The 55,410-nt window shown below is 67.5% G+C and carries 53 protein-coding genes and 9 pseudogenes (2 of these 62 only partly in view); 44 read left to right on the forward strand and 18 right to left on the reverse strand.

The features are described 5' to 3' along the window. The 4 genes from BN3385_RS16350 to BN3385_RS16365 form a co-directional block, all read left to right on the forward strand. Nucleotides 1-984: the 3' portion of a circularly permuted type 2 ATP-grasp protein gene (locus BN3385_RS16350; protein ID WP_231748861.1), read on the forward strand. The gene continues 582 nt to the left of window position 1, outside the view; 984 of the gene's 1,566 nt are visible here — the last part of the coding sequence; its start codon lies off the left edge, out of view; it ends in the stop codon at nt 982-984. After that, a complete protein-coding gene (locus tag BN3385_RS16355; RefSeq protein WP_059018135.1) occupies nt 984-1,961 on the forward strand; it encodes an alpha-E domain-containing protein in 978 nt (325 codons plus the stop codon). Before BN3385_RS16350 ends, BN3385_RS16355 begins: the two co-directional genes overlap by 1 nt. Further along, a complete protein-coding gene (locus tag BN3385_RS16360) occupies nt 1,962-2,801 on the forward strand; it encodes a transglutaminase family protein (protein ID WP_059018137.1) in 840 nt (279 codons plus the stop codon). A gap of 66 nt (nt 2,802-2,867) precedes the next feature. After that, on the forward strand, nt 2,868-4,388 hold the full coding sequence (locus tag BN3385_RS16365) for a PepSY-associated TM helix domain-containing protein (protein WP_082690507.1): 1,521 nt from the start codon (nt 2,868-2,870) through the stop codon (nt 4,386-4,388). Here BN3385_RS16365 and BN3385_RS16370 read toward each other — a convergent pair. Further along, nucleotides 4,381-5,208 carry a ribonuclease Z gene (locus BN3385_RS16370; protein WP_059018139.1) on the reverse strand — a complete coding sequence of 276 codons (828 nt, stop codon included), beginning with the start codon at nt 5,206-5,208 and terminating at the stop codon, nt 4,381-4,383. The two genes, BN3385_RS16365 and BN3385_RS16370, sit on opposite strands and share 8 nt — an antisense overlap. 238 nt (nt 5,209-5,446) lie before the next feature. Here BN3385_RS16370 and glnT point away from each other — a divergent pair, with 238 nt between their 5' ends. From glnT to BN3385_RS16385, 3 genes are read left to right on the forward strand one after another with little or no spacing between them, the layout of a single operon-like run. After that, a complete protein-coding gene (glnT, locus tag BN3385_RS16375) occupies nt 5,447-6,817 on the forward strand; it encodes a type III glutamate--ammonia ligase (protein ID WP_059018141.1) in 1,371 nt (456 codons plus the stop codon). Further along, a complete protein-coding gene (locus BN3385_RS16380) occupies nt 6,817-7,572 on the forward strand; it encodes a creatininase family protein (protein WP_059018143.1) in 756 nt (251 codons plus the stop codon). The genes glnT and BN3385_RS16380 overlap by 1 nt, the downstream gene beginning before the upstream one ends. A gap of 23 nt (nt 7,573-7,595) precedes the next feature. Continuing rightward, nucleotides 7,596-8,339 carry a TetR/AcrR family transcriptional regulator gene (locus BN3385_RS16385; protein ID WP_231748748.1) on the forward strand — a complete coding sequence of 248 codons (744 nt, stop codon included), beginning with the start codon at nt 7,596-7,598 and terminating at the stop codon, nt 8,337-8,339. Here BN3385_RS16385 and BN3385_RS16390 read toward each other — a convergent pair. Beyond that, nucleotides 8,302-9,306: an aldo/keto reductase gene (locus tag BN3385_RS16390; RefSeq protein ID WP_059018144.1), complete on the reverse strand. Its 1,005-nt coding sequence runs from the start codon at nt 9,304-9,306 to the stop codon at nt 8,302-8,304. The genes BN3385_RS16385 and BN3385_RS16390 overlap by 38 nt on opposite strands. Before the next feature lie 107 nt (nt 9,307-9,413). Here BN3385_RS16390 and BN3385_RS16395 point away from each other — a divergent pair, with 107 nt between their 5' ends. Then, complete coding sequence (locus BN3385_RS16395) at nt 9,414-9,848, forward strand: CBS domain-containing protein (RefSeq protein ID WP_059022037.1); 435 nt, start codon at nt 9,414-9,416, stop codon at nt 9,846-9,848. 7 nt (nt 9,849-9,855) lie between these two features. On the opposite strand, the gene BN3385_RS16400 is transcribed toward BN3385_RS16395, so the two are convergent. Beyond that, a complete protein-coding gene (locus BN3385_RS16400) occupies nt 9,856-10,461 on the reverse strand; it encodes a type II toxin-antitoxin system PemK/MazF family toxin (protein ID WP_156432778.1) in 606 nt (201 codons plus the stop codon). Here BN3385_RS16400 and lepA point away from each other — a divergent pair. From lepA to BN3385_RS16415, 3 genes and pseudogenes are all read left to right on the forward strand, one after another. Then, nucleotides 10,411-12,427 (forward strand): annotated as a pseudogene (lepA, locus tag BN3385_RS16405) (translation elongation factor 4). The gene BN3385_RS16400 and the pseudogene lepA sit on opposite strands and share 51 nt — an antisense overlap. A gap of 54 nt (nt 12,428-12,481) precedes the next feature. Then, complete coding sequence (locus BN3385_RS16410; RefSeq protein ID WP_059018150.1) at nt 12,482-13,189, forward strand: sensor domain-containing protein; 708 nt, start codon at nt 12,482-12,484, stop codon at nt 13,187-13,189. A 55-nt stretch (nt 13,190-13,244) separates the two neighbouring features. Further along, entirely contained in the window at nt 13,245-13,952 is a 708-nt protein-coding gene (locus BN3385_RS16415; RefSeq protein WP_231748749.1) for a sensor domain-containing protein, read from the forward strand. On the opposite strand, the gene BN3385_RS16420 is transcribed toward BN3385_RS16415, so the two are convergent. Continuing rightward, a complete protein-coding gene (locus BN3385_RS16420) occupies nt 13,942-15,156 on the reverse strand; it encodes a multidrug effflux MFS transporter (protein ID WP_059022039.1) in 1,215 nt (404 codons plus the stop codon). The genes BN3385_RS16415 and BN3385_RS16420 overlap by 11 nt on opposite strands. Before the next feature lie 69 nt (nt 15,157-15,225). On the opposite strand from BN3385_RS16420, the gene BN3385_RS16425 reads away from it, so the two are divergent. Beyond that, a complete protein-coding gene (locus BN3385_RS16425) occupies nt 15,226-15,654 on the forward strand; it encodes a MarR family winged helix-turn-helix transcriptional regulator (RefSeq protein ID WP_059018153.1) in 429 nt (142 codons plus the stop codon). Between the two features lie 98 nt (nt 15,655-15,752). Here the strand turns inward: BN3385_RS16425 and BN3385_RS16430 are convergent, their stop codons facing one another. After that, complete coding sequence (locus tag BN3385_RS16430) at nt 15,753-17,765, reverse strand: glycoside hydrolase family 15 protein (RefSeq protein WP_059018155.1); 2,013 nt, start codon at nt 17,763-17,765, stop codon at nt 15,753-15,755. Between the two features lie 111 nt (nt 17,766-17,876). Between BN3385_RS16430 and BN3385_RS16435 the strand changes: the two genes are divergently transcribed. The 6 genes from BN3385_RS16435 to BN3385_RS16455 all read left to right on the forward strand — a co-directional run bounded on the left by BN3385_RS16435 (nt 17,877) and on the right by BN3385_RS16455 (nt 22,176). Continuing rightward, nucleotides 17,877-18,071 (forward strand): hypothetical protein, encoded by a 195-nt coding sequence (locus BN3385_RS16435; RefSeq protein ID WP_059018156.1) that lies wholly within the window; start codon nt 17,877-17,879, stop codon nt 18,069-18,071. A gap of 127 nt (nt 18,072-18,198) precedes the next feature. Further along, a complete protein-coding gene (locus BN3385_RS29345) occupies nt 18,199-18,291 on the forward strand; it encodes an Ms4533A family Cys-rich leader peptide (protein ID WP_353612230.1) in 93 nt (30 codons plus the stop codon). A 118-nt stretch (nt 18,292-18,409) separates the two neighbouring features. Continuing rightward, nucleotides 18,410-19,444, forward strand: a complete 1,035-nt coding sequence (locus tag BN3385_RS16440; protein WP_059018158.1) for a sulfate ABC transporter substrate-binding protein — start codon at nt 18,410-18,412, stop codon at nt 19,442-19,444. After that, a complete protein-coding gene (cysT, locus tag BN3385_RS16445; RefSeq protein WP_059018160.1) occupies nt 19,441-20,322 on the forward strand; it encodes a sulfate ABC transporter permease subunit CysT in 882 nt (293 codons plus the stop codon). Before BN3385_RS16440 ends, cysT begins: the two co-directional genes overlap by 4 nt. Next, nucleotides 20,319-21,131 (forward strand): sulfate ABC transporter permease subunit CysW, encoded by an 813-nt coding sequence (gene cysW, locus BN3385_RS16450; RefSeq protein ID WP_059018162.1) that lies wholly within the window; start codon nt 20,319-20,321, stop codon nt 21,129-21,131. Before cysT ends, cysW begins: the two co-directional genes overlap by 4 nt. Nucleotides 21,132-21,153: 22 nt before the next feature. Further along, on the forward strand, nt 21,154-22,176 hold the full coding sequence (locus BN3385_RS16455; RefSeq protein ID WP_059018164.1) for a sulfate/molybdate ABC transporter ATP-binding protein: 1,023 nt from the start codon (nt 21,154-21,156) through the stop codon (nt 22,174-22,176). Here the strand turns inward: BN3385_RS16455 and BN3385_RS16460 are convergent. Genes BN3385_RS16460 through BN3385_RS16470 form a run of 3 tightly spaced genes read right to left on the reverse strand, consistent with a single transcriptional unit; the run spans nt 22,173 to nt 25,292 of the window. After that, nucleotides 22,173-22,895, reverse strand: coding sequence for a sirohydrochlorin chelatase (locus BN3385_RS16460; protein ID WP_059018166.1), 723 nt, complete (start codon nt 22,893-22,895; stop codon nt 22,173-22,175). The two genes, BN3385_RS16455 and BN3385_RS16460, sit on opposite strands and share 4 nt — an antisense overlap. Further along, nucleotides 22,874-23,587: a phosphoadenylyl-sulfate reductase gene (locus tag BN3385_RS16465; RefSeq protein ID WP_197415225.1), complete on the reverse strand. Its 714-nt coding sequence runs from the start codon at nt 23,585-23,587 to the stop codon at nt 22,874-22,876. Before BN3385_RS16465 ends, BN3385_RS16460 begins: the two co-directional genes overlap by 22 nt. A gap of 28 nt (nt 23,588-23,615) precedes the next feature. Continuing rightward, on the reverse strand, nt 23,616-25,292 hold the full coding sequence (locus BN3385_RS16470) for a nitrite/sulfite reductase (protein WP_059018170.1): 1,677 nt from the start codon (nt 25,290-25,292) through the stop codon (nt 23,616-23,618). A gap of 308 nt (nt 25,293-25,600) precedes the next feature. Here BN3385_RS16470 and hemW point away from each other — a divergent pair, with 308 nt between their 5' ends. Then, on the forward strand, nt 25,601-26,776 hold the full coding sequence (gene hemW / locus BN3385_RS16475; protein WP_059018172.1) for a radical SAM family heme chaperone HemW: 1,176 nt from the start codon (nt 25,601-25,603) through the stop codon (nt 26,774-26,776). On the opposite strand, the gene BN3385_RS16480 is transcribed toward hemW, so the two are convergent. From BN3385_RS16480 to BN3385_RS16490, 3 genes are all read right to left on the reverse strand, one after another. Then, a complete protein-coding gene (locus BN3385_RS16480; protein ID WP_059018174.1) occupies nt 26,773-27,012 on the reverse strand; it encodes a hypothetical protein in 240 nt (79 codons plus the stop codon). The two genes, hemW and BN3385_RS16480, sit on opposite strands and share 4 nt — an antisense overlap. 164 nt (nt 27,013-27,176) lie before the next feature. Further along, nucleotides 27,177-27,425 (reverse strand): hypothetical protein, encoded by a 249-nt coding sequence (locus BN3385_RS16485; protein ID WP_059018176.1) that lies wholly within the window; start codon nt 27,423-27,425, stop codon nt 27,177-27,179. 234 nt (nt 27,426-27,659) lie between these two features. Beyond that, entirely contained in the window at nt 27,660-29,906 is a 2,247-nt protein-coding gene (locus tag BN3385_RS16490; protein ID WP_059018178.1) for a bifunctional SulP family inorganic anion transporter/carbonic anhydrase, read from the reverse strand. A gap of 306 nt (nt 29,907-30,212) precedes the next feature. Between BN3385_RS16490 and BN3385_RS16495 the strand changes: the two genes are divergently transcribed. The 5 genes from BN3385_RS16495 (at nt 30,213) to BN3385_RS16515 (ending at nt 33,866) form a co-directional block, all read left to right on the forward strand. Continuing rightward, the gene (locus tag BN3385_RS16495) at nt 30,213-30,986 is read left to right on the forward strand and encodes a response regulator transcription factor (protein WP_059018180.1); all 774 of its coding nucleotides are present in this window, start codon (nt 30,213-30,215) and stop codon (nt 30,984-30,986) included. Beyond that, nucleotides 30,983-32,467 carry a sensor histidine kinase gene (locus BN3385_RS16500; RefSeq protein ID WP_059018182.1) on the forward strand — a complete coding sequence of 495 codons (1,485 nt, stop codon included), beginning with the start codon at nt 30,983-30,985 and terminating at the stop codon, nt 32,465-32,467. Before BN3385_RS16495 ends, BN3385_RS16500 begins: the two co-directional genes overlap by 4 nt. Nucleotides 32,468-32,633: 166 nt before the next feature. Continuing rightward, entirely contained in the window at nt 32,634-32,879 is a 246-nt protein-coding gene (locus BN3385_RS16505; RefSeq protein ID WP_059018184.1) for a hypothetical protein, read from the forward strand. Between the two features lie 242 nt (nt 32,880-33,121). Continuing rightward, nucleotides 33,122-33,367 (forward strand): hypothetical protein, encoded by a 246-nt coding sequence (locus BN3385_RS16510; protein ID WP_059018186.1) that lies wholly within the window; start codon nt 33,122-33,124, stop codon nt 33,365-33,367. A gap of 253 nt (nt 33,368-33,620) precedes the next feature. Continuing rightward, nucleotides 33,621-33,866 carry a hypothetical protein gene (locus BN3385_RS16515; RefSeq protein ID WP_059018188.1) on the forward strand — a complete coding sequence of 82 codons (246 nt, stop codon included), beginning with the start codon at nt 33,621-33,623 and terminating at the stop codon, nt 33,864-33,866. A 77-nt stretch (nt 33,867-33,943) separates the two neighbouring features. On the opposite strand, the gene BN3385_RS16520 is transcribed toward BN3385_RS16515, so the two are convergent. After that, a complete protein-coding gene (locus BN3385_RS16520; protein ID WP_059018190.1) occupies nt 33,944-34,258 on the reverse strand; it encodes a type II toxin-antitoxin system VapB family antitoxin in 315 nt (104 codons plus the stop codon). Between the two features lie 210 nt (nt 34,259-34,468). Here BN3385_RS16520 and hrcA point away from each other — a divergent pair, with 210 nt between their 5' ends. The 3 genes from hrcA to BN3385_RS16535 are packed head-to-tail and all read left to right on the forward strand — an operon-like array spanning nt 34,469 to nt 37,437. Then, entirely contained in the window at nt 34,469-35,506 is a 1,038-nt protein-coding gene (gene hrcA, locus BN3385_RS16525) for a heat-inducible transcriptional repressor HrcA (RefSeq protein ID WP_059022040.1), read from the forward strand. A gap of 27 nt (nt 35,507-35,533) precedes the next feature. Continuing rightward, nucleotides 35,534-36,676: a molecular chaperone DnaJ gene (gene dnaJ / locus BN3385_RS16530; protein ID WP_059018192.1), complete on the forward strand. Its 1,143-nt coding sequence runs from the start codon at nt 35,534-35,536 to the stop codon at nt 36,674-36,676. 5 nt (nt 36,677-36,681) lie between these two features. Then, nucleotides 36,682-37,437 (forward strand): 16S rRNA (uracil(1498)-N(3))-methyltransferase, encoded by a 756-nt coding sequence (locus tag BN3385_RS16535; protein ID WP_059018194.1) that lies wholly within the window; start codon nt 36,682-36,684, stop codon nt 37,435-37,437. 10 nt (nt 37,438-37,447) lie between these two features. Here BN3385_RS16535 and BN3385_RS16540 read toward each other — a convergent pair whose 3' ends face one another. Continuing rightward, the gene (locus BN3385_RS16540) at nt 37,448-38,626 is read right to left on the reverse strand and encodes a LuxR C-terminal-related transcriptional regulator (RefSeq protein WP_059018196.1); all 1,179 of its coding nucleotides are present in this window, start codon (nt 38,624-38,626) and stop codon (nt 37,448-37,450) included. A gap of 118 nt (nt 38,627-38,744) precedes the next feature. On the opposite strand from BN3385_RS16540, the gene BN3385_RS16545 reads away from it, so the two are divergent. The 9 genes and pseudogenes from BN3385_RS16545 (at nt 38,745) to era (ending at nt 45,612) form a co-directional block, all read left to right on the forward strand. Then, a complete protein-coding gene (locus tag BN3385_RS16545; protein ID WP_059018199.1) occupies nt 38,745-39,983 on the forward strand; it encodes a cytochrome P450 in 1,239 nt (412 codons plus the stop codon). Continuing rightward, nucleotides 39,980-40,387: a nuclear transport factor 2 family protein gene (locus BN3385_RS16550; protein WP_059018201.1), complete on the forward strand. Its 408-nt coding sequence runs from the start codon at nt 39,980-39,982 to the stop codon at nt 40,385-40,387. Before BN3385_RS16545 ends, BN3385_RS16550 begins: the two co-directional genes overlap by 4 nt. Before the next feature lie 65 nt (nt 40,388-40,452). Then, nucleotides 40,453-41,157 (forward strand): annotated as a pseudogene (locus BN3385_RS29010) (PhoH family protein); the annotation flags it as partial. A 567-nt stretch (nt 41,158-41,724) separates the two neighbouring features. Further along, a pseudogene (locus BN3385_RS29015) lies at nt 41,725-41,973 on the forward strand (LAGLIDADG family homing endonuclease); the annotation flags it as partial. Nucleotides 41,974-42,234: 261 nt separating this feature from the next. After that, nucleotides 42,235-42,558: pseudogene (locus tag BN3385_RS29020) on the forward strand (PhoH family protein); the annotation flags it as partial. Between the two features lie 16 nt (nt 42,559-42,574). Then, a complete protein-coding gene (gene ybeY / locus BN3385_RS16560) occupies nt 42,575-43,111 on the forward strand; it encodes an rRNA maturation RNase YbeY (RefSeq protein ID WP_059018204.1) in 537 nt (178 codons plus the stop codon). After that, nucleotides 43,108-44,400, forward strand: coding sequence for a hemolysin family protein (locus tag BN3385_RS16565; RefSeq protein ID WP_059018206.1), 1,293 nt, complete (start codon nt 43,108-43,110; stop codon nt 44,398-44,400). The genes ybeY and BN3385_RS16565 overlap by 4 nt, the downstream gene beginning before the upstream one ends. Then, entirely contained in the window at nt 44,393-44,710 is a 318-nt protein-coding gene (locus BN3385_RS16570) for a cytidine deaminase-like protein (protein WP_059018208.1), read from the forward strand. Before BN3385_RS16565 ends, BN3385_RS16570 begins: the two co-directional genes overlap by 8 nt. Further along, nucleotides 44,707-45,612 (forward strand): GTPase Era, encoded by a 906-nt coding sequence (gene era, locus BN3385_RS16575; protein WP_059018210.1) that lies wholly within the window; start codon nt 44,707-44,709, stop codon nt 45,610-45,612. Before BN3385_RS16570 ends, era begins: the two co-directional genes overlap by 4 nt. Here era and BN3385_RS16580 read toward each other — a convergent pair. Beyond that, nucleotides 45,601-46,179, reverse strand: a pseudogene (locus tag BN3385_RS16580) (amidase family protein); the annotation flags it as partial. The gene era and the pseudogene BN3385_RS16580 overlap by 12 nt on opposite strands. On the opposite strand from BN3385_RS16580, the pseudogene BN3385_RS16585 reads away from it, so the two are divergent. Together BN3385_RS16585 and BN3385_RS16590 are read left to right on the forward strand one after the other, a co-directional pair. Continuing rightward, nucleotides 46,177-46,929 (forward strand): annotated as a pseudogene (locus tag BN3385_RS16585) (isoprenyl transferase); the annotation flags it as partial. The pseudogenes BN3385_RS16580 and BN3385_RS16585 overlap by 3 nt on opposite strands. After that, nucleotides 46,926-47,312, forward strand: coding sequence for a hypothetical protein (locus tag BN3385_RS16590; protein WP_059018212.1), 387 nt, complete (start codon nt 46,926-46,928; stop codon nt 47,310-47,312). The pseudogene BN3385_RS16585 and the gene BN3385_RS16590, both read left to right, overlap by 4 nt. A gap of 2 nt (nt 47,313-47,314) precedes the next feature. Here the strand turns inward: BN3385_RS16590 and BN3385_RS16595 are convergent, their stop codons facing one another. Together BN3385_RS16595 and BN3385_RS16600 are read right to left on the reverse strand one after the other, a co-directional pair. Continuing rightward, on the reverse strand, nt 47,315-48,061 hold the full coding sequence (locus BN3385_RS16595; RefSeq protein WP_059018214.1) for a FadR/GntR family transcriptional regulator: 747 nt from the start codon (nt 48,059-48,061) through the stop codon (nt 47,315-47,317). Nucleotides 48,062-48,151: 90 nt separating this feature from the next. Next, nucleotides 48,152-49,210, reverse strand: a pseudogene (locus tag BN3385_RS16600) (amidase); the annotation flags it as partial. 64 nt (nt 49,211-49,274) lie between these two features. On the opposite strand from BN3385_RS16600, the gene recO reads away from it, so the two are divergent. The 6 genes and pseudogenes from recO to BN3385_RS16625 all read left to right on the forward strand — a co-directional run bounded on the left by recO (nt 49,275) and on the right by BN3385_RS16625 (nt 54,865). Then, nucleotides 49,275-50,096, forward strand: a complete 822-nt coding sequence (gene recO, locus BN3385_RS16605) for a DNA repair protein RecO (protein WP_059018216.1) — start codon at nt 49,275-49,277, stop codon at nt 50,094-50,096. Further along, nucleotides 50,056-50,175, forward strand: a pseudogene (locus BN3385_RS29445) (isoprenyl transferase); the annotation flags it as partial. The gene recO and the pseudogene BN3385_RS29445, both read left to right, overlap by 41 nt. Before the next feature lie 134 nt (nt 50,176-50,309). After that, nucleotides 50,310-51,991 (forward strand): annotated as a pseudogene (locus BN3385_RS16610) (L-lactate permease). Then, nucleotides 51,991-52,731: a (Fe-S)-binding protein gene (locus tag BN3385_RS16615; RefSeq protein WP_059018218.1), complete on the forward strand. Its 741-nt coding sequence runs from the start codon at nt 51,991-51,993 to the stop codon at nt 52,729-52,731. The pseudogene BN3385_RS16610 and the gene BN3385_RS16615 overlap by 1 nt, the downstream one beginning before the upstream one ends. Nucleotides 52,732-52,772: 41 nt before the next feature. Further along, complete coding sequence (locus tag BN3385_RS16620; protein ID WP_197415310.1) at nt 52,773-54,239, forward strand: LutB/LldF family L-lactate oxidation iron-sulfur protein; 1,467 nt, start codon at nt 52,773-52,775, stop codon at nt 54,237-54,239. Beyond that, complete coding sequence (locus tag BN3385_RS16625) at nt 54,236-54,865, forward strand: LutC/YkgG family protein (protein WP_059018223.1); 630 nt, start codon at nt 54,236-54,238, stop codon at nt 54,863-54,865. Before BN3385_RS16620 ends, BN3385_RS16625 begins: the two co-directional genes overlap by 4 nt. On the opposite strand, the gene BN3385_RS16630 is transcribed toward BN3385_RS16625, so the two are convergent. Continuing rightward, nucleotides 54,862-55,281 (reverse strand): Fur family transcriptional regulator, encoded by a 420-nt coding sequence (locus BN3385_RS16630; protein ID WP_059018225.1) that lies wholly within the window; start codon nt 55,279-55,281, stop codon nt 54,862-54,864. The two genes, BN3385_RS16625 and BN3385_RS16630, sit on opposite strands and share 4 nt — an antisense overlap. Next, nucleotides 55,278-55,410, reverse strand: partial view of an ArsR/SmtB family transcription factor gene (locus tag BN3385_RS16635; protein ID WP_059018228.1) — the end only. It continues 203 nt past the right edge of the window; only the last 133 of its 336 coding nucleotides appear in the window; its start codon lies off the right edge, out of view — the gene reads right to left on this strand; the stop codon is at nt 55,278-55,280. Before BN3385_RS16635 ends, BN3385_RS16630 begins: the two co-directional genes overlap by 4 nt.

Here is a 55,410-nt window from a genome sequence, read left to right on the forward strand (position 1 = left end):
TCCTCACACCTGCTGCGCGCGCTGCGCAACGCCGCGGCCACCAACGAGGCCGACCCGACGGTCGTCGTCCTGACGCCGGGGCCGTTCAACTCGGCCTACTTCGAGCACTCGCTGCTGGCCCGCCAGATGGGCGTCGAACTCGTCGAGGGCCGCGACTTGTTCTGCCGCGACAACACCGTCTACATGCGCACCACTGAGGGCGAGCGCCAGGTCGACGTCATCTACCGCCGCATCGACGACGACTTCCTGGACCCGATGCAGTTCCGGCCCGACTCGGTGCTCGGGGTGGCCGGGCTGCTCAATGCCGCCCGGGCCGGCAACGTCGTCATCTCCAGTGCGGTGGGCAACGGGGTCGGCGATGACAAGCTGGTCTACACCTACGTGCCGACGATCATCGAGTACTACCTCGGCGAGAAGCCGCTGCTGGCCAACGTCGACACCTACCGCTGCTGGCTGGACTCCGAGCGCGAGGAGGTCCTGGACCGCATCGACGAACTGGTCATCAAACCGGTCGAGGGCTCCGGCGGGTACGGCATCGTGTTCGGGCCGGACGCCTCGGAGAAGGAACTGGCGGCCGTGCGCAAGAAGATCATCGCCGACCCGCGCGGCTGGATCGCCCAGCCGGTGGTGCAGCTCTCGACGGTGCCGACGAAGGTCGGCGACAGCCTGGCTCCCCGCCACGTCGACCTGCGGCCGTTCGCCGTCAACGACGGCGAGGACGTCTGGGTGCTGCCCGGCGGCCTGACCCGCGTGGCGCTCACCGAAGGCTCGCTGGTGGTGAACTCCAGCCAGGGCGGCGGATCCAAGGACACCTGGGTGCTGGCGTCGCGGTCCTCGGTGGCGGCCCGGGAACTGGTCGGCGCGGAGATCGTGCGCAAGGTGCCCAAGACCGCCAAGGCGCCCGCCACCGAGAAAGCCCCCGAACAGTCCGGCCAGCAACAGCAGAGCCAACAGCAGCAACAGCAGCAGGGAGTGATGCACTGATGCTCGCCCGTAACGCCGAGGCGCTGTACTGGATCGGGCGCTATGTCGAGCGCGCCGACGACACCGCCCGGATTCTGGACATCACCGTCCACACCCTGCTCGAGGACTCCAGCGTCGACCCCGACCACACCTCCCGGGTGCTGCTGCAGGTGCTCGGCATCGAGCCCCCCAAACATCAGCTCGATCTGTGGTCGCTGACCGATCTGGTCGCCTTCAGCCGGGGCTTGCCCGGCGGCTGCTCGATCGTCGACGCGATCTCGGCGGCACGCGAAAACGCCCGCTCGGCACGGGAAGTCACCTCCAGCGACATGTGGGAGTGCCTGAACACCACCTACAACGCGCTGGCCGAGCGGGAGCGTGCGGCCCGCCGGCTGGGCCCGCACGAGTTCTTCTCCTTCATCGAGGGCCGCGCGGCGATGTTCGCCGGGCTGGCCGACTCGACGCTGTCCCGCGACGACGGCTACCGCTTCCTGGTGCTCGGCCGGGCCATCGAACGGGTGGACATGACGGTGCGGCTGCTGCTGTCCCGGGTCGGTGACAGCGCCTCCTCGCCGGCCTGGGTGACAGTGCTGCGATCGGCCGGCGCCCACGACACCTATCTGCGGACCTACCGCGGCGTGCTCGACGCCAACCGGGTGGTCGAATTCATGTTGCTGGACCGGCTTTTCCCGCGGTCGATCTTCTACTCGCTCAAGCTCGCCGAGCACAGCCTCGACGAGCTGATGCACCGCGCCCACAATCGCACCGGTGCCACCGCGGAGGCCCAGCGGCTGCTCGGCCGCGCCCGCAGCGAGTTGGAGTTCATCCGTCCCGGTGTGCTGCTGGAGTCACTCGAGCAGCGGTTGGCGGCGCTGCAGACCACCTGCGCCGAGGTCGGAGAAGCCGTGGCGCTGCAGTACTTTCACTCCGCACCCTGGGTGGCGTGGTCGGATGCCGGTCGTAACGGTGCGTTGGTGGTCGAGGAAGGGGAGATCTAAATGTGGCGGATGCGCGTGGTGCACGCGACGGGCTATGCCTACAAGTCCCCGGTGACCGCCTCCTACAACGAGGCTCGGCTCACCCCGCGGTCGGATTCCCGGCAGAACGTGATCCTCAACCGGGTCGAGACCGTGCCGGCCACCCGCAACTACCGTTATGTCGACTATTGGGGCACGGCCGTCACGGCTTTCGACCTGCACGCCCCGCACACCGAACTCGAGGTGACCTCGTCCTCGGTGGTCGAGACCGACAAGGCCGAGGCGCCGGAGAAGTCCGTCACGTGGGAGGAACTGGCCTCCGAGGCGGTCCGTGACCGGTTCGACGAGGTCCTCACCCCGACGCACTACACCCCGACCAGCCGGCGCCTGGAACGGGTCGGCAGACGCATCATCAAGGAGAACGATCCCAACGACGCCGTGGTCGCCGCCGCCAAGTGGGCGCACAGCGAGCTCAGGTACGTCCCCGGCACCACCGGCGTGCACTCCTCGGGCCTGGACGCCCTGCGTGAGGGCAAGGGCGTCTGCCAGGATTTCGCGCACCTGACGCTGATCCTGTTGCGCGGGATGGGAATTCCGTCGCGGTACGTATCGGGCTATCTGCATCCCAACCGTAAAGCCGTCATCGGCGACACCGTCGACGGGCAGAGCCACGCCTGGATCCAGGCGTGGACGGGCAGCTGGTGGAACTACGACCCCACCAACGACACCGAGATCAACGAGCAGTACATCAGCGTCGGCGTCGGCCGGGACTACGCCGATGTCTCACCGCTGAAGGGCATCTACTCCGGTGAGGGCTCCACCGATCTGGACGTCGTGGTAGAGATCACCCGACTGGCCTGATCCCCGGGAACCGAACCGGCCTGCCGCACGACTAACTCCTCCAGGGCGAACCGATGGAGGAGTGGCGTGGCAACAATCGAGCGCGAACAACGCCGTGGCGATGCAGCGGTGCTGCGCAGGATCTGGCGGCTGCATTTCTGGGTCGGCCTGTTCGCGGCCCCGGCCCTGATCACCCTGGCCTGTACCGGGCTGATCATCCTTTACACCCAGCCGTTGGATCACTGGCTCAACGGCGATCTCACGACGGTGTCCCAGGGGTCGGCACAGGTCTCGCTCGACGATCAGATCGCCACCGCCCGCCAGCACGTCGGCGCCGACATGCAGTTCGACGCGGTCACCCCACCCAGCGCCCCGGACCGCTCGACCCAGGTGGACTTCGTCCCCACAGCGGGTCCGGAGGTGGGGGAGCGCAACGTCACCCAGGTGTTCGTCGACCCCTATACCGGGCGCTATCTGGGCCAGCGCCACGAACTCGACGGGCTGATCGGCTGGGCCAACCAACTGCACCGGCTGTTCGGCAACGACGGTCCGACCCTGGCCCTGCCGTCGCTGGGTCACCTGATCGCGCCGTCGGACTATCCGGACGCGACCATCACCGTGGGCGTGGGCAACCTGATCATGGAGATCACCGCGGTGTGGATCCTCGTGCTGCTGGCCAGCGGCATCTACCTGTGGTGGCCGCGCACCATCGAGAACGGCAAGCCGCGACTGCGCATCCGCTGGGCCAAGGGCGGCCGCATCCGGTGGCGAGATCTGCACGCCGCCACCGGGATTCTGCTGTCGGTCGTCCTGATCTGCTACATCGTGTCCGGGCTGACATGGTCCCGCTACTGGGGCGAGAACTGGCGGGCGGTGGCCACCACGGTGACCCCCTCGACCGAGATCGACGCGCCGTCGACGCCGGCCAAGCTGGGTGACTATGACCGTCTCGGACGCCGGATCGCGTGGGCGGCCAAGGACGATCCGATCTATGCCTCCCAGCCGGGCACCTCGGTCGCGGCGCCGCTCGGATTCGCCGAGATCGACCAGATTGCCAAGTCGGAGAACATGGTTCCCGGCTACTCGATCGTCCCGCCCGCCGACTCGACCGTCGACGGCAAGACCGTGTACGGCAGCTACACCGTCGTCAACCACTGGCCGCAGAAGCTGTCCGAGCAACGCACGCTGTACCTCAACCAGTTCACCGGCGCGACCATCGCCAATGCCACCGCCGCCCAGGACGGGGCGCTGACCCGGCTGACCAGCTGGGGGGTAGACGCCCACATGGGCACCCAGTACGGGCTGTTGACCCGGATCACCGCGACCCTGGCCTGCCTGGGTGTGCTGACCAGCATCATCACCGGAGCGATCATGTGGTGGAAGCGCAGGCCCACCGGTTCGGCGGGGCTGCCCGGCCGCACCAGCGACAGCATGCGGGCCAACACGCCACGGGGTGCGGTGATCGCGATCGCCGTGATCGCCACCGCGCTGTCGGTGCTCTACCCCGCGTTCGGCGCCAGCCTGGTCCTGGTGCTGGTCATCGAGGGCATCCTGTCGGCCGTGCGCGGCCGCCAGGACACCGATGAAGAGACGGTGCTGCCTAGCTGACGCTGACCCGGTGTAGGTCGTTGCCGAGTTCGATGGTTCCGCCGAACTCGGCGGCGGCCAGCGCTCGCCATTGATCTTCCTGGCCGGGGGCCAGTGGCGGTACGTAATGGGTGAGCACCAGGGTGCCCACGCCGGCCCGCGCCGCGGTGGCGGCGGCCTGCTGCACCGAGGAGTGGTAGTCGAGGATGTCGCGGATGCGCTGGACCGGCATCTGCTCGACCAGATCGGCCCGGATCACGGTGTGCACCAGAGCGTCAGCACCGGTGGCCAATTCATCGAGGGTGGCGCACGGGACGGTGTCGCCGGCCAGCACCACCGACGTGCCGTCGTGCTCGACGCGGAAGGCGATGGTCGGTTCCACCGGGCGATGATCGGTGGGCGCCACGGTGATTCGCACGCCATCGGCGTCCCACACCTGGCCTTCGGTGTACTCGTGCACCTGGATCGACGGCGGCTCGGTGATATCGGGATGGTGGCCGATGCGGTAGGAGATGTCGGGCGCCAGCGCGGCCAGTGTCGCCTCGACGACGGCCTTGGTGCCGGGCGGGCCGATGATGGGCAGCGGCGTCGGCACGAACGTCGTCACCCATCGGGTGGTGATGACATCGGACAGGTCGGTGATGTGGTCACTGTGCAGATGCGTCAGCAGCAGCGCGGTGATGTTGGCGGCGCCGACACCGACGGCCGCGGCCCGCATCAGTACACCGCGTCCGCAGTCCACCAGGAACACCGCATCGCCGGCCTTGACCAGGGTGGACGGCCCTGCCCGGTTCGGGTCGACCATGGGGCTACCGGTGCCGAGCAGCGTGATGTCAATCATGAGTCATTCCTACCGTGCCGGGGCGGTGGCGGCGGGTAACCGGTACCGATGGCGGCCACCGGTGTCGGCGCGCATGATCGTTTCAATACTCTATTGATCAGTGATAGAGCTGGCGGTGGAGAAATACACAGTTCACGGTCAGCACTGGCCCGCACTTTCAATAGGTCATTCACGGCTTGGAAACACCCCGGCAATAGAGCGCACCTACGGTCGGAGTTCTACCGCTGAAAGGACCCCGATGACCACCACGCTCGACGGCCATACGCAGCACGCTGAGGTTGATCAGATCGCCGAGACCTTGGCTGCCGCAGGCGTTCGGTATGCCGCGATCAGTTTCGTCGACATGCACGGCAAGCCGAAGTCGAAGATGGTGCCGCTGGCACACCTCGGGCAGGCCGCCTTCGGGTCGGAGATGTTCACCGGGGCCGCACTCGACGGCGTGCCCCAGGATGTCAACGACGACGAGGTGGCACCCCACCCGGATCTCGGCAGAGCGATCATCATGCCCTTCAACCGCGAGATCGCCTGGTTCCCAGGAGATCTGTGGATCGGAGACACCCCGTTCGAGGCGTGCAGCAGGCAGATCCTCAAGCGGGTGAGCGCCGACGCCGCCTCCCTCGGGTACACCTTCAACCTGGGGATCGAGACCGAATTCTTCCTGCTGTCCGACAGTTCGGGCGTGCCGGCCCCGGCCAGTCCGGACGACACCCTCGACAAGCCCTGCTACGACCTACGCACGATGCTGCACAACTTCGGCGTGGTGGACGAGATCGTCACCTCGATGAACGAATTGGGCTGGGATGTCTACTCGTTCGACCATGAGGACGGCAACGGTCAGTTCGAGACCGACTTCACCTACACCGATGTGGTGACAATGGCGGACCGCTTCGTGTTCTTCCGGATGATGGTCGGTGAGATCGCCCGCAAGCACGGCCTGTTCGCGTCGTGGATGCCCAAGCCCTTCGCCGATCGGACCGGCAGCGGTGCGCACTTCAACATGTCGCTGGCCGACTCCGCGGGCACCAACCTGTTCGCCGCAGCCGATGACCCCCGCGGGTGTGGTCTCTCGGAACTGGGATACCAGTTCATTGCCGGTGTGCTGGCGCATGCGCCGGCGATCTGCGCGGTGATCGCACCCACCGTCAACAGCTACAAGCGGCTGGTGAAACAGGGCAGCATGTCGGGGCTCACCTGGGCCCCGATCTTCGCCTGCTACGGGGACAACAACCGCACCAACATGCTGCGAATCCCCAAGGGCGGGGGCCGGGTCGAGTGCCGGGCCGCCGACAGTGCCAATAATCCTTATCTCGGTTCCGCGCTGATGCTGGCCGCCGGATTGGAGGGCGTCCGCGCCGGGCTGGATCCGGGAGAACCCAACCGGGACAATCTCTATCGGCTCTCCGATGTCGAGTTGCAGGACCGCGGGATCACCTGGTTACCGCGCTCGCTCGGTGAAGCGATCGAGGCGCTCGAATCGGACCCGTTGGTGCGCAGCGTCTTCGGTGAGGCGATGTTCGCCTCGTTCGTCGACGAGAAGCGCGCCGAATGGGATTCCTACAACGCCCACGTGTCGTCATGGGAGTCCGAGCGCTACCTGAGGTTCTTCTGATGGCTGATGGTGGCAGTCATCGCTGGGAGGAACTCAACTCGGTCCAGATCGCCGCACGCCTGGCTGCCGACCCTGACACGGTGGCGTTGATCCCGGTAGGGGCCACCGAGCAACACGGACCGCACCTGCCGGTCGGCACCGACACCATCATGGCGACCGCGGTGGCCGAGGCCGCCGCAGGCGACCTCGCCCTGATTCTGCCCGCATTGTCGTTCGGCGCGAGCATGTTTCACGGCACCGAGCTGGCCGGGACGGTCGCCTTCAGCGGCGAGGACACCGCCGACGCGGCGGTGCGGGTCGCGCAAGCCTGTGTCGATTCCGGGGTGCGGCGCATCCTGTTCGTCAACGGGCACGTCGGCAACGCCGCACCACTGTGGCTCTCCTGCGACCGTTTTCGCCGGCTGTATCCCGACCGGCGGATCGGTGTCATGCAGTGGTGGGACCTGACCCCCGACATCGCCCGGCGGGCCACCGAGGATGCCGCGGACTGGCATGCCAATGCCGCTGAAACCTCACTCATGCTGGCGATTCGCCCGGAGCTGGTGGACACCGAGGCGATGGCCGGCGCCGACGATCCCGACCGCACCGCAGGCACGGTGTTTCGCTATCCCGTCGGGCAGGTGTCCACCAACGGAGTGACCGGGTACCCGTCGCGGGCGTCGAAGGCCTACGGTCTGCAGCTGTGGCGGGATGTGGTGGCCGCGGCGCGCGATGTCGTCGAACGCGCGCACACCGAGGTCCCCCCACTGGGGTGATCGGCGACCGTAGAATTTCCGCTGTGCCGACACCGGAGAGCCGGTCGCCGCTGCGTTCCATCGGGCGACCCCGCAATGACACCGAGTCGGTGAGCGCGGCGTCCCCGCGGGACGGCATCATCAACGCCGCGACCCGGCTGTTCTCCGAAAAGGGTTACGCGCAAACCACGATGAGCGATATCGCCAGGGCCGCGGGTTTACAGCAGTCCTCGCTGTACTACTGGTTTCGCAACAAGGAACAGCTGCTGGGCGAGACGCTACTGGTGAACCGGGCGCCGCTGACGTTCATCTCCGAAGTGGGTGCCGGTTCGGGCTCGCCGGCGGTGAAGCTCTACCGGTTGCTGCGATTCGACACCCTGCAACTGGCGTTGTCGCCGATCGACTTCAACGAGATCCAGCGCATCGCCCACAACCAGCGCGCCGAATTCCACCAGTTCTGGACGGATTACGAGCGGCTGAGGAACTGGGTGGCCGATCTGATCGCCGCCGGTATTGCCGAGGGCAAGTTCATCGAGTGCGATCAGCAAGAGACCGCAGGCCTGCTGCTGAACTTCGACGAGGGAGCCCAGAAGCGCACCCGGCTGCACACCGACGAAGGCGACCGGGTGGCCGAGGCGATCAGAGTCGCCGAACAGGTTGCGGTCATCGCCGTGCGCGGTCTGCTCAAGCGCCCGAGCGAGATCGCGCGGATCAGCGGTCAGGCCGCACAGTTCGACGATGCCGCGATGATCATTCCCGGCCGGCCGACACCCAGGACAGGTCGGTGAACCGGTCGCCCGTCACGGCCGCGGCGGCCGCGTCGAGTGCGGCCACCTGCTCGGCGGTGAGCTGAATCGACAGCGATGCGGCGTTCTCGTCGACCCGTGTCGCGCGGCGGGTACCCGGGATCGGGACCGAGACGATGCCCAGTCCCTGGGCGCGCTGGCGCAGCCAGGCCAGCGCCACCTGGGCCGGGGTGGCGCCGATCTCGGCACCGACAGCGCTCACCGCGTGGACGACAGCCTGATTGGCGTCCAACGCCGCATCGGCGAAGCGCGGCATGGTGCGGCGGAAGTCCCACTCCGAGGAGAAGTCACCCGCCGAGCGCAGCGCTCCGGCCAAAAAGCCGCGACCCAAGGGGGAGTAGGGCACGAAACCGACGCCGAGTTCTACTGCCGTGGGCACGACCTGGCGTTCCACATCGCGGCTCCACAGCGACCATTCGCTCTGCACCGCGGCGATCGGATGAACGGCCACCGCGGCGCGCAGCTCGTCGGCGGTGACCTCCGAGAGCCCGAGGTGGCGCACCTTGCCCGCGGCGACCAGGTCCGCCATCGCGCCGACGGTCTCCTCGATCGGGACCGACAGGTCCCGGCGGTGCAGGTAGTACAGGTCCACCACATCGGTGCCCAGCCGCTGCAGGCTCTCCTCGAGGCACTGCCGTACGTACTCGGCGTCGCCACGGGCGCGCAACGCTCCGGTGGTCGGATCACCGGTGATGCCGAACTTCGTCGCCACCGTCACCTCGTCGCGGCGATCGGCGATTAGCCGGCTGATGAGCTGTTCGTTGGCGCCCAGACCGTAGACGTTCGCGGTGTCGAGGAAGCTGACCCCGATATCGACGCAGTGCTGCAGCGTCGCCAGTGACTCGGCGTCGTCGACCGCCCCGTATACCGGGGTCAGCGCCATCCCGCCGAATCCGATCGCACTGACCTGCAAGCCATCACCCAACACCACCGTGGGAACCACACTCATCTGGACTCTCCTCCTGTTACCTGCCCCAACACCAACACAGCCCGTTTGCATCCGCGCCGCACCGGAACGTCTTAGCCTGGTGTGAGGTCGATCACAAAGGAGTGACGATGCGCATCGCGGACATTTTGCGGAGCAAGGGCGCGGCGGTGGCGACTGTCACCGAGACGACCACGGTCAAAGGCCTGCTGACCGAGCTGGCCACCCACAACATCGGCGCCATGGTGGTCGTCGGCGCCGACGGCGTACTGGGCATCGTCTCCGAACGTGACGTGGTGCGCCAGCTCCACGAGCACGGGCCTGACCTGCTCCATCGTCAGGTCGGCGACATCATGAGCAGCACGGTGGTGACCTGCACACCCGATGACCACATCGATGACCTGTCGGCGCTGATGACCAACAACCGGGTCCGGCACGTACCGGTGCTGCACAACGGCCGGCTGGTCGGCATCGTCAGCATCGGCGACGTGGTGAAGAACCGCATGGAGGAATTGCAGGCCGAGCAGGAGCAGCTGCACGCCTACATCACCCAGGGCGCCAGCTAGTCGCCGCTCAGCTCCAGGAGTACTCGGCGCGCAGCCGGGCTGCGACGAGTTCGAAGGTCGCGGCGTCGAGGATCGCGCCCTCCCGGCGGATGCCCTCTTCGGGAACGTCGAGCACCCGGTCCAGTCGCACCCAGCTGGCCCGGCCGTCGTAGTCCCAGGTGCCCGCGCCGATCCCGATCCAGTTCGGGTCCTCGGCGTGCTGGGACTGACTCGACAGCATCAGACCCAGCAGGATCTGCCGGTCCCGGCCGACGACCAGGACGGGACGGTCCTTGCCCTGCGTGGGGTCGTCCTCGTAGACCACCCAGGTCCAGACGATCTCGCCGGGATCGGCCCGGCCGTCCAGGTCAGGGGAGTAGACCACCCTGCGAGCGCGGTGCGCGGTGGGGACGCCGGTCTTGGTCACGGGGCGACCGGCCGTGATCGCGGCGGGCGATTCAGGGGCGAGAGCCGTGGCGAGTAGTACATCAAGACCAATCTTGAGGCCCTGCTGGATGGTCCGCTGCACCCCCTGCGGACCCTGCAGCTGGCGGATGAGCTTCGGGGCCTCGTTGAACACGAGATGCTCAGTGCCTATCAGAATCCGCTGCAACGTCTTCCACTGCGACGCCATTCTCGACAGCATAGGCGAGGAGCGCAGGGCGCGATTGTGCTCGACGGCGCCGGTGTCGATACTCTTGAGCTGCCCAATGGCCCCACGAACACCGCCCGACCAGGAGATTCCCATCAGCAGTTTCGCCGACAAGACGTTCACCGCGCCGGCACAGATTCGGAACTTCTGCATCATCGCCCACATCGATCACGGCAAGTCGACGCTGGCCGACCGGATGCTGCAGCTCACCGGTGTCGTCGACGAGCGCTCGATGCGCGCCCAGTACCTGGACCGGATGGACATCGAGCGGGAACGCGGCATCACCATCAAGGCCCAGAACGTGCGGCTGCCCTGGAAAGTCGGGGATACCGATTACGTCCTGCACCTCATCGACACCCCCGGTCACGTCGACTTCACCTACGAGGTCTCGCGTGCCCTGGAGGCCTGCGAGGGGGCGATTCTGCTGGTCGACGCCGCCCAGGGCATCGAGGCCCAGACGCTGGCCAACCTCTACCTGGCCCTGGACCGGGACCTGACGATCATCCCGGTGCTCAACAAGATCGACCTGCCCGCCGCGGACCCCGAGCGCTACGCCGGTGAGATCGCCCACATCATCGGCTGCGAGCCCGGTGACGTGCTGCGGGTGTCCGGCAAGACCGGTGTGGGTGTGGCCGAGCTGCTCGACGAAGTGGTCCGCCAGGTCCCGGCCCCTACCGGCGACTCCGAGGCTCCCGCCCGAGCGATGATCTTCGACTCGGTCTACGACATCTACCGCGGTGTGGTCACCTACGTCCGCGTCGTCGACGGCAAGATCGTGCCGCGCGAGAAGATCAAGATGATGTCGACCGGCGCCACCCACGAACTCCTTGAGGTCGGCATCGTCTCCCCGGAACCCAAGCCGACCGACGGCCTCGGCGTCGGCGAGGTGGGGTACCTCATCACCGGGGTGAAGGACGTCCGCCAGTCCAAGGTCGGCGACACCGTGACCAGCGCGCGGCACGGCGCCACCGAGGCGCTGACCGGCTACCGCGAACCCAAGCCGATGGTGTACTCCGGGCTCTACCCGGTGGACGGTTCGGACTACCCGAACCTGCGCGACGCCCTGGACAAGCTGCAACTCAACGACGCCGCACTCACCTACGAACCCGAGACCTCGGTGGCCCTGGGCTTCGGGTTCCGCTGCGGCTTCCTCGGTCTGCTGCACATGGAGATCACCCGCGAGCGCCTCGAGCGCGAGTTCGACCTCGACCTGATCTCCACCTCGCCCAACGTCGTCTACCGGGTCATCCAGGACGACGGGACGGAGAAGATCGTCACCAACCCGTCGGACTGGCCGGAGGGCAAGATCCGCGAGGTCTACGAGCCGGTGGTCAAGACCACGGTGATCGCACCCAGCGAGTTCATCGGCACCATCATGGAGCTGTGCCAGTCCCGGCGCGGTGAGCTCGGCGGGATGGACTATCTGTCCCCGGAGCGTGTCGAGCTGCGCTACACGATGCCGCTGGGCGAGATCATCTTCGACTTCTTCGACGCGCTGAAGTCGCGCACCCGCGGCTACGCCAGCCTGGATTACGAGGAGGCCGGCGAGCAGGAGGCCGCTCTGGTCAAGGTCGACATCCTGCTGCAGGGCGAGGCTGTCGACGCATTCAGCGCCATCGTCCACAAGGACAGCGCCTCGGCCTATGGCAACAAGATGACCACCAAGCTCAAGGAGCTCATCCCGCGCCAGCAGTTCGAGGTCCCGGTCCAGGCGGCCATCGGCTCGAGAATCATTGCCCGCGAGAACATCCGGGCCATCCGTAAGGACGTGCTGGCCAAGTGCTACGGCGGTGACATCACCCGCAAGCGCAAGCTGCTGGAGAAGCAGAAGGAAGGCAAGAAGCGGATGAAGACCATCGGGCGGGTGGACGTGCCGCAGGAGGCCTTCGTCGCCGCACTCAGTACCGATTCCAGCGGCGACAAGGCCGGCGACAAAACGCGGAAGTAGGGGCACATCACACACGACGGTCACGTCGTTCGGGGGCGATCGATCCTTGGTGCCGTGCTCGGCATCGCCGCACTGGCCGGCTGCTCGGCCACGGTCGGGGGCAGTGCTGTGCCTCAGTCCGCCTCGCCGCGCCAGCTCGCCGCGGTGCTGCCGAGCAGTTCCGATGTCAGCCGGATTGCCGGAAACCCATTGAGCGACAACGGTTCTGCTCCCTACCAGGGTGGTATCGACGTCCTGCCCAACGGCATTCGGGACAACGACACCGCCCGGCCCATCGACTGCCTGGGGCCGGTGTCGCCGTTCATGCGGATCGTTTACGAGAAGGGTGACGTCGTTGGCGCCGCCTGGCAGGAGTTCTCCCGGTACGGAACGGGTCAGGCGGTCTCCAGCGTCGACGCCGGGGTGGTGCAGTTCGGCTCGCCGCAGGACGCGCAGCGGATGTTCGCCGCATTCGCGGATCGCTGGAAGGCGTGCCAGGGCACCACGGTGACGATCGCCCTGCACAACGCCGAGAACGCCGAACTGTACGAGAAGGTCACCGATGTCCGGATCGACGGAACGCGGCTCACGTCGGTCATCGTCAACTCCGACAACCAGGGCGGTGCGCAGTTTCCCACCGAACGGGCCATCGAGGTGGCCGGGGACTGCATCGTCGATGTCGACGTCGCCGTCACCGCAGAAAGTCCCGGCCAGGCCCCGGCTGCTGAGCGGGCGGCGGGTATCGCCCGATTGATGGCCGAGAACGTCGTGCGGGCGCGCTGATCGGCAAGGCCCCCGAAGGTGCACAGGAAACTGCCAGCGGGGGGACAATGTCGGGGTGATTCGCCCCGTGCCCGCGGTGGGTGCCGCCGCGCTCCTGCTCAGCGCCCTGATCGCCGGATGTGCCTCGACCGTGGGAGGAACCGCGGTCAAGGCGCACGGCGGCGGTTCGGCCCCGGCCAATGTTGCCGACCTCAAGGAATCCGATCTGGGCCGGGTGCTGCTCAGCGTGGGTGAGATCAACGGCGTGATGGGTGCCACCGGCATTCGAGAGACCGGGTCCACCGAGGACATGAGCGACAATTCCGACGCGGTGTCCGACCTGGACTGCCTGGGTGCGATCTACGGCGCCGAGGAGAAGGTCTACAAGGGCAGCGACTGGACCGCGCTGCGCGACGAGGTGCTCCAGGAACCCACTGGCGACAACGAGCACTGGGTGGAGCAGATCGCCGTGCTCTTCCCCTCGGCGGCCAAGGCGCAGCGCTTCCTCGAGGAGTCGCGCTCGACGTGGCAGTCGTGCGAGAACTCCTCGATCGATATCGACAACGACGAGGTGCACTCGACGTGGGATATCGGCCCCGCTGACGTCAGCGGTGACGTGCTGACCCAGGGCGCCGAGCAACAGGACGCCGGGGGATGGGGCTGTCAGCACGCGATGGCGTCGGCCGCCAACCTCATCGTCGAGGTCTGGGCGTGCAGCGACTCGATCGGCGACGAGGCCAAGACCATCGCCACCACCATGCTCCAGAACGCCGCTAAGAAGTAGACCGTCCGGCCGAGTAGGCCACCAGTGCGAGTACCGACAGCGTCACCATCACCACGGCCAAGGGCAGGGCGGTGTGCTGTCCGCCAAGACTGACCAGTGGAGAGACCGCCGCTCCCAGCCCGAACTGCAGGGCGCCCAGGCCGGCGGAACCGGAGCCGGATGCGCGCGGGACGGCGGCCAGGGCCAATGCGGTGGCGTTGCCCAGGATCAGGCCCTGGCAGGACACCGCGACGAAGATCGGGATCGCGATGGTCCAGGCCGGCGCACCCGTGAGCACCAGGGTCAGCAGGCTCAGAGTGGCGATCAGTGTCAGGCTCAGCCCCACGCCCAGCAGGCGGCGGCTGGACACACTGGCCGTCAGGCGGGCCGACAGTGCGCTGACCGCGGTGAGGCCAAGTGCGTTGACCGCGAAGGCGATTCCGTACTGCATCGGGGTGAGCCCGAGCATCACCTGATAGACGAACGGCGACGCCGAGATATAGGCCATCATCACCGAGAACCCGAAGCCGAACGCCAGGGTGTTGGCCAGATAGGTGCGGGAACGCAACTCACGCCAAGGCGAAACACCTTCGGCGGCAGAGGTTTTCAGGGCGGCCCGGCGCTCCTTGGGGTGGGATTCGCGTACCAGTGCGGCGCTGGCGAGGAACATCGCAACCGCGATACCGCCGACCACCCACAGGATGCCGCGCCAGCCGATCTGGCCGACCAGCAGGCCACCGGCGAACGGGGCGATGACGGGTGCGACGCCGCCGACGATCATCATCAGGCTGAAGGCCCTGGCGGCTGACTTGCCGGTGGCGAGGTCGGAGATCACGGCCCGGCCGATCACCATGCCGGCGGCGCCGGTGAAGCCCTGGGCGAAGCGGGCGGCGATGAGGACGCCGACGCTGGGGGCCATCGCGGCCACCGCGCTGGCGACCACGCACAGCAGGGTGCCCACGACCAGTGGGCCGCGGCGGCCGATGCGATCAGACAGCGGCCCGAAGGCCAGCTGCCCGAAGGTCAGCCCGAGCAGGAACGCGGTCAACGTCAACTGCACGGCCGTCGCGCTCGCCTGCAGTTCGACCGTCATCTCGGGGAATGCCGGCAGGTACAGGTCGGTGGCCACCGGGGCGACCGCCGACAGCAGCGCCAACACCAGCAGCAGCCAGGGCGAGATGGACGCGTCGCGCTCGCTGGTCCGGCCGATCACTGCGGTGGTCATGACGTCCTCATTCAAGTAGTTATGAAGTAATAACTATTAAGTCATAACCAATGCGCGTACGATTTGTCCATGGACAGTGAGCTGGCCGACCTCGCCGAGGTGATCCTGGCGATCGCCCGCGAACTTCGGATGGGCATGGACGCCGAGACGGTGCATCTGACGCCGTCGGAGGCTTTCGTGATGCGCTACATCGATAACCACCCCGGGGCCGCGCCCAGCGATGTGGCCAAGTACACCGGCTTGCAGCGCAGCAACCTCAGCACCGCGCTGCGGAGCCTCGAGCGGCGCGGATTCGTCCAGCGCCTGGCCGATCCGCACGACGCCCGCGGCGCCAACCTGTTTCCCACCGACCTGGCCGCGGCCAACCTGACACGGCTGCGCCGGCAGTGGGCGCGCCAGATGGCGACGGCCCTCGGCGACGACGCCGGCGACGTCGCGACCGTCAAGAATCTGCTGCGCACGGTCGAGTCGGCCATGCTCACCGACCGCCTCGGGTAGGCCCCTGCCGGGGCCGAGCCACGACAGTAACCTCCTGGCGGAACATCACGGGTTCGACCGCCGTGGGGTTACTGTCGGCGCGGCCAGCGTCCGGCCCGCTACATCGGGGCGTTGGCCGGTTGGAACACCCCGGTGCTGTCCGCCTCCTCCTCGGCGCGGATGACGTGCACCACGGCGTTGATCAAAGCCAGGTGGGTGAACGCCTGCGGGAAGTTGCCCAGGTGCCGCCCGGTGCGCGGCTCGATCTCCTCGGCGTAGAGATGCAGCGGGCTGGCGAAGGACAGCAGCCGCTCGCACAGATGCCGGGCCCGGCTCACCTCGCCGATCTCGACCAGCGCCGACACCAGCCAGAACGAGCAGATGGTGAAGGTGCCCTCTTCGCCGGACAGGCCGTCGTCGGTCTCCTCGACCCGGTAGCGCAGCACCAGGCCGTCCTCGGTCAGTTCGTCGGCGATGGCCAGCACCGTGGCCCGCACCCGCGGATCGTCCGACGGCAGGAACCGCACCAACGGCACCAGCAGCAGCGAGGCGTCCAGCGCGTCGTCGCCGTAGCGCTGGGTGAGCACCCCGCGCTTGTCGACCCCGTGGGCCAGGATGTCGGCCTTGATCTCCTCGGCGATCGCCCGCCACTGCTGGGCGTAGCTCTTCTCGCCGACCAGTTCGGCCAGTTTGGAGCCGCGGTCCAGGGCCACCCAGCACATCACCTTCGAAGAGGTGAAGTGCTGCGGCTCCCCGCGCACCTCCCAAATGCCGCGGTCGGGTTCCTTCCAATGCTTGATGGCCTCTTCGACCTGTTCCTTGAGCACCGGCCACAGCTGATCGGAGATCTGCTCGCGCGACTTGGCGTGCAGGTACACCGAGTCCAGCATGGTGCCCCAGATATCGTGCTGGCGCTGGTTGTAGGCGCCGTTGCCGATGCGCACCGGCCGGGCGTTGTCATAGCCCGACAGGTGGTTGAGTTCCTCCTCGACGAGTTCGCGCTCGCCGCCGACGGCGTACATCACCTGCAGCGGATGCCGCTCGCCGTTGTTGGCGCCCGACACGTCGGCGATGAACGAGAAGAAGTCGTCGGCCTCGCGGTCCAGCCCCAGTGTGTAGAGGCCCCACAGCGCGAATGTCGAGTCGCGTACCCAGGCATACCGGTAGTCCCAGTTGCGTTCACCCTGCGGTGTCTCGGGCAGCGAGGTGGTGCTGGCCGCCAGCAGAGCGCCGGTGGGCGAGTAGGTGAGGCCCTTGAGCGTGAGCGCGCTGCGCTGCAGGTAGGACCGCCACGGATGGTCGGGGAAGTCGCCTATGTTGATCCACTGCCGCCAGGCCTCGCTGGTCTGCCACATCTTGTCGGCGGCTTCTTCGTAGGTCTGCGGCGCCGGGTGCTTCGACCAGGACAGCGCGACGAAGATGTTGTCACCCTCTTTGAGCCGGGTCCGGGCCCTGGCCTCCCGGCCTTCCAGGCCGATGCGCAGATTGGTGGTCAACCGCAGGGTGGGGTGGGCGTCCGGATCCTTACGGGCCCGCGCGATCGCCTCGCCGTAGGCGTTCGCCGAGTATTCCCAGGTGGCGTTGACCCGGGCGTAGTCGAAGGACGGCTCGCAGTTCATCACCAGTTCGACGGTGCCGCTCACGCAACGCACCGTGCGCAGCAGGATGTGCTCGGCATCCCAGTCCATCGGGGTGCGCCGGTGGGTACGCGACCGGGTCTCGATGTCATGCCAGGGCCCCATGACCAGGGCATCGCGCACGATCACCCAGCCGGTGTGGGTCTGCCAGGTGGTCTCGAGGATCAGGCTGCCGGGAAGGTAGCGGCGCGCGGCGGGCACCGAGACCCCGTACGGTCCGAGCCGAAAGTGGCCGGCTCCGCGGTCCAGGATGGCGCCGAAGACGCTGGGGGAGTCCGGCCGCGGCACACACAGCCACTCCACCGCACCCGCCGACGAGATCAGGCAGGTGTTCTCGCAGTCCGACAGAAACGCGTAGTCGGCGATCGGCGGGAACGGGTTACGCAACGCCGCGCTGGAGGCGTAGGGCACCGGGGCCGTGGCGGACAGCGGTGCGGCTGTGTCGAACGCAGGCACGGCCGTGTTCTCACCTGCTGGCTGGGCTTGCAGAACCATCCAGACATCATCGACCGCGCGGACGCCCGGCGTCTACTTGTAGGCCGAACCGTAACTTTGCTGCTCACACCGATGGCGGTGGGGTAGCGGCGGCGGCCTAGGCTGGGGTGCGTGACCGGGATCCTGAGTTGGTGGGACGGCGTGGAGCTATGGCTGTCCGGGCTCGGGTTCGTGCCGCAGGTGATCATCGTGATGCCGGTGGTGCTCGCACTGGCCTACGGCATCGCGTGCGGGGTGGACGTGGTGCTGGGCAACGGCATCAAAGCGCTGCACTGGATTCGTCGCGATAGAGAGGAGCGGCGGTGAGCGGGATGCCCCGGTCGCGGGTGACGCTGGCACTGGTCGCGCTGCTGATTCTCGTCGTCATCGTGTGGCTGCTCAACCGCTGACTCCCCAACCGGCCTCACACCGGAACTCTGTTAAGCTTCGCGCCATGCAGTCGGCGACCGGTTACGGCGAGGGCCACATTCTGGCCCTCATTGCCGTCGGTGCTTGCGCCGTTGCTGATGTCGCTTGTTGTCGCTGACACCCCTACCCGTCCGCGGTCTGGTGTCGGTGATGGTCATGGCAATTCGCTGATGAAACATCGCCATTCCGTTGCGACGGGTTCGTTCCGCCCGACCCCGTAACGAGAAAGGCCCGTAATGCAGAGATTCCCCGCCGCCCGTCGCTGGCGCACGGCCGCCGCGCTCGCCGTCACCGCCACCGTGCTCGCCGCGTGCGGCGGCGGCTCCAGCGATGTCGCCGGTGACGGTGGCGGCAGCAAGGCCGACACCACGCTGACGCTGGTCGCCTACGCCGTGCCGGAACCCGGGTGGAGCAAGATCATCCCGGCCTTCGCCGCGACCCCCGAGGGCAAGGGCGTCGCGGTCACCACGTCCTACGGCGCTTCCGGTGACCAATCCCGCGCTGTGGTCGACGGCAAGCCCGCTGACATCGTGAACTTCTCTGTCGAACCCGACGTCACCCGGCTGGTGAAGGCCAACAAGGTCGCCGCCGACTGGAACAAGGACGCCACCAAGGGCATCCCGTTCGGGTCGGTGGTCTCGCTGGTGGTCCGCAAGGGCAACCCGAAGAACATCAAGGACTGGGACGACCTGCTTCAGTCCGGTATCGAGGTCGTCACGCCGAGCCCGTTGAGCTCCGGTTCGGCCAAGTGGAACCTATTGGCCCCGTACGCCGCCAAGAGCAACGGTGGCCAGGATCCGCAGGCGGGCCTGGATTTCGTCAACAAGCTGGTCACCGAGCACGTCAAGACCCGTCCGGGCTCCGGCCGGGAAGCCACCGACGTGTTCCTGCAGGGCACCGGTGACGTGCTGATCAGTTACGAGAACGAGGCCATTAACGTCGAGCGGCAGGGCAAGCCCGTCGAGCATGTCAATCCGCCCCAGACGTTCAAGATCGAGAACCCCGTTGCGGTGGTGACCACCAGCGCGCACCAGGACAAGGCCACCGCCCTGAAGAACTTCCTCTTCACCCCGGAGGGGCAGAAGATCTGGGCCGAGGCCGGCTTCCGCCCGGTCGACCCGGCTGTCGCGGCCGACTTCGCGGCCGATTTCCCGACTCCGCAGAAGCTGTGGACGATCGCCGATCTCGGTGGGTGGACAACGGTAGATCCCGCGCTGTTCGACAAGGAAAATGGGTCCATCACGAAGATCTACAAGCAGGCAACTGGATGACGGCAGCCGTAGAACCGAATCCTCAGGCGGTCCGGCCCGAGCTCACCGGCGGTGAGCCGGGCCGGCCGTCCGGTTTCCTGGCCGGCCAAACCGGTACGACGAGGTTGCGGGTCGGTGCCGCCTCGATCTGGCTGAGTGTCATCGTGCTGTTGCCCCTGGCCGCGATCGTCTGGCAGTCGGCCAAGGGCGGGTGGGCGGCGTTCGTCGCCGCCGTCACCTCTAACGCCGCGGTGGAATCGTTCCGGGTGACGTTGACGATCTCGATCGGCGTCACCCTGATCAACGCGGTGTTCGGGCTGCTGGTGGCCTGGGTGCTCACCCGCGACGAGTTCCCCGGTAAGCGGCTGGTCGACGCCGTCATCGACCTGCCGTTCGCGCTGCCCACGATTGTCGCGAGCCTGGTGATGCTGGCCCTCTACGGGCCTAACAGCCCCGTCGACCTGCATCTGCAGCACACCAAGTGGGGCGTGGGCATCGCCCTACTGTTTGTCACGCTGCCATTTGTGGTCCGCTCGGTTCAGCCGGTGCTGCTCGAACTCGACCGCGAGGTTGAGGAGGCCGCGGCGTCGCTCGGGGCCACCAACTTTGTGATCTTCACCAAGGTGATCCTGCCCGCGCTGCTGCCGGCACTGCTGTCCGGCGCCGGGCTGGCGTTCTCCCGCGCCATCGGCGAGTTCGGCTCAGTGGTGCTCATCGGCGGTGCGGTGCCAGGGGAGACCGAGGTGTCCTCGCAATGGATCCGGACACTCATCGAGAACGACGACCGAACCGGTGCCGCGGCGATCTCCATTGTGCTGCTGGTGATCTCGTTCCTCGTGCTGTTCGTTCTGCGGGCGGTCGGTTCGCGCGCGGCCAAGCGTGAGGAGCTGGCGTCGTGATCCTCTCGCCGCTGGTGCGCTACCTCACCCGGTATGCGGCGCTGGCCTACATTCTGGTGCTGGTGCTTGTTCCCGTCGGGCTGATCCTGTGGCGCACCTTCGAGCCGGGAGTCGGTGAGTTCTTCGCGTCGATCACCACGCCCGCTGCGATCTCGGCGCTGCAGGTATCGCTGTTGGTGGTGGCCATCGTGGTGCCGCTCAACGTGGTCTTCGGTGTCCCGACCGCATTGGTCCTGGCGCGCAACAAGTTCCGCGGCAAGGCGGCACTGCAGGCAATCATCGACTTGCCGTTCGCGGTGTCCCCGGTGGTCGTGGGTGTCGCGCTGATTCTGCTGTGGGGGACCGCCGGCGTGTTCGGCTTCGTGGAGAACAGCCTGGGCTTCAAGATCATCTTCGGGTTCCCCGGCATTGTGTTGGCGAGCATCTTCGTGACGGTGCCCTTCGTCATCCGGGAAGTCGAACCCGTCCTGCACGAATTGGGCACCGACCAGGAAGAGGCTGCTGCCACACTGGGTTCCAGCTGGTGGCAGACATTCTGGCGAATCACGCTGCCGTCGATCCGCTGGGGCCTGACCTACGGCATCGTGCTCACGGTCGCCCGTACCCTGGGCGAGTTCGGCGCGGTGATCATGGTGTCGTCCAACCTGCCCGGCAAATCCCAGACTCTGACCCTGTTGGTGTCCGATCGTTACAACCGCGGCGCCGAGTACGGCGCCTACGCCGTTTCGACTCTTCTGATGGCGGTCGCCGTCATCGTCCTCGTCGTCCAGGTCATTCTCGACGCCCGGCGTACGCGGGCCGCCGAGTGAGCCAGACAAGATTGGAAAAGTCATGACCAATGCGATCACCGTCAGCGGCGCCAATAAGCGCTACGGCGATTTCGTGGCCCTGGACAACGTCGACTTCGCGGTGCCGTCCGGCTCGTTGACCGCCCTGCTCGGTCCCAGCGGCTCAGGCAAGTCCACCCTGCTTCGGGCCATCGCCGGCCTCGATCAGCCGGACACGGGCTCGATCACCATCAACGGTCGCGATGTCACCAATGTCCCGCCGCAACGGCGCGGAATCGGTTTCGTGTTCCAGCACTACGCGGCGTTCAAGCACCTGACCGTGCGCGACAACGTCGCGTTCGGACTCAAGATCCGCAAGAAGCCCAAGACCGAGATCAAGGAGAAGGTGGACAACCTTCTCGAGGTGGTCGGCCTGGCCGGCTTTCAAACCCGTTACCCCAACCAGCTTTCCGGCGGTCAGCGTCAGCGGATGGCGCTGGCGCGGGCGCTCGCCGTCGACCCCGAGGTGTTGCTTCTCGACGAGCCGTTCGGCGCCCTGGACGCCAAGGTCCGCGAGGATCTGCGGGCGTGGCTGCGCCGGCTGCACGACGAGGTCCATGTGACCACCGTGCTGGTGACCCACGATCAGGCCGAGGCGCTCGACGTCGCCGATCGCATCGCCGTGCTCAACAAGGGCCGGGTGGAACAGGTCGGCACCCCCACCGACGTCTACGACAGTCCGGCCAACGCCTTCGTGATGTCGTTCCTGGGCACCGTGTCGTCGCTCAACGGAATTCTGGTGCGTCCGCACGATATTCGGGTCGGTCGTAATCCGGAGATGGCCATCGCGGCCGGCGACGGCACCGCTGAGTCCACCGGGGTCACCCGCGCCACCATCGATCGTGTCGTTTATCTGGGTTTCGAGGTCCGTGTCGAGATGACCAGCGCCACCAACGGTTCGCCGTTCACCGCACAGATCACTCGTGGCGATGCCGAGGCACTGGGCCTCAAAGAGGGTGACACCGTCTACGTGCGGGCCACCCGGGTACCGCCGATCGCTGGCGAAGTGCAGGTCGCGGCGAGCTAGGCCGCGGCGCGCCGCGCCACCGCCGCATCGAACCGGTCGAGCACCGTCGCGGCGACCAGTGGATGCGCGCCCAACGGCGCGGCCATCACCAAGCCGTCGGTCTCGGCGATCGCGGCGACCCGGTCGGTGATGCGCCCCGGCGCGATGAACCACGGCGCCAGCACCACCCGCCGGGCACCGGACTGCCGCAGCAGTGCGATTCCGTCGCGCACCGACGGGTGCGGACCGGTGGCGTAGGCCACCTGCGTGCCCGCCCAGTCGGTTCCGTCCTGCAGTGCCTCGGCCAGGGTTGCGGTGCGGGCGTTGGCCTGTGGCCGTGACGAGCCGACGGCCACCACGAGCACGCCCACCTCGCGGGTGTGCGCACTGACACCGACCTCGGCCAGGCGTTCGCGCAGGACGCTCACCAGGCGCGGATCCTCGCCGAGGGTGTCGGCCTGCAGCACGTCGGCACCGGCATCGGCGATCATCGCCGGGATGTCCACTCGCGCGTGGTAGGCGCTGGCCAGCAGCAGGGGAGTGACCACCGCCGGAGCGCTCTGCGCCCGCAGCACATCACGCAGATTGGGAGAGTTCTGCTCGCAGAACGCCACTCGGACATCCAGCGCCGGACGCTGCAGCCGGATCTGCTCGGCCACGGCGTGCGTCACCACCGCCGAACGCGGGTCGGCACTACCGTGTGCCGTCAGCACCAGCGTCACGAAACGTGAAGTCCGCATTCGGTTTTGGACAGACCCTGCCACCGCCCACTGCGCGGATCGGCGCCGTCGACGGGCTTGGCGGTGCACGGCGCGCAGCCGATCGACGGATACCCTTCGTCGACAAGCGGATTGACGAGAATGCCGTTGGCGTTGATGTAGTCCTGCATGTCCTCGTCGGTCCACGCCGCCAGTGGGTTGATCTTCACCAGGCCGAACGCCTCGTCGAAACTGATCAGCGGCGCGTTGGCCCGAGTGGGCGATTCGACCCGTCGGATCCCGGTCACCCAGGCCGAGTAACCCGCCAGCGCCTTGCGCAGCGGGGTGACCTTGCGCAGCCGGCAGCACTCGTTGGGGTCGCGGGCGAACAGGTCCTTGCCCAGCAGCTGGTCCTGCTCGGCCACGGTGTGCTCAGCCGTCACGTTGACGACGCGCACGTCATAGACCGCCTCGACCGCGTCGCGGGTACCGATGGTCTCGGCGAAGTGATACCCGGTGTCCAGGAACAGCACGTCCACCCCGGGGCGCACCTTGGCGGCCAGATCGACCAGCACGGCGTCCTGCATGTTCGACGCCACCACGTAGGTACCGGCGAAATGCTCGTCGGTCCACGCCAGCAGGTCGGCAGCACCGGCGCCGTCCAATTCGGCGGCACCGCGTTCTGCCAGTGCCCGCAGGTCAGCCTCGGTCATCTCATGCACCCCAATAGTCATCGCTGCCTTCTTCTCTTCGCGCGAGCGCTCATCGCAAATCAGCCTCGTCAGCGCGTACCGCCCACTGGGCGAAACGCTCTCCCTCGGTCCTTTGTTTCACGAAGTTGCGGACGACACGCTCGATGTAGTCACCCAGTTCGGTGGACAGCACCTTGTGCTGACGCAGCTTGCGGCCAAAGTTGCTGTCCAGACCCAGGCTGCCGCCCAGGTGAACCTGGAAGCCCTCCTCCGGGCCGTTACCCTCGTCGACCATCTGGCCCTTGAAGCCGATGTCGGCGACCTGGATCCGGGCGCACGAGTTGGGGCAGCCGTTGATGTTGACCGTCACCGGCACATCGAGCGTGGAGTTGATGTCCTCCAGGCGCTTCTCCAGATCAGGCACCAGGCTCTGGGCGCGCACCCGGGTCTCGGCGAAGCTCAGCTTGCAGAACTCGATTCCCGTGCAGGCCATCAGGTTGCGCCGCCAGTGCGACGGTGAAGACGGCAGGCCGATCGCGTCCAGGGAAGCGACGAGCTTCGCCACATTTTCGTCGGGGACGTCCAGGACGATGAGCTTCTGATACGGCGTGAACCGGACCCGCTGGGAGCCTGCCGCTTCGGCCAGGTCGGCGACCTTGGTCAGGATCGTTCCCGAGACCCTGCCCGCGATGGGCGCCACGCCAACGGCATTGAGTCCGTTCTTCAACCGCTGCACGCCGACGTGGTCGATCGGGCGCACCACCGGCTCCGGCGCCGGCCCGTCGATCAGGGGACGCTTGAGGTACTCGGTCTCGAGAACTTCCCGGAATTTCTCGACGCCCCAGTCCTTGATCAGGAACTTCAGCCGGGCCTTGGAGCGAAGTCGCCGGTAACCGTAGTCACGGAAGACGCTGACGACGCCCTCCCACACGTCAGGAACCTCGTCGAGCGGCACCCACGCGCCGACCCGCTGGCCCAGCATGGGATTCGTCGACAACCCACCGCCGACCCACAGGTCGAAACCGGGTCCGTGCTCAGGGTGGTTGACGCCGATGAACGCGACGTCGTTGACCTCGTGCACCACGTCCTGCAGACCGCTGATCGCGGTCTTGAACTTGCGCGGCAGGTTCGAGTACTCGGGCTTGCCGACGTAGCGGCGCACGATCTCCTCGATGGCCGGCGTGCCGTCGATGACCTCGTCCAGTGACTCTCCGGCCAGCGGCGAACCGAGCACAACACGCGGGCAATCGCCGCAGGCCTCGGTGGTCTGCAGGCCGACCTCGTCGAGCCGGCGCCAGATCTCCGGCATGTCCTCGACCCGGATCCAGTGGTACTGCACGTTCTCGCGGTCGCTGATGTCGGCGGTATCGCGGGCGAACTCGGTCGAGATTCCACCCAGCGTGCGCAGTGCCGCAGTGGTCAGTGCCCCGCCATCGCTGCGCACCCGCAGCATGAAGTACTCGTCTTCGAGCATTTCGGTGTTCTCGTCACCGGTCCACGTGCCGTCGTAGCCGGGCTTGCGCTGGGTGTACAGACCCCACCACCGGAACCGGCCGCGCAGGTCGCTCTTGTCGATGCTGTCGAAGCCCTGCTTGGCGTAGATGGATTCAATCCGGGCCCGCACGTTGAGCGGGTTGTCGTCCTTCTTGCTCTGCTCATTCGGATTGAGCGGTTCGCGGTAGCCCAGGGCCCACTGGCCCTCGCCGCGTCGTTTTGCTGGCCTGGCCGCATTGGTCGGCTGGGTCATGAATCGGTGCTCCTGGGAGTCAAGGAGCCGGCGTTCGAAGTGCGCACATCACCGGTGAGCTGTTCCGGCGGCGCAGATCCGGCGGCCAGCTGAAGAACAGGGTGGGCGGGGGTCTACGGCGTCAAGCCAGACAACAACAGGTACAGACGCGCTTGAAATCGACATGGCGCCGGGCCACCAGCGCACCGTTGCGCAGGGTCTGAGGGGCAGCCATGGCGGTCATTCTGCCATGAACGGCCGCGATACCTCTAACCGGGCCAGATTTGTGCTCGCGGTGAGCAAAAGTCGAACTCTGCGACACTGGCAGCATGTCGGTTCGCTCCGGTCCGGTCGCGGTGCCCGACCTCTCCATCACTCCGGGCACGGCGTTCGGCATCTATGTTCACGTGCCGTTTTGCGCCACCCGGTGCGGGTACTGCGACTTCAACACCTACACCGCCGGCGAGCTCGGCGGGGCCACGCCGGAGGGCTGGCTCGCGGCCGCCCGCGCTGAACTGGCGATGGCCGCCGATCTGCTCGGGGACGTCGCGGTCGACACCGTGTTCGTCGGCGGCGGCACACCGTCGCTGCTCGGCGGTGACGGACTCGCGGCGGTGCTGGCCGCCGTCGCCGACCACTTCCCGCTCGCCCCGGATGCCGAGGTCACTACCGAGGCCAACCCCGAGTCGACGTCGGGCGGCTTCTTCGAGCAGATCCGCGCGGCGGGGTACACCCGGGTGTCGCTGGGCATGCAGTCGGCGGTCCCGAAGGTGCTGGCCACCCTGGACCGGACCCATTCGCCCGGGCGTGCGCTGCAGGCGGCCGCCGAGGCGCGGGCGGCCGGCTTCGACCATCTGAACCTGGACCTGATCTACGGCACCCCGGGGGAGACCGACGACGACCTGCGCCGGTCGGTCGATGCGGTGTTGTCCGCGGAGGTGGACCACGTGTCGGCGTACGCCCTCGTCGTCGAAGAGGGCACGGCGCTGGCCCGTCGGGTGCGGCGCGGTGAGATCACCCGGCCCGATGACGACGTCCTGGCACATCGGTACGAACTGCTCGACTCATGGCTGTCCGAGGCCGGTCTGCAGTGGTACGAGGTATCCAACTGGAGTACCCCCGGCGGTGAGTGCCGGCACAACCTGGGCTACTGGAACGGCGGACAGTGGTGGGGAGTGGGCCCCGGTGCCCACGGTTTTGTCGGCGACGTCCGTTGGTGGAATGTCAAGCACCCCAACACCTACGCCCAGCGGATCGATGAAAGGCGCTTGCCGATAGCCGATTTCGAGCGCCTCGATGGCCATGACCGGCACGTCGAGGATGTGCTGTTGCGGATCAGGCTGCGCAGTGGACTGCCGGAGAGCCTGCTGACTCCCAACGAACAGGTCCGTGCCGAACGAGCGGTTGACGACGGTCTGCTGACCCGTGCGGGCCATCAGTTCGTGCTGACGCCGCGGGGCAGGCTGCTCGCCGACGCGCTGGTGCGCGACCTGCTCGACGACTAGCCGATGGGTTGCTGCATCATCGGCATCGGCATGTTGCCGAACAGCAACTGCTGGGTCGCCAGGTCCGGCGCTCCCGGCGACATCGAGTGACCCGGCTTCTCGCAGGTTGACGTCACCGAGTTGTCGCGGCACTCGGGCTTACCTGAGCCGGCGTGCGCCGGTGCCGATAGGCCGACGGCCAGAGCGGCAGCTGCCGCCAGAAGCATGGCCGCTCGATATGCGTTGTGGCTGTTCATGCTTGGCCTCCTCGCTGGTTGTGATGACACAACGGTAAGGCGGTGGCCAGTGTGTAGTCACGACATTCATAGCGCGGCCATATATGTCCGCACATGCAGCAAGGCCGCGAGGAGACCTCGGGTGAGGTTCCGTCGCGGCCTTGCGCTCGGGAGGTGGTTACTCGTTAGCCGAGCAGCCACATCGGCGACATGGGCCCGAATCCGAAGCGGCCGAAGCCGAATCCCTGATTAGCCCGGGCCGGCGGATCGACCTGGATCGAGGCGTGGCCCTGGCGCTGGCACACCGAGGCCTGCCCGTGGGTTCGGCAATCGGTGACATTGGATGCGGCCTGCGCGGGGGGCGCGACGGCGATGGCCGTGGCGGCCGCCGCGGCGGCGAGGAATGGGGCGAAGTGACGGAGCCTGATTATCATCGTTGATCCTTTCGTGGCTCTAGTGGTCTTCACTGCTGATTAGTCATGATCACTAAGTCGTCGCCTGCAAGTCTCACCACCTCCGTTGGCTGATGGGCTGAGTTGTAAGGTGCTCGGCTGCAACCTGTTTCGTTCTCTCTGCCCGATAACTCAACGGTATGTCAGTGGTGATTAACAGTCACGTTACTCATATCGAAATCACATGAGGCACAGAAGAGTTCACCTATAACTAGCTCAACCAGCCTGGCGCTGTGCCACTTCGAGTCCGCGGTTGACCGGCGTGACATTGAGAACCCGGGCGGTGGGGATGTCGTAGAACAACCCGATCACGCTGAGCTGACCCGCCGCCAATCGGTCGCGCACCAGGGGATGATTCATCAGAGTCTCGACCTGCACGTCGACGTTGACGATGCCCAGCTGGTCCACCTCGTCGAAACCTTCCTCGGCGGCCTCCCGGGCAAGCGGATGGTCACCGCCACGGAACGCCGACACCGCAGGCTCGGCGTGACCGAGCCACGATTTCAGATGATCCCCGCCGATGGCGCGGTCCGGTTCGTGACCCAGCAGTGCGCACATCGCGCTGCAGCCCGAGTGTCCGCACACCACGATCGAGGACACCTTGAGTTGTTCCACGGCGTAGGCGATCGCCGCCTCGACTGAGGAATCGACCTGCCCGACCGGTACCAGGCCGCCGATGTTGCGCACGGTGAACAGGTCACCGGGACCACTGCTGGTGATTGCGTTCGGCACGATCCTGGCGTCGGTGCAGGTGATGAAGAGGGTCTCCGCGTGCTGTGCGTTGGCCAGTTTCTCCATGTGCGGCCGCATGTAGGGCGCCGTGCGCCGGTGGTAGACATCCAGCCCGGCGAGCACCGCGCGCGGCGCTGTGCGGCTCTGCCACGCGCTCCACGGCACCACGCCGAGCCTCTTGTCGATCGGCGTGAACGCGCGGGATGGAGGTCCGGCCAGGGCGCTGCGCAGTTCGACGGCGCCGACCTCCTGGAGCACGACCGTGCCGCCTGAGGCCTCGTGCTGCGTGCGCCAGTCCTCGATGGCCTGCTGCGCCGCGTGATCGATGAAATCGACCGATATCTCCAAGGTGACCCGGGTGCCGGCCGGGACGGACGCCAGGGTGTGATGCAGCCGGGGCAGCGACAGGAAGGTGCACGACCCCTCGACTCCGACCCGCCATTCACCCGGGCCGGTCTGCTCAGCATGGATTCGTGCCCGCGCCACCCGCCACACCGTCAGGGCCACGGCGAGCGCCAGGCCCAGCAGCACCCCCTCGAGCAGGTTGAGGAACACAACACCGAGCAACGTGACCAGGTAGACGGCGATATCGCCGGTCCGGCGAGCGGTCTCGATATGAGTGATCTTGACCAGCTGGATGCCGATCACGATCAACAGGCCGGCCAGCGCGGCCGTCGGAATCTGCTCGGCCAGGCCGGCGAACGGCAGCGCGAAGACCAGCACCCAGACCGCGTGCAGCATGGTCGACGCCCGGGTCTTCGCCCCGGCCGCCACATTGGCCGAGCTGCGCACGATCACGCCGGTGATCGGCAGGCCACCGATGGCGCCGGAGACGACGTTGGCCGCCCCCTGTCCGACCAGTTCCCGGTTGAGGTTGGAGCGTGCTCCGGTGTGCATCTTGTCCACGGCGACGGCCGTGAGCAGGCTTTCGACGCTGGCGATCAGGGCCACCGTCACCACGCCGGTGGCGAAGGCGCCCCAGTTTCCGTCGGGCAGGCTGGGCAGGGCGAACGCGTCGAGCAGGGAGCCGTTGAGCTGGATGCGCGGTACGCCGGGGGCGGCCAGGGCGGCGACCGCACTGGCGACGACGATGGCGACCAGCGGCCCGGGCACCTTGCGGATGGGCTCGGGCACCCAGCGCCAGGCGACGAGGATTCCGATGACCAGGAGACCCACCAGCATTCCGGTGTGATCGGCGGAGAACAGCTGCATCGGAAGCTCGGTCAGGTTGGCCCAGGCGGAGCTCTCCGAGCTACCGCCGAGCAGCACGTGGACCTGCTGCAACGCGATCGTGATGCCGATCCCGGCCAGCATGGCGTGCACCACCATCGGCGAGATGGCCAGCGCCGCCCGGCCGACGCGGCTCATCCCGAACAGGATCTGCAGGACGCCGGCGCACACTGTGATGGCGCAGGTCACCGCCCAGCCGAACTCGGCCACCAAGCCGGCCACGATCACGGTCAGCCCGGCGGCGGGGCCGCTGACCTGCAGCGGCGAGCCGCCGAGAGCACCGGCGACCAGGCCGCCGACGATCGCGGCGATCAGACCGGCCAGCACGGGTGCGTTGGAGGCGATCGCGATGCCGAGCGACAACGGCAGGGCCACCAGGAACACCACCAGTGAGGCGGGCAGGTCGTAGCGCAATGCCGAACGTATGCCACTCCCACCGCCCGGCGTGTTCTCGGTGACTACCGGCCGGTCATCGCTTGCGAGTTGAGCGGACTGTTGCACGGCACATGCTCCTGTCGTCGGTTGGTGACGCACAGGTCAGGGGAGCGCTGGCGACGGGTGCGAGAAGCACTTTCGCCCAAGCGATTACAGCCCGTTGACCATGGCGCCAGGCCACTTCATAAGGGCCACAGTAGGTATCGCCGTGGAGCCCTTCAACGGACACATAGAAAACCCATATCTAACGAACTAGCAAGGCAAATATGACATTTCGATAACGACGGTGGCCCTTTTGCATGGGCAACATTTGAAACTCATATGTAGTTCATGACAGCCGAATCAGCGCTCACAACAATTAAAGTCATGATTATGTCGGTCAGTCCCAGTTCGCCCCGCTCCCGGCGTCCGCGGCAAGCCATCCTCGGTCAGCTGCCGAAGATCACCCGGGCTGACGGGACACCCATTCGAGTACTGCTCGTCGATGACGAGCCCGCGTTGACCAACCTGGTCAAGATGGCCCTGCACTACGAGGGCTGGAACATCGAGGTCGCCCGTGACGGCGGCGAGGCGGTGGCCAAGTTCAAGGAGTTCGAGCCTGACCTGCTGGTCCTGGACATCATGCTGCCCGATACCGACGGGTTGCAGGTGCTCAAGATGATCCGCGAGTCCGACCAGTACACGCCGACGCTCTTCCTGACGGCCCGGGACTCGGTGATGGACCGGGTGACCGGACTCACCGCCGGCGCTGACGACTACCTGACCAAGCCCTTCAGCCTCGAGGAGCTGGTGGCCCGGTTGCGCGGCCTGCTGCGGCGATCCAAGGCCATGACGGCGGAGGAGGAGGAGACCTTGCGGGTTGGCGGGCTGGTGCTGGACGGCTCCAGCCGCGAGGTGACCCGCGACGGTGAGGAGATTTCACTCACATCCACCGAGTTCGAGCTGCTGCGCTATCTCATGCGCAATCCGAAGCGCGCCGTGACCCGGGCCGAGATCCTGGACCGGGTGTGGAACTACAGCTTCGGCGGCCGGTCCAGCATCGTCGATCTGTACATCTCCTACCTGCGCCGCAAGATCGACGACGGACGGGAGCCGATGATCCATACCGTACGAGGGGTGGGCTACATGCTCCGACCGCCGCAATGACCCGTCCGTGGTGGCAGCCGCGGTCCCTGCGCCGGCAACTCGCACTCGGGGTGCTGATGATCGTCAGCGTCTCGCTGATCGGGGTGGGCGCGGTCTCCGTGTCGAGTCTGCGAGCCGAGGCGATGCGACTGTCGGACGACAATGTCAGCGACTCGCTGGCCGCCTTCAGCTATGCATACGCCAAAAGGGAACGTGGTCAGTCGACGACGGCACAGGACTCGCAGCACGGGTCATCCGGGGAGTTGGCTGCTTTCCAGGGGCAGGCGCCGGGAACGGTGATCGCCGTGCTGCGCAACAACTCTGCGGTCTATGCGGCGGTCTTCAGCGACGGTGAACCCACGTCGGCGCCGGATGACGCACTGCACGCATTGGAAACGATCAACTGGGCGAAGGCCGGCAACAAGTCGGTGGATCTCGGTGCTCTCGGTCAGTACCGGGTCGGTAGCCGTGAATTGCCCAGCGGTGATCGCTTGGTCTCGGCGGTGTCGCTCGAGCAGGCCAACAAGACGCTGGCGCAGGAGACCGCGATCGTGGTCCTGCTCGTGCTGTTGGCCCTGGTGGCGACGGCTGTGGGGACGATCTGGATGGTCAGCTACTCCCTCAAGCCATTGCGCCGGGTCGCCGCGGTCGCCGGAGAGGTTGCGGCACTGCCGCTCACCGATACCGACCACCGCATCACCGCGCGGGTCGACGAGATCGACACAGATCCGGAAAACGAGGTGGGCATCGTCGGGCACACCCTGAATCGCTTGCTCACCAACGTCGATCAGGCGCTGGCCGATCTCGCCGAGACCGACCGGCGGATGCGCCAGTTCCTCGCCGATGCCAGCCACGAACTGCGAACGCCCCTGGCCGCGATCCTCGGCTATGCCGAATTGACCAGGCAGGAAAGCGATGTGCTGCCTGAAACCACCGAGTATGCCCTGGCGCGTATCGAGGCTGAATCGCGCCGGATGACCGCACTGGTGGCGGATCTGCTACTGCTGTCCCGGCTGGACGAGCGCCAGGACCTCGACATCGAGGACATCGAGCTGGGTGACCTGGTCGCCGATGCCGTCACCGACGTCGCTGTCACGGCACCGGAGCACCACTTCGTCGTAGACCTTCCCGACGAGCCGGTGTGGGCACCGGGTGATCGGGTCCGCGTGCATCAGCTGCTGGCGAATCTGCTTGTCAATGCCCGTGTTCACACTCCACCGGGGACCACGGTGACCACGTCGCTGCGCAGCCGCACGGTCGACGGCGTCCCGATGGTCGAGTTGGCGGTGAGTGACGACGGCCCAGGTATTCCCGCCAACATCCTGCCCAATTTGTTCGACCGGTTTGTCCGGGCCGACAAGGCGCGCTCGCGTGAGCTCGGGTCGACTGGTCTGGGACTCGCGATCGTGCGGTCGATTGTGGAGGCGCACAACGGCACCGTGTCGGTGGCGTCGACCCCGGGCAGCACGGTATTCCTGGTTCGGTTGCCTGCCGCGTCGTGAGTTGAGCCCGGCCAACATTTGGGTTCTCTATGAGATTGATGCCGAGGCGCGTGAGGCTTCCTATCCTTGAGTCATGGGACCAAGGGTGATGAAACAAACGAGGGCCCAGCGGTTTTCGGATACGGGAACCGGCACACAGTACGACTTGTCACAGAAAGGGATCATCATGTCCATCAAGCTCCGCTACCTGACTCCGTTCCTGATCGCCGGCGCCGCCGCCACGGCCATTGCGGCTGCTCCCGCTGCCTCGGCGGCCACCGTGGGCTCACCGACCTGCCGCGATGCCGGCAACGCGTCGGTCTGCCAGAAGCAGGGCCACGCCTCGATCAGCGTCAGCCCGCGGGATTCGGTCAGCCAGCCGCTGTCCGGTCCGGGCCAGCTCAGCCTGGCCCAGTTGTGGGCGCTCGGCTAGAACCTGACTCCCTAGCCGGCAAGGCCGCGACGGGTACCTCGACGACGAGGTCCCTCGCGGCCTTTGTCGTGTATGAGCCATGCACGTCGGCCAACATATGATTTCGATATGAGTTGAGTGCCAACATATTTGGCCACAAATAAGATTGAGATGTGGGTCGGGGACGATCAAACAGACTACGGCCCAGCGGTTTTCATACCGGGAACCGGATCGCAGCAGGACCAAACCAGAGAGGGATCGCAATGTCTGTCAAGCTCCGTCACCTGACCCCGTTCATGATCGCTGGTGCCGCCGCCGCGGCGATCGCTGCCGCACCCACTGCGTCAGCCGGCATCGCGGACACGCCGACCTGCCGTGAGAGCGGGAGCGTCTCGGTGTGCCAGAAGCAGGGTCACGCCTCGATCAGCACCAGCCCGCAGGACAGGGTCGGTTCGCCGATGTCCGGACCAGGACAGCTGAGCCTGGCCCAGCTGTGGGCGCTCGGCTAGTCCTCACCCGCTAGCCGGCAAGGCCGCGAGAGCCGCCTCGATGACGAGGCGCCTCGCGGCCTTGTGCCGCTTTAAACGACTGTGACACAACATAATCTGCAACATTTGAAGTCTCTATGAGGTTGATGCGATGAGCGTGGGTAGTTCCTATCCTTGAGTCATGGGACCAAGGGTGATGAAAGAAACTAGGGCCCAGCGGTTTTCGGATACGGGAACCGGCACTCCGCAAGACTCACGACAGAAAGGGATCGCCATGTCCATCAAGTTCCGCCACCTGACCCCGTTGCTCATCGCCGGCGCCGCTGCCGCTGCCATCGCTGCGGCCCCCGCCGCGTCAGCGGCCACCGTCGGTTCGCCCACCTGCCGCGACGCCGGCAATGCGTCGGTCTGCCAGAAGCAGGGTCACGCCTCGATCAGCGTCAGCCCGCGGGATTCGGTCAGCCAGCCGCTGTCCGGACCCGGGCAGCTGAGCCTCGCCCAGTTGTGGGCGCTCGGCTAGTCCTCACCCGCTAGCCCGCAAGGCCGCGACGGCCGCCTCGACGACGAGGCGCCTCGCGGCCTTGTTGTCTGTGCGGACTAGTACGCGCCGGCCGTGCCGGCATCCATGTCGTAGACCCGGGCATGCAGCACGGTGCGGTTACGTAGCGCCGCCCGCACCGCCCGGTGCAGACCGTCCTCGAGGTACACCACGCCGTGCCACTTCACCGCATGCGGAAACAGGTCGCCGTAGAACGTCGAGTCTTCGGAGAGCAACCGATCCAGCGCCAGCACCGTGGTGGTGGTGACGAGTTCGTCGAGCCGGATCTGCCGGGGCGGAATCTGCGACCAGTCGCGGTAGGTCAGACCATGCTCCGGATACGGCTTACCTTCGCGGACACCCTTGAAGATCATCGACGCACCATCCGGAGCTGAACCCCCAGGGCTGGCGTCACCATTTGAGCAAGGCTAGTCGTTGCACGGCGGAATGCCAGCGCTGGGCGAAGTTCGGTGCGCCGGTGACCACCGCGTGACGCGCCGCGCCGTGGGGTGGCACTCGGCGGCCGTGGGTGCTAATTGTGCAGATGATGGCCGTAAAATGGAGACGACTTGGAGGTGTACCAGATGGGAAGTGCTGACGACCGTCGCTTTGAGGTGCTCCGTGCCATCGTCGCCGACTTCGTCGAGACGCAGGAGCCGATCGGCTCCAAGGCCTTGGTCGAGCGCCACAACCTCGGTGTCTCCAGCGCGACCGTGCGCAACGACATGGCTGTGCTGGAGGCCGAGGGCTACATCGCCCAGCCGCACACCAGCTCCGGCCGGGTGCCCACGGAGAAGGGCTACCGCGAGTTCGTCAACCGGCTCGATCAGGTCAAGCCGCTGTCGTCCCCGGAGCGGCGCGCCATCCTGCAGTTCCTGGAGTCCGGTGTCGACCTCGACGATGTGCTGCGCCGGGCGGTGAAACTGCTGGCCCAGCTCACCCGGCAGGTCGCGATCGTGCAATACCCGACGCTATCCACCTCGACCGTGCGTCACCTCGAGATTGTGGCACTGACCCCGGCGCGGCTGCTGATGGTCGTCATCACCGATTCCGGCCGGGTGGACCAGCGCATCGTCGAACTCGGCGACACCATCGACGACCACCAGCTGTCCCAGCTGCGTGAGCTACTCGGCCAGGCGCTGGAGGGCAAGCGGCTGGCCGCGGCCTCGGTGGCGGTCGCCGACCTGGCGGCAAGACTCGACGGCTCCGGCGGTCTGGGCGATGCAGTGGGACGCTCGGCCACGGTCTTGCTGGAGTCGTTGGTCGAGCACAACGAAGAGCGGCTGTTGATGGGTGGCACCGCCAACCTGACCCGCAACACCGCCGACTTCGGCGGCTCGCTGCGCACCGTGCTGGAAGCCCTCGAAGAGCAGGTGGTCGTTCTTCGGTTGCTGGCCGCCCAGCAGGAGGCGGGTAAGGTCACGGTGCGGATCGGTCACGAGACCGAGGCCGAGCAGATGCTCGGAACCTCGGTGGTGACCACGACGTACGGCAGCTCGAACACCGTGTACGGCGGCATGGGTGTGCTGGGCCCGACGCGGATGGACTACCCGGGAACGATCGCCAACGTCGCAGCGGTTGCGATGTACATCGGCGAAGTCTTGGGCAACAGAACCGGCTAGCCGGCAGAGATTTTCGAAAGGTCAAGCGTGGCACGCGACTACTACGGCCTGCTCGGGGTGAGCAAGGGTGCGAGCGATCAGGAGATCAAGCGCGCCTACCGCAAGCTGGCCCGTGAACTGCATCCCGACGTCAATCCTGACGAGGAAGCCCAGCATAAGTTCAAGGAGATCAGCGCCGCCTACGAGGTGCTGTCGGATCCGGAGAAGCGGCGCATCGTCGACCTCGGCGGTGATCCGCTGGAGAACGGCGCGGCGGGCAACGGCTTCGCCGGGTTCGGCGGGCTCGGCGACGTGTTCGAGGCGTTCTTCGGTGGCGGCACCGGATCGCGCGGTCCGGTGGGCCGGGTCCGTCCCGGCTCGGATTCGCTGCTGCGGATGCGGCTGGATCTGTCCGAGTGCGCGACCGGGGTGACCAAGCAGGTCACCGTCGACACCGCGGTGCTGTGCGATATCTGCCAGGGCAAGGGCACCCACGGCAACTCGACCCCGGTCACCTGCGATATCTGCGGTGGCCGCGGCGAGGTCCAGACCGTCCAGCGCTCGCTGCTGGGCCAGGTGATGACGTCGCGTCCCTGCCCGCAGTGCCGCGGCGTCGGCGAGGTGATTCCCGACCCGTGCCACCGCTGCGGTGGTGACGGCCGGGTGCGCGCGCGACGCGACATCAGCGTGAAGATCCCGGCCGGTGTCGGCGACGGTATGCGGGTGCGGCTGGCCGCCCAGGGCGAGGTCGGGCCGGGCGGCGGGCCGGCGGGCGACCTGTACGTCGAGGTTCACGAGCAGCCCCACGACATCTTTGTGCGCGACGGGGACGACCTGCACTGCACGGTCTCGGTGCCGATGGTCGATGCCGCGCTGGGGACCACGGTCACCGTCGATGCGATCCTGGACGGGCTGACCGAGATCACCATCGCGCCGGGCACCCAACCCGGGTCGGTGACCACGCTGCGCGGCCACGGCATGCCGCACCTGCGCTCCGGTGTGCGCGGCGATCTGCATGCCCATATCGAGGTCGGCATCCCGACCAAACTCGATGCCCGCACCAAGGAACTGCTGACCGAGATCAAGACGCGCGGTCACGAAGAGGCCGCGGTGCGCTCGGCCCACGCCCAGACGGCCAACTCCGGTGGCGGGCTGTTCAGCCGGCTGCGGGAAACCTTCAGCGGCCGCTGACGCCGTTGGCCGACACGCTGTTCTACACCGATGCCGTCCCGGCGGTCGGCCAGACCGCCGTCGTCGAGGGCGACGAGGGCTTCCACGCCGCGACCGTGCGCCGGATTCGGCCCGGTGAGGTGCTGGTGCTTTCCGACGGTGCCGGTGCGCTGGCCCGCTGCGAAGTCGCCTCGGCGACCAAACGCGGGCTGACCGCCACGGTGCTGGAACGCTGCGACGCCGCGCGGCCGGTTCCCGAGGTGACGATCGTCCAGGCCATCCCGAAGTCGGAGCGCTCGGAGTTGGCCATCGAATTGGCCACCGAGGCCGGCGCCGACGGGTTCATCGCCTGGCAGGCCGCCCGCTGCGTGGCGCGCTGGGATGGCGAGCGCGCTGAGAAGGGTCTTCGTCGCTGGCGTGCGGTGGCCCGCTCGGCGGCCCGGCAGTCCCGCCGGCCGTGGATTCCCGATATCAGCGGGCCGCTGACCACCGGGGCGTTGACCGAGCTCGTGACACAGCGGGTCGGTGCCGGTGCGGTGGTGCTCGCGCTGCATGAATCGGCCGACGTAGCGCTGGCCGATATGCCTGTCGCACAAGCAGATTCGATCCTGCTGCTGGTCGGGCCGGAGGGTGGGATCAGCGACGAGGAGCTGGCCGCTCTGACCACCGCGGGCGCCAGAACGGTCCGGTTGGGGCCTACCGTGCTGCGGACGTCCACCGCGGCGGCGGTGGCCCTCGGCGCCCTCGGTGTGCTGACTCCGCGCTGGGCGTTGCCGTCCTAGCGACCCGTCGTCAGACTCCGGTCGCAGGAGTGCCCAGCCGGGCGTAGATCGATGCCGCCTCGGCCCGGTTGGTGGCGTGCAACTTGCGCAGCACCCGCTTCACATGGGATTTCACCGTGCCCGGTGAGATCACGAGTTCGTCGGCGATCTGCTGGTTGGTGCGGCCGTCGGCCATCAGTCGCAGCACCTCGACCTCGCGGCGGGTCAGCATCTCATTGACCCGCGACGTGGCGGTGGCCAGTATCCGGCCAGCCGGACTGCGTTCGGCGGGTTCCACCTTGCGCAGTTCCAGGTCGGCGTCCTGCAGGGCCTGGGCGGCCTCTTCCGCGGTGGCCAATGCCGCGCGCACCTCGGCGTGCTGGCGGCGCATCCGCTCGACCAGCACGGTGCGCTCGAAGGCGTAGCCGAAGCCCTCGGCGAACGCCCACACCGTGTCGCGGTCGATCTCGTCGACGGTGCGCCCGCTGTAGAGCCGGTCGGCGTGCAGGAAGCCGATCACCCGGCCGGTCGGCATCACCGGCGCCGCCACGTAGGAGCGGGTCAGCGAGAAATCGATGATCGGCCGGTTAACCCGCGGGTCGTTGCGTGCGTCACGCACGATCGCCGGCGCGTGCCGGCGAATCATGGCCGTTTCCAACAACATATGGTCCAGCGGCGGCGCCACCGACTGGGCGAAGGCCACCATCTTCTCGGCGCCCTCGACATCGTCGCCGAAATACGCCGACTCCATCACCATGCGTCCGTCATGCACCCGGAACAGGACGGCGCGGTCGAACCCGCAGCACTCGACGAGCTCGCGCGGAGCGCGGTCGACGATCGCGGCCACCTCGTCGACGGCGCGCAGCTTGCTCAGTCCCTCCTGCACCTGCAACAGCGCCATCGCGCGGCGGCGCGCCCCGTCCTCGATCAGTTGGCGTTCCAGCAGCGACAGGTCGAGCACCGCTTCCAGTGCCGCCAGGGCGCGTTCGTCACCGACCGCCTCAAGCGTGTCCCGCACGATTGCGGCCTGCACGTCGATGGATTCGGCCACCGACCGGATCGGGTCGGTGCCGGGTTCGACGCCGCCGGTCTTGCAGGCCTCGGCGTAGCGACGCGACACCGGGCTCTGCGGCGCGGGCTTGGAGGCCCACCCCGGGTGGTTGCCGTCGGCCAGAGCACTGGCGGACAGAGGTTCGCTGGCAAGGGTCACAGTGCGTCGATCGTCGCATCGCCGACCGGGCCGTGGCGGGAAATCCGCCCGCTCGGGGGCAGAACTGACCTCCAACGGGAGATCGACCCGCTACCCACCCGACCGCGACGCTGGTTGTATGACCTCGACGACGACATCTGCGCTGCACCAACTCACGACACCGGACGGCATCGCCAACCCCTATCCGCTCTTCGATCACCTCCGCGAGGTGTCCCCGGTCGCGGGCTACCAGGACTGGCCGCCGGGCACCGTCCCGGGCGCCGACGAGCCGGTGACCGCCTGGGCGCTGTTCCGCTACGACCAGGTGTTCGCTGCCGCCCGGGACAATGAGACGTTCTCGTCGCGCGACCCCATCCAGGAGGCGTCCTCGGCACCCAGCCTGATGCTGGTCAACACCGACCCGCCGGCCCACACCGGCGAACGCAAACTGGTCAGCCAGGCGTTCTCGCCGCGCCGCATCCGTCGCCTCGAGGGCTGGCTGGCCGAGATCACCCCGGAGTTGCTCGCCGAGTTCGACGCCCGGACCGGTGACGGGGTGCGTGACGTCATGGAGTTCGCCGCCGAGATCCCCACCCGGGCGATGGTGCGGCTGCTCGGTCTGCCCGACGGTGACCACGTCCGGTTCAAGAACTGGGCCAACGCCTTCATGCTCTCCTCGGACATGACCCCCGAGGAGCGGATGGCCAGCAACGCCGAGATGGTCGGGGCGTTCACCGAGCGGGTCATCGACCACAGTGCCCGCCTCGACGAGGACCAGGACGTCGAGGAGGCCGAGGACCTGATCTCGGCGCTGCTGCGCGCTGAACTCGACGGTCAGCGCCTGACGCCGGAGCAGGTGGTCCGGTTCTGCGTGACGCTGGTGGTGGCCGGTAGCGAGACCACGACCTACCTGATCGGCAGCGTCCTGAACGCCCTGGCCCGCGAGCCCGCAGCGGCGGCCCGGGTGCGGGCGGACCGGTCGCTGGTCAGCACCTTCATCGAAGAGGTGGCCCGGCTCACCGGCCCGCAACGGCTGTTCCGGATCGCCACCCGCGATGTCGAGATCGACGGGGCCCAGATCCGCAAGGGGGAGTGGGTGGCGCTGTTCTTCGGGTCGGCCAACCACGACCCGGCGGTGTTCCCCGATCCGGGCCGGCTGGATCTGGATCGGCCCAACATCCGCCAGCACATGGCGTTCGGTCACGGCCTGCACTTCTGCCTGGGCGCGCCGCTGGCCCGTCTGGAGGTATTCGCCGTGGTCAATGCGGTGCTGGACCGCTATTCGGTCATCGCGCCGTCCGACGAGCCCGCCGAGCGCCAGACCGCCAGCCTGCTCACGAACGGTTTCGTCCGGCTCCCGTTGCGGCTGGCCCGATGAGCGAGCAACTCAACATCGACAACACCAAGGCCATCTACACCGCCGTCCCGGCCGGTGACGTCGAGACCGCGGTGGCCCTGCTCGATCCCGAGATCCGCATCACCTACTACGGCAGCGACGCCATCCCGTACGCCGGGGATTACCAGGGGATGGAGCGCGCCCTGGAGTTCTTCGCGACGGTGGCCGAGCACATCCAGATCGTGGCGATGGAGCCCTGGTTGTTCATCCCGGACGGCGACAACCTGGCTGTCTGGGGGCACCAGAAGTTCCTGCGGACGGCCACCGGCCACACCTGGGAGTCGGAATTCGCCCACATCATCACGCTGCGCGACGGGAGGTGGCTGCACTTCCGGGACTTCATGAACTCCGCGCTGACCCACGATGCGTTTGTCCGAGCGCGGTAAACTGGGGTTTCTGAACGCGCCGGGGAAACCCGGCGAAAACCCAGAAAGCAGGCTTCGAAGACCACGTGACGCCCCGCGAGACGACCGCTGCTCGCCCTGATCAGAGCCAGGTGCGCAGCAGCATGACTGTTCCGCCCGACCTCGTCGTGGGCCTTCTGGGTTCCGCCGACGAGAATCTGCGCGCCCTCGAGAAGAGCCTGTCCGCCGATGTGCACGTGCGCGGCAACACCGTGTCGATGGCTGGTGACGCCGCCGACGTGGCGCTGGCCGAACGGGTCATCTCCGAACTCATCGCCATCGTCGCCGGCGGGCAGAGCCTGACCCCGGACGCGGTGCGCCGCAGTGTGTCGATGGTGTCCGGGTCGGACAACGAGTCGCCGGCCGAGGTGCTGAGTCTGGACATCCTGTCCCGGCGCGGCAAGACCATCCGGCCCAAGACGCTCAACCAGAAGCGCTACGTCGATGCCATCGACTCCAACACCATCGTGTTCGGTATCGGGCCCGCCGGTACCGGCAAGACCTACCTGGCGATGGCCAAGGCCGTCAGTGCCCTGCAGACCAAACAGGTGACCCGGATCATCCTGACCCGCCCCGCGGTGGAAGCCGGTGAGCGCCTTGGCTTTCTGCCGGGCACGCTCTACGAGAAGATCGACCCGTATCTGCGCCCGCTCTATGACGCGCTGCACGACATGATGGACCCCGACGCCATCCCGAAGCTCATGCAGGCCGGCGTGATCGAGGTTGCGCCACTGGCCTTTATGCGGGGCCGCGCACAGCCGCTGTCGACAAAGGTGTTGACGCCTGCTGGCTTCCGCCCGATCGGTGAGCTCGCGGTCGGTGACTTCGTCATCGGCTCGGATGGCCAGCCAACCGAAGTTCTAGGCGTTTATCCGCAGGGTTTCAAGGAGATCTATCGGGTCTCGACCCAGGATGGCTCGTCGACACTTGCGTCTAGCGACCACCTGTGGGCGGTCTACACCGCGAGCGATAGGCGACGCAATCGTCCGGCGCGGGTTCTCGAGACCAAGGAGATGATCGGGAACCTTCGGGTTGCACATCAACACCGCTACGAGTTGCCGCTTCTCGGTGCGCCCGTTTCGTTCGATTCACGACCCGTGCCGCTGGACCCCTATGCGTTGGGACTGATGTTGGGTGACGGCTGTTTCAGTTGCCGAGCTACACCGACGTTCGCAACCAAAGATCCCGAACTGGCGCAGGCGCTGACCGATCTCATCCCCGGTATCCAGGCGCGGCAGAAGACCGACGTCGATTACGTCCTCAACCGGATCCGGAGACCCGGCGAAGTGATCACGATCGAGAATCCCGTGACTGGCGCGATGCGCCGACTTGGACTCGACGGCAGACGATCGAGCACAAAGTTCATCCCGAAGGAGTACCTCTTCAACTCCGCCGAAGTTCGGCTCGCAGTGCTGCAGGGACTGCTTGACACCGACGGGGGTCCCGTCACGCAACAGGGTCGCACTTGTCGGATCCAGTACACGACGGTCTCCGACCAACTTCGGGATGATGTCATCTTTCTGGTCCGCTCACTGGGTGGGATCGCCTACTGCCGTACTCGTAAAGCCGAGGGCCGCAAGCCTGGTCTCGCTCGCGGCAGAGCGGTCCACTACCGCTCCGACGCGCACGTCTTGGACATTCGACTGCCAGACGGGCTTGCCCCCTTCCGGTTGGCGCGGAAGGCCGCCAAGTACGACGCGACGGGTGGGGGGAACCCGAAGCGCTTCATTGACCGCATCGAGCCGGCCGGTACCCAAGAGGCTGTGTGCATTCGGGTCGCGGCCGCGGACTCGTTGTATGTGACCGAGGATTTCCTGCTCACCCACAACACCCTCAATGATGCGTTCATCATTCTCGACGAGGCACAGAACACCACGGCCGAGCAGATGAAGATGTTCCTCACCCGGCTGGGCTTCGGCTCGAAAATCGTTGTCACCGGCGACGTTACGCAGGTCGATCTGCCCGGTGGGGCCAAGTCCGGTCTGCGCGCGGCGGTCGAGATCCTGGACGGCATCGACGATATCCACTTCGCCCAGCTCACCAGCGCCGACGTGGTGCGCCACCGATTGGTCTCCGAGATCGTCGACGCATACGCCAAGGCCGAAGAGCCGGCTCTGATGAACCGGGCGCAACGGCGCTCGCCCCGACGTTAGGCGGCAGGCCACCACCATGAGCATCGAGGTATCCAACGAATCCGGCCTCGACGTTTCCGAAGAGGAACTGATCAGCGTCGCCCGCTTCGTGATCCGCAAGATGAACGTCAACCCGGCTGCCGAACTGTCGATGGTGCTGCTGGACACCAACGCGATGGCCGATCTGCACATGCGCTGGATGGACCTGCCCGGGCCCACCGACGTCATGAGCTTCCCGATGGACGAGCTCGAACCCGGCGGTCGGCCCGATGCGCCGGAGCCGGGTCCGGCGATGCTCGGCGACATCGTGCTGTGCCCGGAGTTCGCCGCCGGCCAGGCCGCCGCCGCTGGGCACACCCTGGGCCAGGAACTGGCCCTGCTGACCGTGCACGGAGTCCTGCACCTGCTGGGCTACGACCACGCCGAACCGGACGAGGAAAAAGAGATGTTCGCCCTGCAGCGTCAGCTGCTCGAGGAGTGGGTGGCCGACCAGGTCGAGTCCTACCACCACGACCGTCAGAACGAGAAGGACCGGCGACTGCTCGACAAGTCGCGGTATTTCGACGAACCGTGACCGGACTCGGCCCGCTACTCGGCGCCATCGCCCTCATCGCCCTGGGTGGCCTGTTCGCCGCGATCGACGCTGCCATCAGTACGGTCTCGGTGGCGCGGGTGGAGGAACTGGTGCGCGACGAACGGCCCGGGGCGCTGCGCCTGGCCCGGGTGATGGCCGAACGGCCGCGCTACATCAACCTCGTCGTCCTGCTCCGCATCGCCTGCGAGTCGGCGGCCACCGTGCTGCTGGTCGCCTTCCTCTGGGATGACCTGGGGCTCACCTGGGGCCTGGTTGCCGCGGCCGCCATCATGACCGTCGCCAGCTTCGTGGTGATCGGGGTGGGCCCGCGCACCGTGGGCCGACAGAACGCCTACACCATCGCGCTCGCGTCAGCTGTTCCGCTGCAAGCGATCTCGGTGCTGCTGACGCCGATCAGCCGGCTGCTGATCCTGCTCGGAAATGCCGTCACGCCGGGCCGCGGCTTCCGCAATGGCCCGTTCGCCTCCGAGATCGAACTGCGTGAGGTGGTCGATCTGGCCCAGCAGCGCGGTGTGGTGGCCGACGACGAACGCCGGATGATCCAGTCGGTGTTCGAACTCGGCGACACCCCGGCGCGCGAGGTCATGGTGCCGCGCACCGAGATGGTCTGGATCGAGGCGGATAAGACGGCGGGCCAGGCCACCTCGCTGGCGGTGCGCAGCGGTCACTCCCGGATCCCGGTGATCGGGGAGAACGTCGACGACGTCATCGGCGTGGTCTACCTCAAAGACCTTGTGCAGCGGACCTATTACTCGACCAACAGCGGGCGTGACACCACGGTGTCCGAGGTCATGCGGCCCGCGGTGTTCGTTCCCGACTCCAAACCGCTCGACGAGCTGTTGCGCGAGATGCAGCGCGACCGCAACCATATGGCCCTGCTGGTCGACGAGTACGGCGCGATCGCCGGGCTGGTCACCATCGAGGATGTGCTGGAGGAGATCGTCGGCGAGATTGCTGACGAGTACGACACCCACGAGGTCGCGCCGGTGGAGGAGTTGGGCGACAACAAGTTCCGGGTCTCGGCGCGGCTGCCGATCGAGGACGTCGGCGAGCTCTACGACATCGAGTTCGAAGAGGACCTCGACGTCGACACCGTCGGCGGGCTGGTCGCCCTGGAGCTGGGCCGCGTTCCGCTGCCCGGGGCTGAAGTGGAGTCGCACGGGCTGCGGTTGCGCGCCGAGGGCGGCCGCGACCACCGCGGCCGGGTGCGGATCGAAACCGTTCTGGTGAGCAGGACGGCACGGGAGAACGAGGTGAGCGATGACTGAGCTGGACGCTGAAGACACCAAGCTCGTGGTGCTCGCCCGCGGTGCGATGGGCCGGGCCGAGGCCACCGAGGGCGCGGCTGTGCGCGACCTGGACGGGCGCACCTACGCCGGCGCCCCGGTGACGCTGGCGGCGCTGCAGCTGACCGCCTTACAGGCCGCCGTGGCCGCCGCGGTGTCCAGCGGGGCCACCGGTCTGGAGGCCGCCGTCCTGCTCGGCGGCTCGGCCGCCGACGAGGGCGTCGCGGCAGTGAAGGAACTGTCCCCGGACGCGGCCGTCATCGTCACCGACCGGACCGGGAACCCGCAGTGAGCGACGAATTCCATTCCGGCTTCGTCTGTTTCGTCGGCAGGCCCAACACCGGAAAGTCGACGCTGACGAACGCCCTGGTGGGCACCAAGGTGGCGATCACCTCCAACCGGCCGCAGACCACCCGGCACACCATCCGCGGCATCGTGCACCGCGAACACTTCCAGATCGTGCTGGTCGACACCCCCGGCCTGCACCGGCCGCGCACCCTGCTCGGCAAGCGGCTCAACGACCTGGTGCGCGACACCTACTCCGAAGTTGACGTCATCGGTCTGTGCATCCCGGCCGACGAACCGATCGGCCCCGGCGACCGCTGGATCTACGAACAGATCCGGGCCGTCGCACCCCGGACGACTCTGGTGGTCATCGTCACCAAGATCGACAAGGTGGCCAAAGGCAAAGTGGCCGAACAGCTCATCGCGGTACACGAACTCGTCGGCGACACCGCCGCCGAGATCGTCCCGGTGTCAGCCACCAAGGGCGAGCAGATTGACGTTCTGATCGACGTCCTGGCCGGCCAGCTTCCGCCCGGCCCGGCGTTCTACCCCGACGGTGAACTCACCGACGAGCCCGAAGAAGTGCTGATGGCCGAACTCATCCGGGAGGCCGCACTCGAGGGCGTGCGCGACGAACTACCGCACTCCCTCGCAGTGGTCATCGAAGAGGTCGAACAACGCGACGGCCGTGACGATCTCATCGATGTGCACGCGGTGCTCTACGTGGAGCGCGACAGCCAGAAGGGCATCGTGATCGGCAAGGGTGGGGCCCGCCTCAAGCAGGTCGGCACCGCCGCGCGCACCCAGATCGAGAAGCTGCTCGGCACCAAGGTGTACCTGGACCTGCGGGTCAAGATCGCCAAGAACTGGCAGCGCGACCCCAAACAGCTTGGGCGGCTAGGTTTCTAGGTCCTTCACCGTCGGCGTGTTCCACCACACGTCGGGTTGTTTGTCGGCCCACCCGTTGATGGCCTCGAGCTCGGCGGCCAGCGAGATCAATAGCGGCTCACTGTTGGCCGGGCCCATCAGCTGCACTCCGATCGGCAGGCCGTCGGAGGTGAAGCCGGCCGGAATATTGATCGACGGCCAGCCCAGCACGTTCCACGGGAAGGTCACCGGGCAGGCCGCGATCATCGCCCGATCGGTGCCCGTCGGACCGAGGTCGTCGAACATCCGGGCGGGCGGCGGCGGCTGGGCGGTGGTCGGCGCCAGCACCACGTCGACGGCGTTGAAGATCGCGCCCACCCGGCGATGCAATGACGGCTCGCTGCGGCGCGCCCAGCGCAGCATCGAACCCGACAGCAGTTCACCCATCCGCATGTTGGCCTCGGTGCGGCGGTCGAAGGTGACGTCCTCGCCGAGCCGGTCGGCCCACTCCAGCAGCCCGGCGGTGGACCGGGGCAGAAAGCTCAGCGGTAACCGCAGCCCGTAGTTTGGGGTGCCCGGCCTCCAGGGGTGGCCAAGGGCGGCCAGCTGAGCCGGCCACCCCAGCACACGTCCAAAGCGGTGCCGCCGGCCATCCCGGCCGACCAGATGCCCAAGCACGTCGCCGTCGTCATGGACGGCAACGGCCGGTGGGCCACCCAGCGCGGGCTGAGCCGCACCGAGGGCCACAAGATGGGTGAGGCCGTCCTCATCGACATCACCTGCGGGGCCATCGAGATCGGCATCAAGCATCTGACCGTCTACGCGTTCTCCACCGAGAACTGGCGGCGCAGCGCCGAGGAAGTCCGCTTCCTGATGGGGTTCAATCGCGAGGTGGTGCGGCGGCGCCGGGAGAACCTCGACATCATGGGTGTGCAGATGCGCTGGGTCGGTTCCCGGGCGCGGATGTGGCGCAGTGTCATCAAGGAATTCGACATCGCCGAGAACATGACGACCCAGAACGACGTCATCACCGTCAACTACTGCGTCAACTACGGCGGCCGCGCCGAGATCGCCGAAGCCGCCCGCCAGATCGCCCGCGACGCCGCCGCCGGGCGCATCGATCCCGAGCGGGTCAACGAGGCCACCATCACCGAGCATCTGCACCGGCCCGACATCCCCGATGTCGACCTGTTCATCCGGACGTCGGGGGAGCAGCGGTCGAGCAACTTCATGCTCTGGCAGGCGGCGTACGCCGAATATGTGTTCCAGGACAAGCTCTGGCCGGACTACGACCGCCGCGACCTGTGGGCTGCGTGCGAGGAGTACGCCGAGCGCAACCGGCGCTTCGGACGCGCGTGACGCTCGCGGCCCGTCTGGCCGAGGCGTTGCGCGAGGTCATGCCGGTCGACGTCGAGGAGGACGGCGCGCTGACGGTGCGCCACGACGGCACGTTCGCCTCACTGCGGACGGTGACGATTGCCGAGGACATCGAGATGGTGTCGGTGACCCAGGTGCTGGCCTGGGATCTGCCGTTGAACGCCGATCTTCGCAAACGGGTTGCCGCACAAGCACAGTCGACGATGCTGGGCACCGTGACGCTCGTGGAACAACCCGGCAAGCGTGGTGATGTGATGCTGCGCTACAACTTTCCCGGTGACGGCCTGAGCGATCAGTCGCTGCAGACGCTGGTGCTCATGGTGTTGGCCGGCGGGGTGGACGCCCGCGCTGCGCTGACCGCCTAGCCTCAGCTGCTGCGCAACCCGGCCAGCGCATCGAAGGCTGCGCGGATGTGCGCCTCGGTGAGATCTGCGGCCGTTTCAGCGTCACCGGCCTGGATCGCCGCGAAGATTCCGTGGTGCTGGCTCTGCAGGACTCGGGCCAGCGCCGGCCAATCCTCGACCTGCCGCATGGCGTCAAGGATCGGCTGACGCAGCGACGCCCGGATGGCCACGGTCATATCCGACACCAACTGATTCCCGCTGGCCTGCGCGATCGCGACGTGGAACGCGGTGTCGGCGTCGTTGAAGCGCTCGACATCGATTCCCGCCGAATCCATCTCGAGAAGGGGAGCGCGGATCGCGGCCTGCTCGACGTCACCGGCATTGGCAGCGGCCAGGGCCGCACTGTTGCGCTCCAGGATGACGCGCGCGTCGACGATGTCGGTCATCGCGAAGTTGGACAGCGCGACGTGCAGGCGCAGGAATCGGGTCAGCGCGGTGCTCGACATGGCCGTGATGAAGGTGCCTGCCTCCGGGCCGGCGCCGACATTGGCGGTGACGACGCCCTGGGCCTCGAGCACCCGGATCGCCTCGCGCACGCCGGCGCGGCTGACCTGCAGACGGGCGGCCAGTTCACGCTCCGGGGGCAGCGGGTCGCCCACCTTCAGTGCGCCCTGCATGATCTGGTCCTCGATGGCGGCGATGACCAGTTCGTGGGAGCGGACCTTCGCGACGGGGGTCCACTGGGGCGCCGGCGGGGCGGGTTCGGCCATAGGTCTCTCCCTATCAGGGGGGGTGACTGTGAGCGGGCTCACGCTTAGTGTACACACCACCTTGTGGTCAGACCACTAAGAGGTCGAACCCGACAGCAGTTCACCCATCCGCATGTTGGCCTCGGTGCGGCGGTCGAAGGTGACGTCCTCGCCGAGCCGGTCGGCCCACTCCAGCAGCCCGGCGGTGGACCGGGGCAGAAAGCTCAGCGGTAACCGCAGCCCGTAGTTCGGGTTGCCGGCCATCACGGTGTGGCCAAGGTCGACCAGCTGATCGCCGACCGTCTGCAGGGCGGCGCGGATCTCGGGGTGCAGTTTGGCCCCGAAGATGGTGAAGGGGAACCGCGTCGACAGCGCGACCCGCAGCGCCCCGGGCGCGACCCCGACGTGATCGGAGACCCGCACCGGGGGCGGCTGGTGCGGATCGTCGGCGACATTGCCCGAGCAGGCGTCGAGCACCAGCGCCGCATCGGCCACCGTGCGGGCCAGCACGCCGTTGACGGTGATGCCGTTGAACGGTTCGCACAGCGGCGCCGTCGAGATGCGACCGCGCTGTGGCTTGATGCCGACCAGGTGGGTCCACGCCGCCGGCACCCGGACACTGCCCGCCCCGTCGGAGCCGATGGCGGCGGCCACCAGGCCCGCGGCGACGGCGGCGGCGCTACCGCCCGAGGATCCCCCGGGGGTGTGCTTGCGTGACCACGGATTGCGGGTGTGGCCGAACGCCGGGCCACTGGTGAACGGCCACTGGCCCAGTTCGCAGCAGTTGGTCTTGCCAACGATCACCGCGCCCGCGGCCCGCAGCCGGCGTACCAGCTCGGCGTCCTCGGTGGCGGGCCGGATGCGTCCTGCGGTGCCGAAGGACGTGGGCACCCCCGCGATGTCGACGTCGTCCTTGACCGCGATCGGGATGCCGAGCAGCGGGGCCTGCTCACCGGCGGCCCGCCGGCGATCGGCCTCGGCGGCCTCGGCCAGGGCGCTCTCGGTGAGCACCACCCGGAAGGCGTTGAGCGTCGACTGGCTGACTGTGATGGCGTGCAGCGACCGGCGGACCAGCTCTGCGGAGGTCACCGCACCGCTGGCCAACTGGTAGAGCTGCTCGCCGACCGTCGGAAACCGGGTCGACCTGCTCGGATTGGCATTCACAGACATGGCGACGTCGAGACTAACGGCGCGCGTCCGCGTGGATGTCGCATTACGGTGCGAAACTCGTCTGATGCGGCTGTACCGGGATCGTGCGGTCGTGCTGCGCCAGCACAAGCTCGGTGAGGCCGACCGGATCGTCACCTTGCTGACCCGCGACCACGGTCTGGTCCGCGCGGTTGCCAAGGGCGTCCGTCGTACCCGCAGCAAGTTCGGCTCCCGGCTGGAGCCGTTCGCGCATATCGACGTCCAGCTGCATCCGGGCCGCAACCTGGACATCGTCACCCAGGTGGTGTCCATCGACGCGTTCGCCACCGACATCGTCAACGACTACGGCCGCTACACCTGCGCGTGTGCCGTCCTGGAGACCGCCGAGCGCCTGGCCGGTGAGGAACGCGCCCCCGCCCCGGCGCTGCACCGGCTCACCGTCGGGGCGTTGCGGGCGGTCGCCGACGGCAGCCGGCCCCGCGAACTGGTGCTGGACGCCTACCTGCTGCGGGCCATGGGCATCGCCGGCTGGGCGCCCGCGCTCACCGAATGCGCCCGCTGCGCGGCGCCCGGGCCGCATCGCGCATTCCACATCGGCGCTGGTGGCAGCGTATGTATGCATTGCCGGCCGTCGGGCTCGAGCACCCCGCCGCAGGCGGTGGTGGACCTGATGTCGGCGCTTTACGACGGGGACTGGCAGACGGCGGAGTCCTCGACGCCGTCGCACCGCAGCCACGCCAGTGGTCTGGTCGCTGCGCACCTGCAGTGGCACCTGGAGCGCCAACTGCGGACACTGCCCTTGGTGGAGCGCGTCTACCGGCAGCCCGCTAATCACGGTAAGGAGATGTTCAGGCAGGATGTGCCCCATGGCGATGAACCGGGTGACCAGCTCGTGGCGGGGGGCTGAGCGCAGACGGAAGGACACGTTCCCCCAGCTGCCCCCGGCGCCCGACGACTACCCGACGTTCCCCGACACCTCGAGCTGGTCACCCGGTTCATCGCTCGGCCATAGGTCTCTCCCTATCAGGGGGGTTGACTGTGAGCGGGCTCACGCTTAGTGTACACACCACCTTGTGGTCAGACCACTAAGAGGTCGGCCCCTGACTGGTTGGGCACCTGCATGTACACACCGAACCTGGCCCCGATCGCCGGCAGCCTGTTCTACTCGTCGTTGGTGGCGCTGCTCCCGCTGCTCGCGGTGTTCATCACCCTCGGCGTCCTCAAGTGGAAAGCGCACTGGGCCGGACTCACCGGCCTGGGCACGGCGCTGGTGGTCGCCGTCGCCGTCTACGGCATGCCCCGGGCCTGGCGGCATTGTCGGCCACCGAGGGATTCGCCTTCGGCGTCTTCCCGATCATGTGGATCGTCCTCAACGCGATCTGGCTCTACGAGCTCACCGTGACCAGCGGGCGGTTCGAGGACCTGCGCCGCGTCATCGACCGGGTCTCCGACGATCCCCGCGTGCAGTCGATCATCATCGCGTTCTGCCTCGGTGGACTGCTCGAGGCGCTGGCCGGTTTCGGTGCCCCGGTGGCGATCACCGGGGTGATGCTGATGTCGATCGGCTTCACCGCGATGCGCGCCGCCGTCGTGGTGCTGGTGGCCAACACCGCGCCGGTAGCGTTCGGCGCCATCGCGATCCCCATCATCACCGCGGGCAATCTGACCGGAATCCCCTTCACCGAGATCGGCGCCGTGGTGGGTCGGCAGACACCGCTGCTCGCGCTGTTCGTCCCGCTGATCCTGGTCCTGCTCGCCGACGGTCGCCGCGGGGTCCGTGACGTCCGGCCGATCGCCTCGGTCGTCGGCGTCACCTTCGCCCTGGCCCAGTTCGTCTCCGCCAACTGGCTTTCGGTGGAGCTGACGGATGTGATCGCCTCCCTGGCCGGCCTGGCCGCCGCCGTGCTGATGCTGCGGGCGTGGCGCCCGGCCAACACCGCCGAAGCCCGGGAGCGCCTGCTGACCGAGGGGGCCCGGGAGGATGCGGGTTCGACCAGTGGCCGGCCGGCGCCGCGGGGGACGACGGTCGTCGAGCCGCGGGCCGACACCGCACTCACCCCGTCGCGGGTGTTCCTGGCCTTGTTTCCCTATCTGCTGGTGATCGTGGTCTTCGCCGTGGCGAAACTGCTGGCCCCGGCCAAGAAGTGGTTGGCAGGAACGGATGTGAAGTTCGGCTGGCCAGGCCTGGACGGCCATGTTCTCACGGCCGCGGGCAAGCCGTCGGCGTCCACGGTCTACACCATCGGCTGGCTGTCCTCGCCCGGCTCACTGTTGCTGATCGCCGGTGTGATTGTGGCCGTGGTGTATCGCCTCTCGCTGGTGGAGGCCGCCGCGGTCTACGGCCGCACGGTGCTCAAGCTGAAGTTCTCGATCCTGACCGTCGCCTCGGTACTTGCGCTGGCCTATGTGATGAACCAATCCGGCCAGACCATTACCGTGGGAACGTGGATCGCGGGTACGGGTGCGGTATTCGCGTTCCTCTCACCGATTCTCGGCTGGTTGGGTACCGCGGTGACGGGGTCCGACACCAGTGCGAACGCCTTGTTCGCGACCTTGCAGCAGACGGCTGCCACGCACGCCGGGATCGACCCGACGCTGCTGGTGGCGGCGAACACCTCCGGAGGAGTTGTCGGCAAGATGATCAGTCCGCAGAACCTCACCATCGCCGCGACGGCCGTCGGGTTGGTGGGACGTGAGTCCGAGATCTTCCGCCGGGTGATCTGGTGGAGCCTGGGCATGTTGGCGGCGCTGTGCCTGCTGATCGGCCTTCAGTCGACGGTGCTGTCCTGGATGCTGCCATGATGAAAGTCGCCGTTTTCGCGACCTGTTACAACGACACCATGTGGCCGGAGACGCCCAAGGCGGTCGTCCGCCTGCTGCGCCGCCTCGGCTGCGAGCCGGTCTTCCCCGCCGAACAGACCTGCTGCGGCCAGATGTTCACCAACACCGGCTACGCCGCCGAAGCCGTTCCGGCAGTGCGCCGCTTCGTGACTGCCTTCGCCGACTGCGACGCCGTGGTCGCCCCGTCGGGATCCTGTGTCGGATCGGTGCGCCACCAGCACCGTGACATTGCCGCACGGGCCGGGGACACGGCACTGGGCGCGGCGGTGGATGACCTGGTCCCCAGGGTGTACGAACTATCCGAGTTCCTGGTCGACGTCCTCGGCGTCACCGATGTGGGGGCCTACTTTCCGCACCGGGTCACCTACCACCCGACGTGTCACTCGCTGCGGATGCTGCGGGTGGGGGACCGGCCGCTACAACTGCTTCGCGCGGTGCGCGGCATCGACCTCGTCGACCTGCCCGCCGCCGATCAGTGCTGCGGTTTCGGTGGAACGTTTTCGGTGAAGAACGCCGACGTCTCGGTCTCGATGGGCGCCGACAAGGCCCGCCACGTCAAGGATTCCGGGGCTGAAGTGCTTGTGGCGGGCGACAATTCGTGTCTGGCCCAGATCGGCGGCATCCTGTCACGCCAGCGTAGCGGCATCCGCGTCATGCACCTGGCCGAGATCCTCGCGGCCACCGAGGGGAGCGCATCGTGAGCGGGCACCCGCACGTCGGCGTCACTCAGGCATTCTTGGGCATGCCCAGGGCTTTGCCGAAGTTCCCGACGGCAGCCAAAGCGGCACTGCAGAATTCGGTCCAGCGCCGCAACCTCGCGCACGCCACCGGCATCATCCGTGACAAGCGCGCCGGCGTGGTGGAGGAGTTGCCGAACTGGGAGGAACTACGGCTGGCGGCCGAGGCGATCAAAGACCGCACGCTGGCCCGGCTCGACGAGTACCTGGAACAGTTCGAGGCCAACGCCACCGCCGCAGGGGCCGTCGTGCACTGGGCCCGTGACGCCGAAGAGGCCAACCGCATCGTCGTCGACCTCGTGAAGGCCACCGGCTCGCAGGAGGTCGTCAAGGTCAAGTCGATGGCGACTCAGGAAATCGAGCTGAACGACGCGCTCGAGGCGGCCGGTATCGCCGCCTGGGAGACCGATCTGGCCGAACTGATCGTGCAACTCGGTGACGACTGGCCCAGTCACATCCTGGTGCCCGCCATCCACCGAAACCGTGCCGAGGTGCGCCAGATCTTCCTGCGTGAGATGGGCAAGGTCGGCAGGCCCGCGCCCGCCGACCTGACCGACGAGCCGCGCCGGCTGGCCGAAGCCGCCCGGCTGCATCTGCGGGAGAAGTTCCTGCGCGCCAAGGTCGCGGTGTCGGGTGCGAACTTCGCCATCGCCGAGACGGGCAGTCTGGTGGTGGTCGAGTCGGAGGGCAACGGCCGGATGTGCCTGACCTTGCCGGAAACCCTGATCTCGGTCGTCGGCATCGAGAAGGTGTTGCCCGCCTGGCGTGACCTGGAGGTGTTCCTGCAGGTCCTGCCCCGCAGCAGCACCGGTGAGCGGGAGAACCCCTACACCTCGATCTGGACCGGACCCACCGGCGGCGACGGCCCGCGCGCGATGCACATCGTGCTGCTCGACAACGGTCGCACCGACGTGCTGGCCGACACCGTCGGTCGCCAGGCCCTGCGGTGCATCCGCTGCTCGGCGTGCCTCAACGTCTGCCCGGTCTACGAGCGGGCCGGTGGGCATTCCTACGGGTCGGTGTACCCCGGCCCGATCGGTGCGGTCCTCACACCGCAATTGCGCGGTACCACAAGCGAAGTCGACAAGTCGCTGCCGTATGCCTCGAGCCTGTGCGGAGCGTGTTTCGACGTCTGCCCGGTGCGGATCGACATCCCCTCGCTGTTGGTGCACCTGCGCACCCGGGTGGTCGACGAAGCCCGTGGCGGACTGCCGTCGCCCGAACAGGCCGCGATGACGGCGGCAAGTTGGATGTTCGCCGACCACCGCCGGTTCGAGGCGGCGCAGCGCGCCGCGGCACTCGGCGGGCGGGCGCTGCGCAGCCGGGCACTGGGCGGCAAGCAGGTGCTGCGCTCGCTGCCGGGACCGGCCGGCGGGTGGTCGAGCGCCCGGGACACCCCGGTACCTCCGGCGGAGTCGTTCCGGGCGTGGTGGGAACGCACCGACGGCGGACGCACGGAGGAGGACCGATGAGCGCGCGCGAGGAGATTCTCGGGCGGGTGCGGGCGGCGCTGGCGGACCGGCCGATCGCACCCGAACCGGCCTGGGCCTACGGCGAGCCGGTGTCGACCGACGGTGAGGATGTCGTGGAACGGTTCATTGAGCGGGCCGCCGACTACCGCGCCACCGTCGTGCGGGTCGCCAGCGACGCCGTCGGCTCCGCGCTGTCCGAGGCGCTGGCGACGGTCTCCGCGACCACCGTGGTGGCCGATGATCTGGTGCAGAACCGTTGGGGCGCAGAGGTTCCGGTGAGCTGGGTGGTCGATGACGGGCTCGGCCCAGCGGCTCTGGACGGTATCGACGCGGTCGTCACCACCGCCACACTGGCGATCGCGAACACCGGCACCATCGTGCTGGATCACGGTCCGGGTCAGGGCCGGCGGGCGCTGAGCCTGATCCCGGACGTGCACGTGTGCGTGGTCGGGGCCGAGCAGATCGTCACCGATGTGCCCGAGGCGGTCGGCCGACTGGTCGACCTCGGCAGCCACACCCGGCCGCTGACGTGGATCAGCGGACCCAGCGCCACCAGCGACATCGAACTCGACCGGGTCGAAGGGGTGCACGGGCCGCGCACCCTCTACGTGATCGTCGCCGGTTAGCGTCGCGCGCAGTCGGCGCAGGTGCCGAACAGTTCGATGGTGTGACTGACGTCGGAAAAGCCATGCGCGGACGCCACATCCGCGGCCCAGGCCTCGACCTCGCGGCCGCTGACCTCGACCGCCGACCCGCAGTGCCGGCAGACCAGATGGTGATGGTGGTGCGGCGCCGAGCAGCGCCGGTACATCGACTCGCCGGTGTCGGTGCGCACCATGTCGACCAGGTCGGCGGCCGACAGCGACTGCAGCGTGCGGTACACGGTGGTGAGTCCGATGTTCTCGCCGCGGCGGCGAAGCTCGTCGTGCAGGTCCTGCGCGGAGCGGAACTCCTCGACGGAGTCGAGCAGCCCGATGATGGCCGCCCGCTGGCGGGTGGCCCGTACTCCGCCGCCTGCGGAGCGGACCTCGGCCCCGGTCACGTGCGGTCCTCTTCGGAGTGAGTGATCGCGGCGACGACGATCTCGGCGAGGTGGTGGTCGACCAGCCGGTACATCACTTCGCGCCCGGAGCGCTCACCGGCGACGACGCCGGCCGCCTTCAGGATCCGC

It is taken from the genome of Mycobacterium sp. M26 (assembly GCF_001494595.1).
Lineage (GTDB): Bacteria > Actinomycetota > Actinomycetes > Mycobacteriales > Mycobacteriaceae > Mycobacterium.

What these genes read in the sequence shown, in the direction of transcription:
- BN3385_RS16380 (WP_059018143.1), top strand. Translation starts at nt 6,817, where the DNA reads ATGGCTGATGGTGGCAGTCATCGCTGGGAGGAACTCAACTCGGTCCAG.
- BN3385_RS16520 (WP_059018190.1), bottom strand. Translation starts at nt 34,258, where the DNA reads ATGATCTTCAAGGGTGTCCGCGAAGGTAAGCCGTATCCGGAGCATGGT.
- BN3385_RS16395 (WP_059022037.1), top strand. Translation starts at nt 9,414, where the DNA reads ATGCGCATCGCGGACATTTTGCGGAGCAAGGGCGCGGCGGTGGCGACT.
- BN3385_RS16370 (WP_059018139.1), bottom strand. Translation starts at nt 5,208, where the DNA reads ATGATTGACATCACGCTGCTCGGCACCGGTAGCCCCATGGTCGACCCG.
- BN3385_RS16480 (WP_059018174.1), bottom strand. Translation starts at nt 27,012, where the DNA reads ATGAACAGCCACAACGCATATCGAGCGGCCATGCTTCTGGCGGCAGCT.
- BN3385_RS16390 (WP_059018144.1), bottom strand. Translation starts at nt 9,306, where the DNA reads ATGAGTGTGGTTCCCACGGTGGTGTTGGGTGATGGCTTGCAGGTCAGT.
- hemW (WP_059018172.1), top strand. Translation starts at nt 25,601, where the DNA reads ATGTCGGTTCGCTCCGGTCCGGTCGCGGTGCCCGACCTCTCCATCACT.
- ybeY (WP_059018204.1), top strand. Translation starts at nt 42,575, where the DNA reads ATGAGCATCGAGGTATCCAACGAATCCGGCCTCGACGTTTCCGAAGAG.
- cysT (WP_059018160.1), top strand. Translation starts at nt 19,441, where the DNA reads ATGACGGCAGCCGTAGAACCGAATCCTCAGGCGGTCCGGCCCGAGCTC.
- BN3385_RS16485 (WP_059018176.1), bottom strand. Translation starts at nt 27,425, where the DNA reads ATGATAATCAGGCTCCGTCACTTCGCCCCATTCCTCGCCGCCGCGGCG.
- BN3385_RS16355 (WP_059018135.1), top strand. Translation starts at nt 984, where the DNA reads ATGCTCGCCCGTAACGCCGAGGCGCTGTACTGGATCGGGCGCTATGTC.
- BN3385_RS16430 (WP_059018155.1), bottom strand. Translation starts at nt 17,765, where the DNA reads ATGGTTCTGCAAGCCCAGCCAGCAGGTGAGAACACGGCCGTGCCTGCG.
- BN3385_RS16515 (WP_059018188.1), top strand. Translation starts at nt 33,621, where the DNA reads ATGTCCATCAAGTTCCGCCACCTGACCCCGTTGCTCATCGCCGGCGCC.
- BN3385_RS16545 (WP_059018199.1), top strand. Translation starts at nt 38,745, where the DNA reads ATGACCTCGACGACGACATCTGCGCTGCACCAACTCACGACACCGGAC.
- BN3385_RS16615 (WP_059018218.1), top strand. Translation starts at nt 51,991, where the DNA reads ATGAAAGTCGCCGTTTTCGCGACCTGTTACAACGACACCATGTGGCCG.
- BN3385_RS16400 (WP_156432778.1), bottom strand. Translation starts at nt 10,461, where the DNA reads ATGGCGTCGCAGTGGAAGACGTTGCAGCGGATTCTGATAGGCACTGAG.
- recO (WP_059018216.1), top strand. Translation starts at nt 49,275, where the DNA reads ATGCGGCTGTACCGGGATCGTGCGGTCGTGCTGCGCCAGCACAAGCTC.
- BN3385_RS16570 (WP_059018208.1), top strand. Translation starts at nt 44,393, where the DNA reads ATGACTGAGCTGGACGCTGAAGACACCAAGCTCGTGGTGCTCGCCCGC.
- glnT (WP_059018141.1), top strand. Translation starts at nt 5,447, where the DNA reads ATGACCACCACGCTCGACGGCCATACGCAGCACGCTGAGGTTGATCAG.
- BN3385_RS16620 (WP_197415310.1), top strand. Translation starts at nt 52,773, where the DNA reads ATGCCCAGGGCTTTGCCGAAGTTCCCGACGGCAGCCAAAGCGGCACTG.
- BN3385_RS16500 (WP_059018182.1), top strand. Translation starts at nt 30,983, where the DNA reads ATGACCCGTCCGTGGTGGCAGCCGCGGTCCCTGCGCCGGCAACTCGCA.
- BN3385_RS16595 (WP_059018214.1), bottom strand. Translation starts at nt 48,061, where the DNA reads ATGGCCGAACCCGCCCCGCCGGCGCCCCAGTGGACCCCCGTCGCGAAG.
- BN3385_RS16625 (WP_059018223.1), top strand. Translation starts at nt 54,236, where the DNA reads ATGAGCGCGCGCGAGGAGATTCTCGGGCGGGTGCGGGCGGCGCTGGCG.
- BN3385_RS16440 (WP_059018158.1), top strand. Translation starts at nt 18,410, where the DNA reads ATGCAGAGATTCCCCGCCGCCCGTCGCTGGCGCACGGCCGCCGCGCTC.
- BN3385_RS16460 (WP_059018166.1), bottom strand. Translation starts at nt 22,895, where the DNA reads ATGCGGACTTCACGTTTCGTGACGCTGGTGCTGACGGCACACGGTAGT.
- BN3385_RS16455 (WP_059018164.1), top strand. Translation starts at nt 21,154, where the DNA reads ATGACCAATGCGATCACCGTCAGCGGCGCCAATAAGCGCTACGGCGAT.
- BN3385_RS16425 (WP_059018153.1), top strand. Translation starts at nt 15,226, where the DNA reads ATGGACAGTGAGCTGGCCGACCTCGCCGAGGTGATCCTGGCGATCGCC.
- BN3385_RS16360 (WP_059018137.1), top strand. Translation starts at nt 1,962, where the DNA reads ATGTGGCGGATGCGCGTGGTGCACGCGACGGGCTATGCCTACAAGTCC.
- BN3385_RS16495 (WP_059018180.1), top strand. Translation starts at nt 30,213, where the DNA reads ATGTCGGTCAGTCCCAGTTCGCCCCGCTCCCGGCGTCCGCGGCAAGCC.
- BN3385_RS29345 (WP_353612230.1), top strand. Translation starts at nt 18,199, where the DNA reads ATGCAGTCGGCGACCGGTTACGGCGAGGGCCACATTCTGGCCCTCATT.
- BN3385_RS16470 (WP_059018170.1), bottom strand. Translation starts at nt 25,292, where the DNA reads ATGACCCAGCCGACCAATGCGGCCAGGCCAGCAAAACGACGCGGCGAG.
- hrcA (WP_059022040.1), top strand. Translation starts at nt 34,469, where the DNA reads ATGGGAAGTGCTGACGACCGTCGCTTTGAGGTGCTCCGTGCCATCGTC.
- BN3385_RS16550 (WP_059018201.1), top strand. Translation starts at nt 39,980, where the DNA reads ATGAGCGAGCAACTCAACATCGACAACACCAAGGCCATCTACACCGCC.
- BN3385_RS16505 (WP_059018184.1), top strand. Translation starts at nt 32,634, where the DNA reads ATGTCCATCAAGCTCCGCTACCTGACTCCGTTCCTGATCGCCGGCGCC.
- BN3385_RS16420 (WP_059022039.1), bottom strand. Translation starts at nt 15,156, where the DNA reads ATGACCACCGCAGTGATCGGCCGGACCAGCGAGCGCGACGCGTCCATC.
- BN3385_RS16465 (WP_197415225.1), bottom strand. Translation starts at nt 23,587, where the DNA reads ATGACTATTGGGGTGCATGAGATGACCGAGGCTGACCTGCGGGCACTG.
- BN3385_RS16510 (WP_059018186.1), top strand. Translation starts at nt 33,122, where the DNA reads ATGTCTGTCAAGCTCCGTCACCTGACCCCGTTCATGATCGCTGGTGCC.